Genomic DNA, 53,643 nt, shown 5'->3' with positions numbered 1-53,643 from the left:
GGTAAACTCCGTGGGTTCGCGGGAGGCGGCCGAAGGCGGCCGGGCTTGAGAGCCTGCAGGTTAGCAACCGTGTCTGTGATCGACCACTCAATTTCTTTGATCGGACGTCCGGTAGTGGCTGGGCGGCAGGGCATTGTGCTGCGCCCAGATGCGCCTGAGATGACGCGGCGAGGAAAAACCCGCCCGCTCGGCCACCGTCTCCATGTCGAGGCGGGAATGGGAGAGGATGTCGCGGGCCAGCGTCACCCGCATCAGGTTGACGTAAGCGATGACGGACAGTCCGGCGTGCTCGCGAAACAGCCGCGTCATATGGCGCTCGCTCAGATGGCCGAGATCCGCCAGTTGCGACAGCGTCCAGTCGCGCGCCGGATCGGCCATGATGGCATCCTGGATGCGGTGAATCGCCGGGTGGAGGTGGTTGCGGCCGGACAGCCAGGGCGAGAGCTGCGGATCGGCACCGCTGCGGCGCATGTAGATCACCATGGTCCGCGCGATCGCCAGCGCCACCGGCGCGGAGGTGAGCTTCGAGACGATGTGCAGCATCAGGTCTATGCCGGTGGAGATGCCGGCGCTGGAAAAGCGTTCGCCGTCCTCGACGAAGAGGCGGTTTTCCAGCACCTGCGCGGTCGGGGCGAGACGGCTGAGGTCGTCGATGCAGTCCGCGTGGGTGGTGCAGGCATGGCCGTCGAGCAGACCGGCGGATGCTGCAAGCAGGGCGCCGGAACAGATGGTGACGAGCGTGATGCCGGGCACGACCACGCGGGCGAGCCAGCGCGCGATCTCCGCTCGCTCGGCCGCAACCGACGAAGGATCGGGAACCGCGCCCATGCTGCCGGAAATGACGACATATGCGCCGTCGGGCAGTCGCTCGGGCAAAGGTTCCAGATTGGCGAGCGTCAGTCCGATCGATGTCGTCTGTTCGGCACGGGCGGCGACGAAACGGCAGTCGAACAGGATTTCCTCCTGTTCGCTGTTGGCATAGCGCAACACCTCGACCGGACCGGCGACATCCATCAGGAGCGTGTGCGGCGGCAGCACGACATAGACGGGGATGGTTCGGCGGTCGGGGCGGGGCGCGGCTGTCATGCGGCGAGACCGATCTGGCCGAGCGCCTGTTCCACCGTCGCGATGCGGGCAAAGCGACCGGCAAGCACCAGCTCGGTGCGGGTCTTGATGTCGGCCGCGCTGAACACCTGTCCCGAGGCATGGGTCATCGGGAAGGTCAGCGTCGCCTCGGTCACGTAGTCGACCGCAAAGCCGAGATCGGCGCCGTGGCGCGTCGTCGTCTCGCAGCACTGCTCGGTGCGGATGCCCGAGACGATCAGCCGGCCGATGCCGCGCTGGCGCAGCCAGATTTCGAGCGGCGTTCCGACGAAGGCCGAGTGGCGGGTCTTGTGGATGATGACGTCCGGCTCGATGCGGAGGCCGGCGAGCGTCGTGACGAAACCGCTGTCGAGGCGAAACTCCGCATCGTCGTCGGTGTGGAAGATCTGCACGACGGCATGGCCGGCGGCCTTCGCCCCGTCGATCAGCGCCTGCTGCTTGGAGAGGAAATCGACGACGTCCTCGTCGCGCCAGTAGGGGCGGTGGCGGAAGGATTCCTGAACGTCGATGACAAGGAGGGCTGTATTGCTGGCGGTCATTTTCTGCATCCTCTGTGTTGATGGGATAGCCGAAAATAGCGCAAGAGAAAAAGGGAAAAAGTTCTGCTCCGGACGATGATGGGACATTTCCGGCCAATCATGGCCCGTCACGCGGTCTGCCGTGGTTTGGGTTCGTGGCCCGTTGCCAAGCGGCGGATCTCTGACTAGGGTCGCGCGGCAACGTTACAGGAGGAGCCCCATGCTGCGTTTCGGAATTCTGTCCACGGCCAAGATCGGCCGCGATCTCGTCGTGCCGGCCATGCAGGACGCCGAAAACTGCGTCGTCACGGCGGTGGCGAGCCGTGATCTCTCCAAGGCGCGCGCCATGGCTGATCGCTTCTCCGTGCCGCATGCCTTCGGCTCCTACGAGGAAATGCTGGCCTCCGATGTAATCGATGCCGTCTACATTCCGCTGCCGACCGCGCAGCATGTCGAATGGACGATCAGGGCGGCGGACGCCGGCAAGCATGTGCTGTGCGAAAAACCGATCGCGCTCAAGGCCTCCGACATTGACCAGCTGATTGCGGCGCGGGATCGAAACCGGGTGCTGGTCTCCGAAGCCTTCATGGTTACTTACACGCCGGTCTGGCGCAAGGTGCGCGCCCTGTTGTCCGAAGGGGCGATCGGCCGGCTGCGCCACGTGCAGGGCGTCTTCACCTATTTCAACCGCGACCCCGGCAACATGCGCAACATTCCCGAACTCGGCGGCGGCGGCCTGCCGGACATCGGCGTCTATCCGGCGATCGCCACCCGGTTTGCCACGGGGGCCGGACCTTTGAAGGTGCAGGCGGTGGTCGAGCGCGACGCGGAATTCGGCACCGACATCTATTCGAGCGTCAAGGCTGATTTCGGCGGCTTCGAGCTGAGCTTCTACGTCTCGACCCAGATGGCCAACCGCCAGTCCATGGTATTCCACGGCACGGAAGGCTTCATCGACGTCCGTTCGCCCTTCAACGCCGATCGCTGGGGCGCCGAAGAGGTCGAGCTTTCCAACCAGTCGCACAATCAGTCGCAGGTCTTCCGCTTCCAGGACAGCCGGCAGTATCGGCGTGAGGCCGAGGCCTTCGCGAAGGCGGCGCTGAGCGGCGATCACTCCGACGTCGTCAGCCTGGAAAGCTCGCGCGACAACCAGCGCTTCATCGACGCGATCTATCGCGCCGGTGAGAAGGATGGCTGGGAGACGGTCTGAGCCGGAGATCAGCGGCGAAAGACGAAGCGCGAATAGCCGAAGAAGGAAAAGGCCATGGCGGCGATCGAGGCGATAACCAGCGCCGCCAGCGGCTGGAGGATCGGCAGCGACAGGAGCAGTCCGCTATAGATCAGATAGTTGACCGCGGACGAGACGAGGCCGATCGAGCCGTAGCGGAAGCCTTCCACCGCAATCGAGCGGCGCGAGGCGCCGAAGGTGAAGCTGCGGTTGAGATACCACGTGGAGACGAGCGCCACGGCAATGGCAACGGCGCGGGCGATAAAGGGGCCGAGCGGCGTCGTTTCGAGCAGCAGCCAGAGTAGGACGGCATCGATGACGAAGCCGGCCGTGCCGACGATGCCGAAGCGGACGAGCTTCTTCATGCCGCGTCGGCGGTTCGCGCCGGCTTACGCTTCTCACGTTCGGTGCGGCTGCCCGGTTGCGCATGGGCAAGCGCCGGCAGGCTGAGATAGTGGATGCGCAGCTGTTCGGCGCGCGAGCGGGCGAGCGAATCGAGGATCAGCCCGGCGGTGAAGGCGAGCAGCGACATCATCATCAGGGCGGTCGCCAGGATCCAGGTCGGCATGCGGCTGACGAGGCCTGTCGAGAAATATTCGACGAGAACCGGCGCCATGAAGAACAGGCTCGCCGCCATGATCGTCGCCGCGATCGCGCCGAAAAAGGCGAAGGGACGCGTTTCCTTCATCAGCATGGCGAACATCCAGAGGATCTTCGCACCGTCTCCGAAGGTCGACAGCTTGGAATGCGATCCTTCCGGGCGCCGGCCGTAGTCGAGTTCGAGCTCGCACACCGGCAGCTTCAGCCGCGAGGCATGAACCGACATTTCCGTCTCGATCTCGAACCCGGCCGAGACGGCGGGAAAGCTCTTGACGAAGCGGCGAGAGAAGACGCGGTAGCCCGACAGGATGTCGGTGAAGTCGCTGCCGAACAGAAAACGGTAGAGCCGGTTGAACAGCCGGTTGCCGAAGGCATGGCCGTTGCGGCCGGCATCGGCATGCACGCCGCGGCGCGTGCCGACCGCCATGTCGGCGCGCTCGGTCAGAAGCGTGCGGATCAGCTCCTCGGCATCGTCAGGCGCATAGGTGCCGTCGCCGTCGGCCATCACATAGACGTCCGCCTCGATGTCGCAGAACATGCGGCGCACCACATGGCCCTTGCCCTGCCGGCGCTCGCGCATGACGGTTGCCCCGGCCAGCATGGCGGTCAGCGCCGTGCCGTCGGTGGAATTGTTGTCGTAGACATAGATGCGCGCCTGCGGCAGCGCCTCGCGGAAGCCCTGCACTACGGCGCCGATCGTGCGTGCTTCGTTGTAGCAGGGCAGGAGCACCGCCACGTCGAGATTTTCGGATGCTGGCCCACGCATATCGGCTACTCGCGACAGAAGACATGCCCGACGACCATCGTGTCCGGCCTGGTTTTACTATTTCTTGAGAAGGTTAAGGCTAGGTTTCGCCGATCGACACCAAACAATGTTTTTCGCCTCACGCTCGGTTGCGCGAGGCTTCCTCTTCGGGGTTTGACGCGCGCATGGCGGATCAAGGAACGACCGGTAAGACGGCGGTGCGGCTCTGGGATCGCCTGTGGTTCGCCGTCGCCTTCTATGGCGCGGTGACGGTCGCCATTCTCCTGCTCGTCAACCTGCCGGGCGCCACCGACTATGTGGGCACGGACAACGACGACGTGATGCGCCTCGTCCAGGTGCGCGATCTCCTGGCCGGCCAGTCGTGGTTTGACCTCACGCAATATCGGCTGGGGCTCGACGGTGGAACGCTGATGCACTGGTCGCGGCTGATCGACCTGCCGATCGCCGGGCTGATCCTCGCCTTCTCGCATTTCCTGCCGCCGGCCCGTGCCGAAGCCATGGCCCTCTTGGTCTGGCCGCTCGCCCTAACGATCCCGTTGTTTGCGGCCGTCGCGGTGGGGGCGCGGCGCATCGGCGGCGTTCCCGCCATGCAGATCGCGCTCGGGCTTGCCGCACTGCTGATCATCACCTCGAACCGCTTCCTTCCGGGTGCGATCGATCATCACAACGTGCAGCTCGTGCTGGTGGCCGTGATCGCCGCCATGCTGGTCGATCCCGCCCACAAGCCGGCAAGCTTCGCCCTTGCCGGCCTCGCAGCGGCACTGGCCATCGCGATCGGTGCCGAGACGACGCCCCTGGTCGCGACGGCCTGCCTGGTGGTGGCCGGCCTCTGGGCCTGGCACGGCGTGGTCTTCCTCCAGGCGGCGCGCGCCTTCGCGCTCACCGTGATGATCAGCATCTCCGCCCTGTTCTTCGCCACAGTGCCGCAGCACCTCTACACCATGGTCACCTGCGACAGCCTGTCGATCGGCTATTACGGGATCGCGGCGGTCGGCGGCATGCTGCTGTTTCTCTCCGCCCAACTGGCAAGCGGCGCTTCGCGCCCCGTGCGGTTTGCGTTGCTGGGTCTCGATGGCCTGCTGGTGCTCGCCGCGGCGCTGGTGCTTGCGCCGCAATGCCTGCAGAACCCGCTGAACGATCTCGATCCGCTGCTCTTTACCCTTTGGCTCGACTACGTCACCGAGGCCCAGTCTGTTCTCCGGCAACTGCGCATCGAGCCCGCGAGCGTCGGCGGCTTCTATGCCGTCGGTTTCTTCGCCCTGGTCACCTGCCTCTTCCGCATCGCCCGACGCGACCGCACGGAACTGCATGCCATCCTGCTGCCGCTGATCCTCGTCAGCTGGGGGATCGCACTCATTCAGCTGCGCGGTGCCGTCTTCGCCAACCTGCTCTCGATCCTGCCGCTCTCGCTGCTGATTGCCGAACTGCGCCGCAATGCGCGCAGCGACCCCGAAAACCCGAGCGCCGGCTTCGCCTTTGCCGTCTCGACGCTGCTCGCCGTGCCGAGCGTCTGGGCGCTGACCGGCGTCTTCGTGACGGAGGGAACGGCGGGCATTTCGCAGCGCTTCAAGGCCGAGGTGGTCGGTCCCGCGACGACCATGGACTGCGAATCCGCTGCGGCGCTCCGCCAGCTGGCCGCGCTGCCCGCAGCCACCGTGGTCGCACCGTCGAATTCAGGCTCCGAGATCCTGCGCTTCACCGCGCATCGCGTGCTGACCGCGCCCTATCACCGCAACCAGGGCGGCATGCTGACCGAACTGCATATCGGCCTCGCGAAGCCGGCGGAGGCGGAAGCCTTCCTGCGCGGGTCGGGCGCGACGATCGTCGCCTATTGCAGCTCCGACCTGCAGACGAAGATGATCCGCGACCTCAAACCCGACGGGTTCTATGCGGCGCTCGAGCGCGGCGAGGTGCCCGCCTACCTCGAAGCCCTGCCGCTCGATCCGAAATCGGGCATGGTGCTCTACCGCACGCGGTTCTGAGGCGCGCAGCCGTTCAATGCCGGCGTTGTTTAGGGGCGATGTCTGGCAAGGCAAGCGCTCTCAGGCGGTCTTGCGGCGCTCGATCGCGACAAGCCCCAGAAGCAGGGCGATCAGGCCCGAATTGAACCCGGCATAGGCCCAGGCCAGCGAAGGCCAGGCGACGGGGCCGGGCGATACCATCACGGCAAGCGCGAAGGTCAGACCGACCAGCGCCGCCGCGATCACGATGCCGATCGCCGAGCGGGTGAGGCCGGCGGCAAATCCGATCATCATGGCGGTCGGGAAGATCATCGTGGGTCTCGGCTTCGGAACTCGTCGGACCATTCTAGGGTGAATTGTCTAACAAGCGGTTTCCGGCCGAAAGGGCGGCCGGGCGCAGGTTTTGCCGCGCCCGGCCCATCGGTTGCCTTGAGAGGAGGAGGCTCAGGCAAGCCCGACGATGGCGCCGGCGGTGGTGCCAGTCGCCCGCACGCGGACGACCCGCAGCGGCAGCAGGCTGCCGCCGGCGACGTTGGTGAAGACGACGGTTGCGCCGGACAGCATGGTGACGGCAAGATCGCCGCCGCTGCCGACATAGAGCGCCCGCGTCGCCTCCGGCAGGTCCGTGTCGTTGCCGGGAACGATGGCGAAGCCGGTCGAGGCCGGACCGGAAAGCGAGGGCTGGAAGTCTGCGAAGCGGTCGGTCATGGAAATGCTCCTCTTGGCGTCTGATCTCGAACGATTGTCGTCCCCGCCACGGAGGCGGGGAAATCGACGTGTGGAAATCCTTCGCCGAGATGGCCGGGAGGAAGCGATTTCTCGTTGTTGCGCCATGGCTTGGGCGGAGAGCGAAAGGGAGGAAAAGCGCGCAAGGGGCGGCTGAACTTCCCCGCTTTTTGCGCTAGGAAGGGAGCATGACCAGTTTCTCCAGCGATGATTCGCGCTCCAATCTCGCCGAGTTCACCGTCTCGGAACTGTCGGGCTCCATCAAGCGCACGATCGAGACCGCCTTCGACCATGTGCGCGTGCGCGGCGAGATCTCCGGCTATCGCGGTCCACATTCCTCGGGACACGCCTATTTCAGCCTGAAGGACGACAAGTCGCGCATCGATGCGGTGATCTGGAAGGGCTCGTTTTCCAAGCTCAAATATCGGCCGGAAGAGGGCATGGAGGTGATCGCCACCGGCCGCATCACCACCTTCCCCGGCTCGTCGAAGTACCAGATCGTCATCGAGCAGATGGAGCCGGCGGGCGCCGGCGCCCTGATGGCGCTGATCGAGGAGCGCAAGCGCAAGCTCGGCGCCGAGGGCCTGTTCGACCCCGCGACCAAGCAACTCCTGCCCTTCATGCCCAAGGTGATCGGTGTGGTGACTTCGCCGACCGGCGCCGTCATCCGCGACATCCTGCACCGCATCGCCGACCGCTTTCCCGTGCATGTGCTCGTCTGGCCGGTCAAGGTGCAGGGCGAGGGCTCGGGCGAGGAGGTGGCCAATGCGATCCACGGCTTCAATGCGCTGGAGCCGGGCGGCCCGATCCCGCGGCCGGACGTGCTGATCGTCGCGCGCGGCGGCGGCAGCCTTGAGGACCTGTGGAGTTTCAACGACGAGATCGTCGTGCGCGCCGCCGCGGCAAGCGGCATTCCGCTGATCTCGGCGGTCGGCCACGAGACCGACTGGACGCTGATCGACTATGCCGCCGACGTGCGCGCACCGACGCCGACGGGAGCCGCCGAGATGGCGGTGCCGGTCAAGGCCGACCTGGTGGCGCAGGTGGCGAGTATCGCCGCGCGGCTTTCGGGCGCCACGTCCCGCCAGATGGAAATCCGCCGCCAGGGCCTGAGGGCGCTGACACGTGCGCTGCCGTCGCTCGACCAACTGCTCGCCCTGCCGCGCCGCCGTTTCGACGAGGCGGCGACCGGGCTCGGCCGGGGCCTCGAGCTCAACACCATGGCCAAGCGCCGGGCCTTCGAGCGCTCGGCATCGGCGCTGCGTCCCGACATGCTGGCGCGGCGTATCGGCGAGAGGCGTCAGAGAGTTTCCGAACGCGCGGCGCTGGCCGAACGCATCGTTGAACGCATGATCGATCGCCTGCGGGCCAGGGTGGGCGGCGCCGACGCGGTGCTGCGCAATCTGCCGGCACGCCTGCGCGCGCAGACCGACCGCAGCCGCGACCGCCTGGAGGGCCTCACGCGGCGGGCCGACACCGCAGTGGTGAACGAACTGAGGGCGAACCGCGCGACGCTTGTCGGTCACGAGCGCATGCTGCAGTCACTGTCCTACAAGAACGTGCTGCAGCGCGGCTATGCGGTGATCCGCGATGCTGCCGATCGTCCGGTCTCGCGGGCGACCAGCCTTGGTGCGGGATCGGCGATCTCGATCGAGTTTTCCGACGGTCGCGTCTCGGCCGTCACCGAAGGCGGAGACGGCGCGCCGGGCCAGCCCGTGCGTGAACCTTCATCGCCGCCCGCATCGTCGGCCGTCAGCGCCAGGCCTGCAGCCGCGCCTCGACCTGCGAAGAAGAGCGAACCGCCGGCCGGGCAGGGCAGCCTGTTTTGAAAGGCGAACGGCGCGCTGTCATTGCACCAGCATTGGCGGAATGATCGCCTTCACTGCCTCGGCGGTTCTCATGCCGGGCAGCGGCCGCGCCGGCCATGGAAGGGCGCTCAGCGGTAGTAGAGGATCCGGCCGCCATTGGCTGCGGTCTCAACCCAGACCACGTTGTGCAGGGCGATGTTGCGCCTCGCGATCGCTGCCTGAAGCGTTGGATCCGCAGCGACTTCGGCCTGCGCCGCGCGCAGGCGGGCCGGGGTCTGCGAGGTCGGCACTGCGGCTCCGCCCTCGCCACGATTGGCATGTCCAGGCCAGACGGAAACGGCCATGACGCCGTCATCGTAGTTGCGCCCGAACAGGATCGCCGCCAACTCAGCATCGTCGGCGATGGCAGGCGATGTCACGGTGGTGAGCAGCGAGAGGGTCGCGAACAGTGCGCCTGTGATCCGTCTCATGGTCTCTTCTCCTTGTTGTGCCGATCAGGCTTGGTCGAGGCCGACAATGGAGCCGTCCGCGACAAGCCGTTCTTCCTGAACATAGGAAATCCGCCGGGGATTTAAATGGGGCCCCCATGGCGCGCGGCCCGCCGATCTATTCGAAGGCGTTGAGATGCCGCCGCAGAAGCACGTCGAACGCCCGGCGCTCCTCGAGGCTGAGCGTGGCCATCAGCCGCTCCTGATTGGCGACGTGCGCCGTCACGGCCTCGTCCACGAGCGAGCGTCCCTTCGGCGTCAGCGCCACGATCAGGCCGCGCCGGTCGTCCGGATTGGGCAGGCGCTCGACGAGGCCCTGCTTCTCCAGTTGGTCTATCCGGTTCGTCATGGTGCCCGACGTGACCATCATCGTCGCCATGAGGTCGGAGGGGGACAGGCGGAAAGGCGCGCCGGAGCGGCGCAGGGTCGCCAGAACGTCGAAGGTCGAGCTGTTCAGCCCATGCGCCGAAAGCACGGCGTCGATCTCGCGCGACAGATGGGTGCGCAGCCGCGCCAGCCTTCCGAGCGGCCCCATGGCGGAGACGTCGAGGTCGGGCCGCTCCCGGTTCCACTGGGCAAGAATGTGGTCGACGGCGTCGGGATTGGGAATGGTCATGGGAACAGCTAGCCGACAATTTTGCTTGACGTCAAGATATTTGTCGATAATCTGAACATTTAATTTGAGGTCGAGATAATGGAACTGAAGACAAAGTCGCCCTTGGCGGTGATCGCCCTGACCGCGCTTGCGCCGGCGATCTGGGGCAGCACCTACATCGTCACCACCGGCCTCCTGCCGCAGGGTTACCCGCTCACCGTCGCCATGCTGCGCGCCTTGCCGGCCGGTCTGCTGTTGCTGGTCCTCGTGCGGCAGCTGCCGTCGGGCCGCTGGTGGCCGCGCGTCTTCGTGCTGGGCGGGCTGAATTTCACCGTCTTCTGGGCGATGCTGTTCGTCTCGGCCTATCGCCTGCCGGGCGGTGTCGCCGCCACGGTGGGGGCGATCCAGCCGCTGATCGTCATCGGCCTCGCCCGGCTCGTCATCGGCACGCCGATGCGCCGGGCCGTGGTGCTGGCGGCGGCCGGCGGGCTGTTCGGCGTGGCCCTGCTGGTACTGACGCCGAAGGCGGCGCTCGACCCGCTGGGCGTGGCGGCAGGCCTTGCCGGTGCCGCGTCCATGGCGGCGGGCACGGTGCTATCGCGCCATTGGCGCCCGCCGGTCTCCAGCCTGACCTTCACCGCCTGGCAGCTGACGGCGGGCGGCATCATGCTGGTGCCCCTGGCGCTGCTGCTGGAGCCGGCCCTGCCTTCGCTCACGCTTGCAAACTATCTCGGCTTCGTCCATCTCGGCCTGATCGGCGGCGCGCTGACCTATCTCGTCTGGTTCTGGGGACTTGCCCGCCTCGAGCCGTCGGCGGTGGCCTCCCTCGGCTTCCTGAGCCCGCTGGTCGCGACCTTGCTCGGCTGGACGCTGCTCGGCCAGAACCTGTCGCCGCTGCAAATGCTCGGCTTCGTGGCGGTGCTCGTCAGCGTCTGGTCGGCGCAGTGGGCGTCCCGGCCGCCTCGGGCAGTGTCAGCCGACGTCTGACGCTGGAAAGGCCGGCAGGACAGACCCCTCCGATGATCGGATCACTCAGGCCCATTCGCCCTTGCGCATCACCGGCACCTTCGCGCCGTCGGCGCGGATGCCGTCGATGTTGACCTTGTCCGAGCCGATCATCCAGTCGATGTGGATCAGCGAGGCATTGCCGCCCTGCGCCTTGATCTGCTCCGGCGTCAGCGAGGCGCCATCGAGGAAGCACTTGGAATAGCACTGGCCGAGCGCGATGTGGCATGACGCGTTCTCGTCGAACAGCGTGTTGTAGAACAGGATGCCGGAGGCCGAGATCGGCGAGGAATGCGGCACCAGCGCCACTTCGCCGAGACGGCGCGCGCCCTCGTCGGTGTCGAGCACCTTGAGCAGCACTTCCTCGCCCTTCGACGCCTTCGCCTCGACGATGCGGCCGCCCTCGAATCGCACCTGGATATTGTCGATCAGCGTGCCCTGGTGCGACAGCGGCTTGGTGGACGAGACATGGCCGTCGACCCTGAGCGCATGCGGCGTGGTGAACACTTCCTCGGTCGGGATGTTGGGATTGCAGGTGACGCCGTTCTTCGCCGTGGACGCGCCGCCATGCCATTCGTGGCCGTCGGCGAGACCGACGGTCAGATCCGTGCCGGGGCCGGTGAAATGCAGCGCCGAGAAACGCTCGCCGTTCAGCCAGCCCGAGCGTTTGCGGAGCTCCGCATTATGGGCGGCCCAGGCGGCGACGGGATCGGCCTCGTTGACGCGCGAGGCGGCGAAGATCGCCTCGGCGAGCCTGCCGACGGCCTCGGCGATCGGCAGGTCCGGGAAGACGAGCTTGGCCCAGGACGGGTTGGGATAGGAGCAGATGTTCCAGTTGATGTCGAAGTTGGAGATGTGCTCCAGCGCCGGCTTGTAGGCGATCGAATTGGCCTTGTTGGCGCGCGCCACCTTGGCCGGGTCCTGGCCGGCCAGCAGCATCGGATTGTCGCCGGCAATCGCCAGCCGTGCCGCCCCGCCCTCGAAGGCCTTGGCCATGCCGTCATAGAGCCAGCCGGACGCCTTGTCGAAGCTCTCGTCGGGTGCGTAGGCATAACGCGCCAGCGTCGTCTCCTCGTCGGCGTAGAACGTTGTGACGATGCCGGCGCCCGCCATGTAGGCGTGCTTGGTGATGAGGCGCACCAGGGGCAATGCCGCGAGCGGCGCGGTCAGAACCAGGTCCTGGCCCTTCTGCAGCTGGAGCCCGACCTTGACGGCCACTTCGGCGAGCTTGTCGAGGCGGACCGGGTCGACCGGGTCGATGGCGGTATGGAGAGGTGCGTTCATCGAATATCCTGCTTCCGTCGATTGCGTTGCGCCCTTTTAGGACGGATTCGGGCAAAACAGAAGACGGATGCGAAGCCGGCGCCTGTTCAGACCGCCGGCCTCGCCTGCTTCAAGAGGACAGCGTCGTGCTTCTCCAGGAAGGCCATGAGCCGGTCAGCATAATCGTCGGCGACCGCGCCCTTGACGCTGGGGCGTGCAGCCAGCGCCTGACGCCATGCAGTCACCTTCGGTAGGCCGTCGAAGATCCGATGGTCGGCGAGCCTGTCGAACAGGTCGAAATAGCGGAAGATCGGCGCGAAGACCGCATCCACGAGGCTGAAATGTGCGCCGGCGAAGAATGGCCCGTCCCCGACTTCGGCCTCCAGCGTGGCAAATCTGGAGGCGAGCACCTTGCTCTTGGCCTCCAGCGCCGCCTGGTCCTGGGTGGTTTCGAAGACCCAGAGATCGGAGAGGATCGAGGATCCGAACTCCATCCAGCCGCGATGACGGGCGCGCCGCAGCGGGTCGGCCGGGTGCAGCTTCTGGCCCGGTTGGGTCTCCTCCAGGTATTCGCAGATGACCGAGCTTTCGAACAGCACGTCCTGTTCGACCTGCAGGAGCGGAACCTTGCCGAGCGGCGATATTTTCAGGAACCAGTCCGGTTTTGCCGCAAGGTCAATGTTGATGCGCTCGAAGGGCACGCCCTTCTCGGCGAGCGCGATCGCGGCGCGCTGGACATAGGGGCACAGATGGTGGCTGACGAGGCGTAGTTTGGCCATGGGGACGTCCTTCCGTGTGAAATATATGCATATGCATGTAATTCATCTTGCGGAGATCGTCAAGATGCATGTAATTGCATCTATGTCCGACGATAAGAAGACCGCCCCGTGTTCAGCCGCGAGCGCCACGGAACTCTGGGTTACGCTGGCGCGCGCGCAGCAGCGTGTACTCGCGGCGATGGAACGCGACCTGAAGGCGGCAGGCTTGCCGCCCCTCAGTTGGTACGATGTGCTATGGGAGCTCGATCGTACGGAAGATGGTCGCCTGCGCCCTTTCGAGATCGAAGAGCGCACCCTGTTGACCCAGTACAATCTGTCGCGGCTGATCGATCGGCTGGAGAAGGAGGCGCTGGTGCGCCGCGAGGTGTTCGACCAGGACTGTCGTGGACGCTGGGTCCTGATCACCGAGGCGGGGCGGGAAAGGCGTGCGCGCATGTGGACGATCTACGGGCGCTCGATCGAGGAGCATCTGGGAGCCCGGTTGAGCGAGGAGGAGGCGCAAATGCTGACAAGTCTGCTCAAGCGACTGGCCTGAGGCTCGGCCGCGCCGTAGTCAGGCGACCAGCGACGCGGCGATGGCACCCAGCGCCTTCAGCGCATCTTGCGGCGAAAGCCGAATCTGGAGGCCGCGCTGCCCGCCGTTCATGTAGACCAGCGGTTCCGCCATCGACTCGATCTCGATCGCCGTCGGCACAAGCTTCTTCTGGCCGAAGGGGCTGATCCCGCCGACCACATAGCCCGTCGTCTTCTCGGCCACCGCCGGCTTCATCATAGCCGCATGCTTGCCGCCGAAGGCGGCGGCGAGCTTCTTCATGCTCACCTCCTTGTCGGAGGGCACGACGACGCAGACCGGCTTGCCGTCGAGTTCGGCCATCAGCGTCTTCAGCACGCGATGCGGCGCCTCGCCGATCGCCTCCGCCGCCTGCAGCCCGATGCGTTCGGCGTTCGGATCATAGTCATACGTCACGGTGGTAAAGGTCACCCCGGCCTTTTCCAGGAACTGGGTCGCGCGCGTCGTCTTCGCCATGAGATCAGGCCTTCAAAGCAGCGGCGTAGATTTCCGGCTTGAAGCCGATGAGCAGCGTGCCGTCAGCCTCCAGCACCGGGCGCTTGATCATCGAGGGCTGGGCGAGCATCAGGGTGATCGCCTTGTCCTGGTCGAGATCGAGCTTTGCCTCGCCGGGCACCTTCTTGAAGGTCGTGCCGGCGCGATTGAGCACGGTCTGCCAGCCGGCTTCGCCGCACCAGCGCTCGAGATGGTTCCGGTCAATCCCCGAGACCTTGTAGTCGTGGAAGGCATAATCGACGCCGTGCTCTTCGAGCCATAGGCGGGCCTTCTTCATCGTGTCGCAGTTCTTGATGCCGTAGATCATGGCGGCCATGGGATCGGTCCTCATCGACGCTGGGCGGGGAAGGCGGCGGCGGGCGACGCTTGTGAACTGACATAGCAAACCTCGGACGCTTTGCAAGCCGCGCACGGCCGTTGCAGCCGGCTGCGTCGGCTTCCACAACTAGCCTCCAATGCTATCGGCGGCTTCCCTGGCCCGGTCGGCGGCGGCCTGCGCGTCTATGATGGCTTGAACCGCTTCCTCTCGCCCGGTGGCGGCATGGCTTTTGGCCATCTGGGCAAAACCCGCAGCGGTCTGCGCAGAGGACTGCGCAGCGGCTCTCAAGGCCATGACCACTGGTTGGTCCCCTTTTGCTTCGGCCTCCTTGGCGTCGCGGGCCATGTTTTCGGCTTGGATAGCCATCTGATTGGCCGTGGCCGCAAGATGCATGGCGAGCTGAGCCTCGTTCAGGCTGGAGACGGTCGAAGTGCCCCTGTCATTCATAAAAGTCGTGTCCCAATTCAATGCGGCGGCTGGCTCTATACAGTGTGTCTGCATGTAGGCTTGGAATTGTGCCGTCAGATCTGCCATCTTTTGGGAAACATTATCACGCGTTCGCGCAGCCTTTCCCAGTTCCACCCCATAGCCTACCCCCAGCTTGAAGCCCTCCTGCAGGCCGTCGCCAAATCCGAGACGTTCGTCGCCAGGCGAAAGTGCCTCCGGCGTCGGAACTTTCAGCAAGAGGCTCGACGGGTTCTCAACGGGGCTCTTAGACAAATCGTTGTAACCATCGACCACGCCGCGCAGCCAGCCGGGGTAGGCGCCTTTGCATGCGCCGCTATGAAACTTCGTCGTGTCCCGATCGGCGAGAGCCGGCGACACGCCCCAAATGCTCATGCAGAGGGCAACGATGATCGCAAAGGCTGAGAGAGATGCCTTGGCGCTTGTTCTGCGAATGAAGCTCTCGACCCGCTCGACCTGCCATCTCATGTTGGCTTCCCCTGCTTGATGTCCGTCACTCTGCAGATGAGGGTAACCATCGGGCGCAGCACGGCAACCTGCATTGACCTGCATCAGCTTTTTCGGGCGAAATGGTGAGACGGTCGCAAGTCTCGAGCAGCACCTGTCGCCAGAAATTGGAGCCCTTGCCAGCATGATTGTCTAGCCCGATATGGGGCTAGCAGCAGGCTGGGTGTCTGTCGCATGAACACCGTCCTCGATTCGTCAGAAGGAACCAAAGACCTATGACAAATACAGCCAGCGCTTTTACCCGCCAGTTTTTTCATGGGACACGCGCAAATCTCGAACCGGGAGATTTGATCGTCGTCGGCTACCAGTCCAACTTCACTGAAGCCAAGCCGCTATCCTGGGTGTATTTTTCAGGTACGCTTGATGCCGCGATCTGGGGCGCTGAGCTTGCTGCAGGCAGTGGGCGAGGGCGCATCTATGTGGTGGAGCCAACCGGGCCAATCGAGGACGACCCGAACCTGACAGACAAGAAGTTTCCTGGAAATCCAACGCTATCGTATCGCTCCCGCGATCCGCTGCGAATTGTCGCCGAAGTGACAAAATGGCGGGGTCACCCGACTGAACAACTAGAGCAGATGAAGGCTAGCCTCGACCGCTTGAAGACAGAAGGTGCCGAAATCATCGACTAGGGCCGATCGACATTCAGATTTCTGACGTAGCGCGGTTGGATTTCGCCTCTGGGAAAAGCGAGCCCTCACTCCCACTCGATCGTGCCCGGCGGCTTCGACGTCACGTCGTAGACGACGCGGTTGATGCCGCGCACCTCGTTGATGATGCGGGTGGCGGCGCGGCCGAGGAATTCCATGTCGTAATGGTAGAAATCGGCGGTCATGCCGTCGACCGAGGTCACGGCGCGCAGCGCGCAGACGAATTCATAGGTGCGTCCGTCACCCATGACGCCGACGGTCTGCACCGGCAGGAGCACGGCGAAGGCCTGCCAAATGGCGTCGTAAAGGCCCGCCTTGCGGATCTCGTCGAGATAGATGGCGTCGGCTTCGCGCAGGATCTCCAGCTTCTCGCGCGTGATGCCGCCGGGGCAGCGGATGGCGAGGCCGGGGCCCGGGAAGGGATGGCGGCCGATGAAGCTGTCCGGCAGGCCGAGTTCGCGGCCGAGCGCCCGCACCTCGTCCTTGAACAGTTCGCGCAGCGGCTCGACCAGCTGCATGTTCATGCGTTCGGGAAGGCCGCCGACATTGTGGTGCGACTTGATCGTCACCGACGGGCCACCGGTAAACGAGACGCTTTCGATGACGTCCGGATAAAGCGTGCCCTGGCCGAGGAAGTCGGCGCCGCCGAGCTTCTTCGCCTCGTCCTCGAAGGTCTCGATGAACAGGCGGCCGATGATCTTGCGCTTGGTTTCCGGGTCGCTCACACCTTCCAGTTCGCCGACGAAGCGGTCGATAGCGTCGACGTGGATGAGGTGCAGGTTGTAGTGTTCCTTGAACATGGCGACCACGTCGGCCGCCTCGTTCTTGCGCATCAGGCCATGGTCGACGAGAATGCAGGTCAGCTGGTCGCCGACGGCCTCGTGGATCAGCAGAGCCGCGACAGAGGAATCGACGCCGCCCGACAGCGCGCAGATGACGCGTTTGTCGCCGACCTGGTCGCGAATGGCCTGCACCGCCTTGGCGCGATACGCCGACATGGTCCAGTCGCCCTTGAGCCCGGCGATCTTGTGGATGAAGTTGCCGATCAGCTTGGCGCCGTCCGGCGTGTGCACCACTTCCGGATGGAACTGCACGGCGTAATATTTGCGCTTCGCGTCAGCGATGAAGGCGAAGGGGGCGTTGGACGAGGTGGCGACGACCTCGAAGCCCGGCGGGATCGCGGTGACGCGGTCGCCATGGCTCATCCAGACCTGGTGGCGCGAGCCGGCCGACCACAGGCCCTCGAACAGCGGGCATTCCTTGTCGATCTCGAGGAAGGCGCGGCCGAATTCTCGGTGATGGCCGCTTTCGACCTTGCCGCCGAGCTGGGCGCACATCGTCTGCTGGCCGTAGCAGATGCCGAAGATCGGCAGGCCGCTGTCGAAGATCACCTGGGGTGCCCGCGGGCTTCCCTCGTCCAGGGTCGAAGCCGGGCTGCCCGACAGGATGATCGCCTTCGGTTTCAGCCGGTGGAAACCTTCCTCGGCGGACTGGAAGGGGACGATTTCGCAATAGACGCCGGCTTCGCGCACGCGTCGTGCGATCAGCTGCGTTACCTGGCTGCCGAAATCGATGATGAGAACGCTGTCGGGATGTGCTGTCTGGGTCATGGCGAGCCTTTAATGAAAAGCGCGGATTCTTTCAATCGGAGAATTGTGCCGATTGTCCGCAATTCCGGTGCTTTCGGGCCTAGAACCAGAACACGCCGTCTTCCAGCGCTTCGAACAGGGTGTCGACGGTGAGCGCCAGCTTGCGATCGACGACGTGGAGATATTCCTTCCAGTCGTCGACATGCTTCAGTTCCTGCTTGCCGTCGGAAATGCCGCGCAGCCCGATCAGCGGCAGGTTGAAGGCATGGCAGGTCCTGAGGACGGCGAAGGTTTCCATGTCGACCATGTCGGCGTCGATCGCGTCATAGGTGGCGCCCGAAACGATGTTGGCACCGGTCGAGAGGCTGGCGGTCGGCACGCCGGGAATACGCAGCGGCAGTTCGAGCGCCGCCGGCAGATCGAGAAACGGGGTGCGCCCCTTCTCGAAGCCGAGCGGCGAGGCATCCATGTCGCGATAGGAGACGGACGATGCCTGATAGATCTCGGTCTGCTCCAGCCTGGCCGAGCCGGCCGAGCCGAGCGAGACGACGAGGTCAGGCCGCTCGTTCTGTTCCTCGAGTTTCGAAAGCGTGCGCGTCAGCGAAATCGCGGCCTCCACGGGGCCGACGCCGGTCATCAGCGGTTCGATCCGCGAGCGCAGGAACGAACCGTATTCGGCCTCGACCGCCATGACGAACAGGATCGATTTGCCTGATACCGACTTGAGTTCGAACGTCATCCGGAAATTCCCTCGCGGCCGCGAACGGCCATCATCGTGCTGGTCATGGAGGCAATGAGCTTGGCCGGGCCGTCCCCGATCGCATAGCCGCGGCCATCGGCCACGATGATGGTGGAACCGGGCTTGGTGATCTCGCCGCGAAACAGGAAGCGCTCGCCCTTGCCGGGCGACATCAGGTTGACCTTGAACTCGATCGTCAGAAGCGAGACGTCCGGCGCGATCATCGTATAGGCGCTGTAGGTGCAGGCGGCATCGAGGGCTGCGGAAATCACGCCGGCATGCAGGATGCCGTGCTGCTGCGTCAGCTTCTCGTCGAAAGGCATTTCGATTTCGACGACGCCCTGGCTGACGCTGGTCAGTTCGGCGCCGAGCGTGCGCATGGCACCCTGCCGCGCGAAGCTCTGCCGAATACGCTCGCCGACCGCGTCGCTGTTGATTTCGCTCATCTGGATGCCCTCTCGCAGGTGCGAAATTGGCATGCCCGATGCGCTTCGGCAAGCGGCCCGAGAGCAGATTCGGGTGGCTGCGGTACTAGTTCATGAGGAAAATCGAGGCGTTGAGCAGGGTGGCGAAGGCGACCCAGGCGGCATAAGGCAGGAACAACAGTCCGGCCACCCGGTCGAGCGGCCCGGCCTTCCAGATGAACCCCAGGATGGCGATCAGAATCGCCACGATCAGCAACAGCGCCAGACCGGTTGCCTGAAGGCCGAAGAAGGTCGGCGACCAGAGCATGTTGAGGGCGATCTGGGCAAACCAGATCTGCATCGCGGCAGATGCCGGCGCGACCAGCCAGATGCGGGCGCCGGCAATGGCGATCATCACGTAGAGCACGGTCCAGACCGGCGCGAAGATCCAGGGCGGCGGGTTGAAGAACGGCTTCTCCAGCGACTGGTACCATTCGCCCGGCATGTTGGAGACGCCCGAGAGAATGCCGAGCCCGACGACGGCCGCGATGAAGACGAGATAGGTGACGAACTTGCGCATGGCGTGAACATAGGGCGCCGTAGCTCTCCGCCAAGGCCACCGCCTTACGAAAGGCGGACGATATGCTGGTCCCAGGCGACCGGGCTGCCGTTTGCGCCGAAATGGCCGTCATAGGAGGACACGGCAAAGCCGGAGGCCGCCGGTGCGATGCCGGCCGCATCGGCGACGGTGGTGGTCGTGACCACCGCGCCGCTCCGTCCGTCGATGGTGACGGCCAGCCCGCCCTTCGGCGAGGCGATGCCGATAAGACCGTCGCGCCGGTTGACGGCGATGGCGCCGACATAATTGGCAAGGCCTCTCGTCACCGCGTCGGGAAGGGACACGAAGGAAAGCGCCTCGCCTTTGGAAAAATGCCCGACCAGTGGCGGCATGTCGTTGCGCGAGCCTTCATACTGGCAGGCGAACCAGGCGCGACCGTCCTGGTCCACATCCAGATGCCGGGTCGACAACTGGCTGAACTCGTGCGGCATGACATGCTTTTCGATCAGCGCACCGCTCGCCGCATCGGCGATCACCAGGGAGGGTTCCATGCGATCGAGGTTGAGCTTGGTGCGGCCGAAATCCGGATGGGTCTCGATCCCGCCATTGGCGATGATCAGCAGGCGGCCGTCGTCGCTGACCGTCATGTCGTGCGTGCCGATGCCATGGGCTTCGAACTCGCCGATCCGGCGGAAACCATCCGTGGCGTCATAGATGCCGATCATGCCGCGATTGGCGTCGAAATCGTTTTCGCTGGCATAGAGCAGCCGGCCGTCCGGCGAAAAGTGCCCGTGGCCGAAGAAGTGCCGGTCGGCCGGCGCGGCGATCACGATCGGTTCGCTGCGTCTGCGTGCGTCGAAGATGACCGCAAAGGTACCGGGACGTCGGGCGAAGGCGACCGAGAGGCCTGTCGCCGGGCTGTGGCCGAGGCCGTGAATGCGGTCCGGCAGATCGATCCGGTCGATGAAGGTGCCGTCCTCGGCGACCAGGCCGATACCGAAAGTTCCGTCCGGCGCGCGGAAGCCGGAGGCAAAGACCGCATCGCTGCGCTCGAGCGCGAAGAGCGCACGCGGCGAAAGCGAGGCGAGGAACAAAGCCCCCGCCGCCTTGATGAAGGATCGCCTGTCGATCAGCGCCGATCGCCGCATCTCAGTCTCCGTCGGAGAAGGAGAAACCGGCGGCAAGGCCGATCGCGCCGCCATAGTCGTTGTTGAGGCGAAGGATCAGATCCTTGCTGTTGAGCAGCAGGAAGTCGAGCTTGGCGCGCTCGGCCGGATCGCTGACGGCCGCCTCGACGTCCGGATTGATGTCGTCGGCCACCCTCTCGAGCGACTTGGCGACGAAATCGATCGACGAGACGATGGAGCGCGACTCGTCGTTCAGCAGGTCGACCATGGCCGACTGCTTCATCAGGCTGCGCAGGCCCTCGATATTGCCGTGGATCGAGGTGAAGGTATTGCCGGAGCGCCAGTAGATCGCCTGCTTGGGAAAGGTGTTGTTCTCCTCGCCCTTGTAGAAGGTTTCGATGCGCTGGTCGCGAATCGCCTCGGCCCCATGGACCAGGATGCCAAGCAGGGCGGTGATCGCCTCGCGGCCGTCGCGGAACTCGGGATTGTCGGGGCCGGGGTGCTTCCAGGCACCCTGAATGCCGTCGGGCTTGTCCCATGCCTCGGCGAGTTCGCCGCCGAGCCGCACCAGATTGCCGGCGATCGCCGCGCCGTAGCGGCAGCGGAAGCCTTCCTTCTCCTCGACGAGCCCGTCGGATCCCGTGCCGAAGAGCACGAATTCGAGCGCGCCGAGCCCCTGCATGGCGACGCTCTTGTCCTTCAGCGTCTCGACCGAGGTCGCGCTTTCGTCCGGCTTGGCGAGAATGGCCTGAACCTGTTTCAGGCCTGTGCTCTTGCGGTCGGGGTAGAAGAGAATGCGCTCAAACCGGTTGGCCTCGATCACCGGACCGACGCGGACGATTTCGATCGTCGACCATGCCGCGACCGTCTCATCGAAGGCACCCCGGACGACATCGAGGGCATCGGCCGACGGCGCAGCGCAGAGCGCGCGCAGATCGGTCTCGAGAGCCGCCGAGGCGTCGCGGAAGCGGTGGTAGCCGGGGCGGATGAAGCCATCGACAGCCTTTTCCATCACGGCCTGGATCGCCTCGCTCTTCAGCGTAGGCGGCGCGAGATCGGCATCCTGCGCCGCCGCCGGCGCGGCAAGGCTGAGAGCGGTGAAGATGCCGAGGAGGAAAGGCTTCATAGGGACTCCAGAAAGGCGACGAGCGCCTTGCGATCATCGGCCGCAAGGCCTGCAAAGGTATCACGGGCGGCCTGCGCCTCGCCGCCGTGCCAGAGGATGGCTTCCGTAAGGTTGCGCGCGCGGCCGTCATGCAGGAAGAAGGTGTGGCCGTTCACCCTCTCGGTCAGACCAATACCCCAGAGCGGTTGGGTGCGCCACTCTCGACCGCTCGCATCGCCGACCTGCTGGCCGTCGGCGAGACCCTCGCCCATGTCGTGCAGCAGGAAATCGGAATAGGGCCAGATCAGCTGGAACCGGTGCGCCTTGTTCTCCGCCTTGCGGCTGGTCACGAATTTGGGCGCGTGGCAGGCGACGCAGCCTGAGGCGTAGAAAATCGTTTTGCCTTTGAGCACGGCCGGATCGTCGATGCTGCGCCGGGCCGGCGGCGCGAGGTTTTCCGAATAGAAGGTGACGAGCTCGAGCACCGGGTCGGGGGCTTCCGTCTCGCCGAGCCGCTTCTGCACGCCGGCCGGCATGGCCAGGCATTTCGCCTCCGCTTCCGTGCAGTCTCCGAAGGGATGCGGCGCGTCCGGGGTCGATATGCCGATGTCGCCCTTGAAGGCGCTGGAACTCTGGTCGCGCACCGAGGCGTTCTGCGCCTTCCAGCCGAAACGGCCGAGCTTCAGTTCGCCGGTGCGATGATCGCGGGCGCGGGCCGCGCGGCCGGAAACCCCGTCTCCATCCCGATCCTCGGGATCGGCCCGGGCGAGAATGTCGGCATCGGCAATCGCCTGAATCAGGCCCATGCCGATCATCGGAGTGGCGACGCGCGGCGACAGTGTCGTATCCGGGGCGAGCGGTCCGTAGGCGAGATCGGCGACGCTATAGTGCGGCCGGCGCAGCGACACGGTCTCTCCGCCGGCTAACGTCACGGGCTCTTCCGCATAGGTGATGACCATCCGCCCCTCGGCGGCGAGGCCGGGCACGGCGAGATCCTGCAACTGGCCGCCATAGGTCGGGTCGGGGAAGTTGACCGCCTTGATGTCGGCAACTGCCCGGCGTTCATTCTCGGTCCGTGTCGGGCGGGCGAGGCGGAGGAACATCGAGGTTGAGTCGGCCGCACCTTCCGGCGGATGGCCGCGTCCGTCCTTCAGGTGGCAGCTCTGGCAGGCGCGCGCATTGAACAGCGGCCCGAGACCGTCGGAGGCCTGCGTGGACGACGGCGAGGAGACCCAGAACTTGCGGAACAGCGCATTGCCGAGCTTGAACGTCTCCTCTTCGGAGAAGGTGATATTGGACGAGAAATGCGAGAAGGCATCGCCGTTGACCGGCTGGGTGGACGTCGCCGCGCCGCCCTGCATCCGTTCGAACGGTTCCGCCTTGGAAAAATCGCTCGTTCGGCTCGTGACCGTCTCGACGCGCTTCAGGTCCTTCGGCGACAGATCCGTCCGCCGGATCGCATCATCGGCCAGCGCCGCGCCGAGGGCGGCGAAGGACAGGCCGGTTGCGAGCAGCAGATTCCGGGGGATGCGGGCGGTCATGCGGGACATGGTGAGGGAGTCCGGGCCATCGGAAAGGTCCGATGGCCCGCCTTTTTATCTTATTGGAATACGGCGTTAGGATTATCGAGGCTGTCGGAACCTTCAAGCTCGATCGTTCCGAGATCCAGCGACGCAATGACGCGCTCGATGGTCTTGGTCTGGTCGATCAGCCCGTCGATGGCGGCCTGGACGGTGGCGTTGCCCTCCGCATTGCCTTCGCCGATCATCTGGTCATAGGCCTCGACCGTCTCGGCGCGCTTGGCCATGGCGTTCATCGCGTCGAGGGTTTTGGTGAGCTTCGCCTTCATCTCGGCGTCGAGGGCTGCATCCTTGGCGGCGACCAGTTCCGAGAGCGAAGGGCCGGTCATCTTCGTGCCGTCGGCGCGGGTGTATTCGCCGGTATAGGCGGACGCGATGCCCACGGCGTCGTTGAGGTGCGAGGCATGCGTGTTGTCGGAGAAGCAGTCGTGCTCTTCTTCCGGGTCATGCAGCAGCACGCCGAGCTTCATGCGCTCGCCGGCGAGTTCGCCGTAGGACAGCGACCCCATGCCGGTGAGGATGGCGGAGATGCCGGCCTTCGGATCGGCGGTCACGGTCTTGGTCGCTTCGCCGTCCGGCGCCCAGGCGGTGACCATTTCCTGGAGATCGGAAACCAGCAGCGTGGAGGCGGCCTTGAGATAGGCGGCGCGGCGGTCGCAATGGCCGTTGGTGCAGTTCTTGGTGTCGAAGTCGGTATAGGCGCGGTTGCCGGCGCCGGGGCCCGTGCCGTTGAGGTCCTGGCCCCACAGCAGGAATTCTATGGCATGGTAACCGGTCGCCACATTGGCTTCGATCTCGCCGGCTTCATGCAGCGTCTCGGAGAGGAATTCCGGCGTGATCTTGGTGGCGTCGACATCCTTGCCGTTGATCTTCAGCTTGGGGTTGGCGATCACATTGGCGACGAACAGGGCGTTCTCGTCGCTCTCGGTGCCGTAGGAGGCGTCGACATAGTCGATCAGGCCCTCGTCGAGCGGCCAGGCGTTGACCTTGCCTTCCCAGTCGTCGACCACGGCATTGCCGAAGCGATAGACTTCCGACTGCTGATAGGGCACGCGGGCCTTGATCCAGGCGGCGCGCGCGGCCTTCAGCGCCTCATCGCTCGGGGTGGCGATCAGCGCGTCGACGGCGGCGTCGAGCGCCTTGGCGGTGTTCAGCGAGTCCTCATACTTGGCATGGGCCAGCGCCGCATAGTGATTCAGCACCGCGGCCGCATCGGTCGCGGCAGCTGCGGGGCCGGCCATGAAGCTTGCCGAGGCAATCAATAGCGCGAACGAGGCGCCAAGAATGGATTTGCGGGACATGGTCTCTCCTTCGACGCTTGCGCGCCCTCTCCGTGAAACGAACGACCTTGTCTTGGCGGAAAAAGAAACTGGTGTCAAATAGTCGAGAATCGAAAAGCGCTCCCCGCTTTGCGGTTCGTCAAGTCCGGCCGGGGGATGCGCCTCAGGTCTTGCGGCGCATCCGGCAGAAGAAGAAGCCATCGGTATCGGTCGAGGCGGGGCTGAGGGTCACGCTCAGGCCGTTCTGTGAGCGCGGGCGCGGCGCATCCTTGCCGAACAGGCGGTCCCAGCTGTCGAGCGTCGGCGCGATCTCGAATTCGGGATTGGCGGCGCAAAAGGCTGTCGCCTGCGCGTCGTTTTCCTCCGGCAGCACCGAACAGGTGACGTAGAGCAGTTCACCGCCCGGACGCACATAGGCCGCCGCTTCGCTGAGCGCTTCCTGCTGCTGGGCGACGCGTTCCTGCAGATTGCGCACCGTCAGGCGCCATTTCGTGTCGGGGCGCCGGCGCCAGGTGCCGGTGCCGGTGCAGGGGGCGTCGACCAGGACGCGGTCGACATGGCCTTTCAGGCTGTCGATGCCACGCAGGCTGTCATGCACCTGGACATTGCGGGTGCCGGCGCGCTTCAGCCGCTCGATGATCGGCGCGAGGCGCTTGCGATCGGCGTCATAGGCGTGAACCTGGCCCTTGTTGTTCATCACCGCCGCGATGGCGAGCGTCTTGCCGCCGCCGCCGGCGCAGAAATCGAGAACCTGATCGCCTTCCTTGGCGTCGACCAGATCGGAGACGATCTGCGATCCCTCGTCCTGGACCTCGAACCAGCCCTTCTGGAAGCTGAGTTCGGCCGTGACGTTGGGCAGCCGCGAGGCGCCTTCGCCGGCGGGAATACGGATGCCGAAGCGGGCGATGCGGGCCGCCTGGGCACTGGTCCGGTCGAGCGCCTTCAGCACCTTGTCGCGATGGGCCTTGATGGTGTTGACGCGCAGGTCGAGCGTCGGGCGGCCGGCGAGCGCCTTGGCTTCGTCGAGCCAGTCTTCACCGAAGGCGGCTTCGAAGGAAGGCTGGATCCAGTCCGGGATGTCGCCCTGTACGTTCAGCGGCGCATCGGCGAGGTCGCGGGACGAAAAGGCGGCCAGTTGCTCCGCCGTGAGCGGCTTGGGAGCAAAACTGTCGCCGTCGAATTCAGCCGCCAGCGCTTCGGCATTGAGGCCCCACTGGCGCAGCAACACGGCCCAGCCGAGCGCCGCGGCGCTGTCATCATCCATCAGCCACGCATGCGACAGCTTCATCCTCAGCGCGTCGTAGACGATATTGCCGATTGCGGCTCGGTCGCCGGACCCGGCGAACCGGTGCGCGAGGCCCCAATCCTTCAGCGCGTCGGCAACGGGCCGACGACGTGCTTCGATGTCATCAAGTACTTCGATCGCACCAGCGAGGCGGCCGCCCAGACGCATGTTCCATTCTCCTGAATTCGAAGAGAGCGTGGTAGCGGCGAACCGATGGAAGAGCAAGCGCCTAACCGGTCGGCATCGTGCCCGATCCGGGGTCGTTGATCAGCCGATGATCTCGTAGCAGACCTTGCCGTGGCCGGAGCGGACCATGCCGATGTTCTGGGCGGCAGCCTTGGAGAGGTCGAGTACCCGGCCACGGATGAACGGGCCGCGATCGTTGATGCGGACGACGACGCTCTTGCCATTCTTGGCATTGGTAACCTTCAGCTTGGTGCCGAAGCGTAGAGACTTGTGGGCGGCAGTGAGAAGCGACGGGTTCATGCGTTCACCGGAAGCTGTCTTGGAGTGCAACGCATACCAGGATGCGCCGCCGCAGGAAGAGGCCGCATGGGCCGAGAGCGGCAGGCAAGCAGAGAGCGCGACAATTGTTGCGACGGTGAAGCTAGAGCGTCGGATATTCGTCAATTTGCATTTCCCTAGTCGTTGACACGAGCCGAAATTTGCGCGGCATCGCCAAAACGAGGGGAAAAATGGCAAAAACGTGCCTTTGAAGCATCACGGAATATTTCAGTATGTAACATTCGTGATTTGGTATATCGAATCGCAACGTTTACGATTTGGTAGGAAATAGCAAAAGCAGTTTAATTTCAGAGAAAAAGCGGAATTCCATTCCGGGTGAATCCCGAAATGGTGCGATCACGAAAAAAATCACGCAAAAATAATCCGAACCGCCACATTTCCTGCCTGAAATGTGGAGATTCGGGGGCAGACGGCGGTGGATCAATCGTCTGGAGGTGTCGTTCTGCTGTTAAAACGTCTGCGGGCCGGCTTTGTTCCAGGTGCCGTTCGACCAAAGATCCTGCAGCGATTGTCGGTAGTCGCCGAAGCGAAAGGCGTAGCCGAGCGCCTTGAGCCGCGCATTCGAGACCCGCTTGTTTTCCCCGTAGAAGGACCGCGCCATCGGCGAGAGTTCGGCCGTCTCGAAGGGCTGTTCCGGTGGAGGCTCCATGCCCATCAGGCGCGCCGCCTCGGCGACCACGTCCTGGGGCGGGCAGGGCTCGTTGTCGGTGACATTATATATGCCCGGTTGGCGCATCTCCGCGAGCAGGGCGGTCGCGCCGGCGATGTCCTCGATGCGGATGCGGTTGAACACCTGGTCCTTCTTGACCAGGCGCCGCGCCGTGCCGTTGGCGAGATTGACGAAGGCGTTGCGGCCGGGGCCGTAAATGCCCGACAGGCGCAGGATGGCGAGCGGTAGGCCATTCTGGCCGGCAAGGGCCTGCCAGGCCTTTTCCGCCTCGACGCGTTCGATCGAGCGCTGAGAGACGGGCTTGAGCGCCGTGTCCTCGTCCACCCAGGCGCCGTCATGGTCGCCATAGACGCCGACGGTGGAGAGATAGGCGATCCATTCGAGCTTCGGCATCAGCATCTTGAGTCCGCTGCCGGTGAACAGGCGGATCAGCGGGTCGCCGTCGCGCCCGGGTGCGATCGACTGGACGAGATGGGTGACCGTCGCCAGTTCCGCGGTGAGGGCAGCGGAGAGTTCGCCGCCGTCGAACTGGAAAGGCAGAATGCCACAGTCGCGCAACGCGTCCTGCTTCTCGAGACTGCGCGTCGTGCCGGACACCCGGCATCCGCGGGACGAGAGCAGCCGGCCAATAGCCTTGCCGGAATAGCCGGCGCCGAAAATCATCACATGCATCATTTCACTCCGCCATCGCCCATTCGCATCTTACCTCGGCTTCGGCCTCGGCCGGAAGATGCACCTTGCGCAGCTGCGCGAATTCCGCCTCCGGCAGCAGCCGCGACAGGGCCCAGATCGCCATGCCACGAACCTCCGGTGCCGCGTCGCTGATGAGCGTCCGGCAGACGGGGATCAGGTCGGCGAGGCCGGAATTGCCCGCGGCGATCAGGCAATTGCGCACGAAACGGTTGCGACCGATGCGCTTCACCGGCGAGCCGCTGAAGACACTGCGGAATGTCGGGTCGTCGAGCGAAAGCAGGAAGGACAGGTCCGGCTCGATCAGGTCAGCGCGCGCCTGAAGCTTCATCTCGCGCGCCGCGCTCGCAAACTTGTTCCACGGGCAGGCCGACAGGCAGTCGTCGCAGCCGTAGACGCGGTTGCCGAAGGCGGCGCGCAGGTCCGGATCGATGCTGCCCTTGTGCTCGATGGTCAGATAGGAAATGCAGCGCCGCGCATCGATCTTGTAGGGTGCAGGAAAGGCATCGGTCGGGCAGGCGTCGAGACAGGCCCGGCACGAGCCGCAATGGTCGATCTCGGGCGCGTCGACCTCCAGATCGGCGGTGGTGAACAGGCTGCCGAGAAACAGCCAGGAACCGTAGTCGCGGCTGACCAGATTGGTATGCTTGCCCTGCCAGCCGAGGCCGGCGGACGCGGCAAGCGGCTTTTCCATCACCGGCGCGGTATCGACGAAGACCTTGACGTCGGCACCGGCGCGCGCGGCAAAGCGCGTGGCGATCTCCTTCAGCCGGCCCTTCATCACGTCATGATAGTCGCGATTGCGGGCATAGACCGAGATCGCACCTTTGTCCGGTTTGCCCTGAAGGTAGCGCGGGTCGAGATCGGGGCCGTAGTTCATGCCGAACATGACGATGGAGCGCACGTCCTCCCACAGCACGCGCGGATCAGCGCGGCGTTCGCGAGTCTCCGGCATCCACTCCATGGTGCCGTGATAACCGGCCTCGATATAGGCGGAGAGCCGCGACGGCGCTTCGGGAATGGCGTCGGGCCTGGTGATGCGGCAGAGCTCGAACCCCTGGGCCTCGGCCTCCTTCTTGATGAAGGCCGTCAGCGACGCGCGCTTCTTGTCGGACGATGGGTCGGCCTGCTCCGGCGGCATGGCCCTGTCCCGTCAGAAATCCAGGTCCGCGTAGTGCGAAACCGGGGTTAGGCCGCGCAGGCGCTCGGCCAGCAGCGGGCGGAAGGAGGGGCGAGACTTCAGCCGCTGGTACCACTCCTTGGCGACGGGATATTCCGACCAGTCGATCTCGCCGAGATAGTCGAGCACGGAAAGCGAGGCAGCAGCCGCCAGATCGGCATAGCTCAGCCGGTCACCGGCCAGCCACGGACGCGAGCCGGAGAGCCAGCTCAGATATTTCATGTGCTGGCGGATATTGCCGCGTGCCGTGCGCAAGACCTTGGAATCGGGCGCGCCGCCGCCGAGCCCGTTCGGGATCAGCAGCTTGTGCACGCGTTCGCGCACCAGCGGCTTGGTGACGTCCTGTTCCATCTTCTGCAGGAACCATTCGGTCAGGCGGCGGATCTCGGCGCGCTGGAACGGGTCTTCGGCCAGCAGCCTGCGGTCACGTTTCAGCACGCCGTGGGTCTCGTCGAGAAATTCGGAAATGACCAGGGGCCCGCACAGAACCCGCATATTGTCGTCGACATAGACGGGCAATGTTCCGGCCGGGTTGAGCGACAGGAATTCCCGGCGCTTTTCCCATGTCTGCTCTTCGACGAGATCGACCTGGAAGCCGTATTCGGAGAGCACCAGCCGGATGAACCGGGACGCGGTGGACATGGGGTGATGATACAATGTTGGCATTGTCACTCGAATTCTTCAGGCGTTTGAACACCGGCATGGGCGCGCGACTTGCGGCTGGTCATGACCACGGCTTCCAAGCTATAGGAGCTTGATTGACGCAATACAAGCAAATCGCATTTCCTCCCGCCCCGCTTCTCAAGGACGTTCCATGGAAGATCAATCCATTCTGAGTGCGCTGTTTCTCGGCCTGATCGAGGGCCTGACCGAGTTCATCCCGGTCTCGTCGACCGCGCATGTGCTGCTGGCCGGTCATTTTCTCGGCTTCAAGTCGCCGGAAAACACCTTCGCCGTGCTGATCCAGCTCGGCGCCATCCTGGCGATCCTCAGCGTCTACTTCCGCAAGCTCTTCCTGCTGGCGATCGGCCTGCCGACCGATCCGGGCAGCCGGCGATTCGTTGCGGCGATCCTTCTCGCCTTCCTGCCGGCGGCGGTGATCGGGGCGCTCGCCCATGACTTTATCAAGTCGGTGCTGTTCGAGACCCCGACGGTGATCTGCGTCATGCTGATCCTCGGCGGCCTCGTGCTCCTGTGGATCGACCGACTGAAGCTCACGCCCAGGTTCACCGAAGTCACCGAATATCCGCTGTCGCTCGCCTTCAAGATCGGGCTTTGCCAGTGCGTCGCGATGATCCCGGGCGTTTCGCGCTCGGGTGCAACCATCGTCGGTGCGCTGCTGCTCGGCGCCGACAAGCGCTCGGCAGCGGAATTCTCCTTCTTCCTCGCCATGCCCACAATGGTCGGCGCCTTCGCCCTCGATCTCTACAAGAACCGCGATGCGCTCAGTTTCGATGACGGCGCGATCATCGCCATCGGCTTCATTGCTGCTTTCCTGTCGGCGCTGCTGGTCGTGCGCAGCCTGCTCGACTTCGTGTCGAAGCGTGGCTACGCGCTCTTCGCCTGGTGGCGGATCGTGATCGGCACGCTGGGCCTGATCGGGCTGCTGCTGGGGCTGGGGGGAGTGGCCTGAAGCGGCGAAAGAACGAAGAAAAGGCCGGCGATGAACCGGCCTTTTTTGCAGGTCAGAACCGCAGTTTCACTGCGTGACCGAGATCGAACCGGTGCTGCAGGGGTCTACGCCATAGGCGGGTGCGCAATTGCCTTTGCGCGCAGCGACGGTGGACGGTGCCAGGAACGAACCGGCGATGATGACCAGTGCCGCACACGCAAAAAACAGTGCGATAGACTTACCCATGAAGTGGCCCCTCAAGATGATTCTGTGGTCGTCGCCGGCGGTGTCCGCGGCGCCCGAACTGGTGGTTGTTTACGCATTGCCCTCAGGGGCATCAATAGAAGATCTTGCTAAATTCGCGGTTAACGCAAGGATTTCGCCTCTGCGTCATTTGTGCAACGCAGAGACGGTCTTTCCGGTTCCCTGACGGGTCAGGCAGCCTTGCCCGAGCCGGTGAACTGGCCGTGCGGCCGGTATTGGACGAGATAGGTCGGCAGGATCGATTCGACCGAAGCGGGTGAGATGCCCATGCCCTCGAGCGTGCGGCCCTCTGCCTTGGCGGCGTCGGATACGACATTGTCGGACTTCAACAGCTTGACCTGGTCGCTGGTCAGCGCCGGCTTGACGAAGGGGATCATCGACGACAGGCTGCCGATCAGCGAAGCTATGCCGAAAGGCAGCGTCAGGAAGGCGCGCTTGCGGCCGACCACGGCGAGCATGGTCTCGAGACATTCGCGGAACGTCATGACGTCGCGGCCGCCGAGTTCATAGACCTTGCCGGGGGTGAGCTTGCCGTCGACGGAGCGTGCGACAGCCTCGGCCACGTCCTCGACATGTACCGGCTGGAATTTCGTCTTGCCGCCGCCGACGAGCGGCAGAACCGGCATGATCTTCGCCATGGCGGCGAACTTGTTGAAGAAGCCGTCTTCCGGCCCGAAGATGATCGACGGGCGCAGGATGACGGCGTCCGGCTTGATCGAAAGCACGGCGGCCTCGGCGCGGCCCTTGGAGGCGGCATAGTCGGAGCCGGACTTGGCATCGGCGCCGATGGCCGAAACTTGGGTCAGTCGGGCGCCGGCCGAACGGGCAGCCTCGGCTACCGCGCGCGCGCCGAAGTCCTGCACGGCGTCGAAGCTGTTGCGGCCGCTCTCGAACAGGATGCCGACGCAGTTGATGACATGGTCGGCGCCCTGGACTGCCTTGTCGACTGAGGCGCGATAGCGAAGATTGGCCTGGACGAAGGAAATCTGTCCGACATTGCCGAGCGGCTGCAGGAAGAAGGCGAGGTCGGGACGGCGCACGGCGACGCGGATGCGGTAACCACGCTTGGCAAGGGCCCTGACGACGTGACGCCCGACGAAGCCCGATCCTCCGAACACGGTGACGAGCGGCGGAAGGTTGGACAAGGTCATGGGCTGGCTCCTTGGAATAGGCATGCGCTGAGATGCGCTGAAGTTCTCGCTGTCTTTAGCCGAATCGAAAGGCGAGCGGAAGGGCCGTCTGCATGCGCGGCCCCGCGAAAAAGGTATCACTCAAGCGCCTTCGACGACCACCATTTCCGCATCGGCCACTTCCTGGCGGATCTTCGCGGCAATCTGGTATTCGGGCGAGTTGTAGCAGTCGACGGCTGCCTGGTGCGAGGGGAACTCGATGACCACGTTGCGGGCCCGGGCCTTGCCTTCGAGCTCGGTGAACGCACCGCCGCGGGCGAGGAACTTTGCGCCGAACTTCTCGAAGGCCGGCTTTGCCGCCGCGACGTAGTCCTTGTAACGTTCCGCGTCGTGAATATCGACCCGTGCGATCCAGTAGCCCTTGGCCATGTTTTTGTCCCATCCTTGACTGGTTATGCCGGTCAATTTCAGTAAATTCGCGCTACGGTCAAGCGTCCCGCGCGTCGAAGCAGCGCCGACCGTGGCCCGCTCAACAAGGAAATCAGTATGCGCAGACAAGATCCGAGACGAGCGATGATCCTTGCCGGCGGCATGTGGCTGGCCGGGGCCGTGCTGGCGACCGGCTTTGTCCTTTGCGCTCCGGCGCAGGCTGAGGCCAAGGCTTGCCCCGCGCTGCTCTATGCCGAGTTACACAAACCCGCCGACCCGAAGGCGCGCCCGCTCGAGATTGCCTGCGACGTGACGCTCGGTCCGAAGGATGTGATTGCCCGGCCCATCGCCTTTTCCGGCGCCAGGGCCTCCCGCGTCACCCTCGACTGCAAGGGCGGAACGCTCGGCACGGCTGATGCGGTGATCGGCGCCAGCCGCCCGACCGTCGTGATCCGCTCGCTCAAGGGTGGCGACGGTCAGTGGAGCGTGCCGGAAGGCGTGACTGTCAGGAACTGCAGGATCGTCGGCAATCTGCGGCTCATGGGGCTCGGCCCCAACGGGCAGGGCGAATTGGTCAAGCTTTCCTCGCGCCGCCGCGATCACACGGCAAGGGCGCAGGCGGCTGCACCAAGAGATATCCTGCTCGACAATCTCGACTTCGTCGCCCGCGGCACCGTGCCGCTCTATCTCGGCCCGGGCGTAACCAAGGTCACGGTCAACGGATCACGCTTCCGGGGCGAAGCGAAGGGCACGGCTGTCTATCTCGATGCCGAGAGCGCCGAGAACCGTTTCACCGGAAACCTCTTTGCCATGAAGACGACACGGCGCGAGCAGATCGCCGTCGACGGCTCGGCCCGCAACGTGATCTCCGGCAATGTCTTCGAAAACCCGGTGAACGGCGGAATCTTCCTCTACCGCAATGCCGGCGAGGGCGGCACGATCCGCCACCAGGCGCCGCAGTACAATGTCATCGAGGGCAATACCTTCCGATACGAGCCCGCGGGCCGTCCGCGGCCGGCCATCTGGCTCAACCAGCGCAATGGCAAGACCTCCCACCGCTTCAGGGATCCGGCCTTCCCCTTCGGCAGCAGCCTTGATCCGCGGGATTTCGCGCAATTCAATATCGTGCGCGGCAACCGCTTCATCGGCGGGGGCAGGGGCCTCATCCGCAACACCGACCCGACCAACGAGATCGTCGGCAACGATTGAACGCGTCTGCCCGGAGGAGGGAAAGGCCTGCCGTCAGAGGGCGGTGGCCATCTCGGCGAGGATTGCGCGCGCGGCGGCCTTGGGGTCTTCGGCCTTGACGATCGGCCGGGCGACGACGAGGTGGCTGGAGCCGGCCTTCAGCGCGTCGGCGGGCGTCATCACCCGCTTCTGGTCGCCCTTGTCGGCGCCGGCCGGGCGGATGCCGGGGGTGACCAGCGCCATGTCGGGTCCGATCACCTTGCGCACGGCGCTTGCCTCTTCGGCCGAGCAGACGATACCGCCCATGCCGGCGATGCGGGCCTGTTCGGCGCGCTTCAGCACGAGTGTGTGCGGATCGTATTCATAGCCGGCATCGACCAGGTCCTGCTCGTCCATCGAGGTGAGCACGGTGACGCCGAGCAGGCACAGCCCCGAGCCTTCCGCCGCCTTGACCGCGGCGCGCATGGCCTTCGGATAGGCGTGCAGGGTCAGCATCGACATACCCATCTTGGCGATATTCTCGACGCCCGAAGCGACCGTGTTGTCGATGTCGAGCAGTTTCATGTCGAGGAAGATCTTCTTGCCGCTCTGGGCCAGTTCGCGGGCGAACTCCAGGCCGCCGGCGAAGGCCAGCTGGTAGCCGATCTTATAGAAGAGGATGTCGTCGCCGAGCGTTTCGACGATGGCTTCGGCTTCCCGGACGGTCGGCACATCCAGGCCGACGATGAGGCGTTCGCGTGGCGTCATGGGTCGATCCCCTTCCAGTCTTCGATCGGCGTCCAGTCGCATGCGATGCGCCGATCCGCAAGAGAGAAGGCGTAAAGATTGCCGCCGCCGGGCAGCTGGTCTTCGGCGCGGCTGATCGTGATGCCGAGCAGGTGGCACCTGAGCAGCGTGCCGACTCCCCCATGGCCGACAAAGGCGATCGGAGCAGCCGGATCGTGATCGTCAAGGATGGCCGTAACCGCGCCGACGATGCGGGCCTGGGCGTCCGTCGCCCTCTCCCAGCCGCGAAAGCTCTCCAGCGGATGGGCAAAAAACCAGTCGGCGGCCTTCTCGAATTCGTCCGGCTTCAGGAAACCGGTCGCCGAGCGATCGTTTTCGTGCATCACCTCGACCGTCTCGAAACCGATGCCGGCTGCCGTGGCCAGAATCTGCGCGGTCTCGATCGCCTTGACCTCGACGCTGGAGACGATGCGTGCGAGTTGCTTCGCCCAGGGGCGTGAAGCGGCCTGTTCTGCGCGGGCGGTGCCGATCTCCGATAGTCCCCATTGCGGAACGGGGACGGCCGGATCGATCCGGACCTGGGGGTGGGTGATATAGAGGCCGAACATCCGGGCGTGCCGCCTGTCGTCAGCCGCGACGATAGATCCACAGCTGCGCCGGGGGAATGTTGCGCATCACGAAGTCGAAATGCTGGATGTGATAGCTTTCCGGCTTGGCGATGATCGGCGAAACCGCGCCATAGGAAATCTGCACGACGGGCCGTCCCGGCGGCAGGCGGTCGAGCAGCGCTTCCAGCATGCGGATGCGCGCGGCCATCGGGAAGTTGAGCAGCGGAACGGCGGAGATGACCGAGTCGAACATCTGGTCGGCGCGCGGGCCGAACGTCTTCTGCAGATCGAAGGCGTCGCCGTGGATGAAATTCACACCGGGAAAGGTCTGCACCAGATGGTCGTAAAAGTCCTCGGAATACTCGATCGAAAACAGGTTTTCCGGCTTCACGCCACGCGCCAGGATCGCCTTGGTGATCACGCCCGTTCCGGGGCCGAGTTCCAGCACCGGCAGGCTGGCATGCGGATTGACGACGCTCGCCATGCGCCGCGCGGTGATCGAGGAAGTCGGAGCGATGGCGCCTACGGTCTTTGGCCCTTGCATCATGCCCTTGAAGAAGCGGATCTCCTCGTCGAACTTCTTCTCGAACTTCTGCTTCAAGCGTCGTACCATGGCCCAATCCCCACTCAAGACCTAAAGCGCGTACATCCGCGCCCCGCAAATGTCGCCCGGGTTTGTCGCAAAAACAAGGCAAAATGCCGCAACCGGCAAAATTGCCTGTGCGAATCGTGACTTAAACCCGCATCGGCATCAGAACATAAAGCGCGTCGTCGCCCGCCGTGTCGCGGATCAGCGTCGGCGAACCCGCATCGGCGAGCAGGAAGATCGCGTCTTCGCCGGACAGTTGCGCGGTGATGTCGAGCAGGTATTTGGCGTTGAAGCCGATTTCCATCGCATCATTGTCGTAGCCGACGGCCACTTCTTCCGTCGCGCTGCCGGAATCCGGGTTGTTGACGGTCAGCATCAGGTGGCCGTCCGACAGCGCCAGCTTCACGGCGCGGCCGCGCTCGGAGGAGATCGTCGACACGCGGTCGACGGCCTGGGCGAAGGTCTGGCAATCGACCCGCATCTCCTTGTCGTTGGCCGCCGGAATGACACGCTGGTAGTCGGGGAAGGTGCCGTCGATCAGCTTGGAGGTCATGACGATCTCGCCGATGGCGAGGCGGATCTTGGCGTCGGACACCTCGACGGTGACGATCATCTCCGGATTGTCGACCAGCTTCTGCAGTTCGCCGACCGTCTTGCGCGGAATGATGATGCCGGGCATGCCCTCCGAGCCGGATGGTGCCTCGACGTCGGCACGGGCGAGACGGTGCCCGTCGGTCGCCACCGCGCGCAGCTTGAGGGCCCCGCCGCTCTCAATCGTGTGCAGGTAGATGCCGTTCAGGTAGTAGCGGGTCTCTTCGGTCGAGATCGCGAACTGGGTGCGATCGATCAGCATCTTCAGATCGCTCGCCTTCAGCTTGAAGGAATGCGAGAAATTGCCGGCCGTCAGGTCGGGGAAGTCGGTTTCCGACAGGCATTGCAGCGAGAATTTCGAGCGGCCGGAGGCAACCGTCATCGCCGCGCCGTCCGGCGTGGTGGCGAGCAGCACTTCGGCGCCGTCCGGCAGCTTGCGGACGATTTCATAGAGCAGGTGCGCGGGAACGGTGGTCGCGCCGGCCTGCTCGACCATCGCGGGCGTCGCTTCGGTGATCTCGAGATCGAGGTCGGTCGCCTTCATCGCCAGGCTCGCACCCTCGGCGCGCAGCAAGACGTTCGACAGGATCGGGATCGTGTTGCGCCGCTCGACCACGCGATGCACGTGGTTCAGCGATTTCAGAAGGTTCGACCGTTCAAGAGTAATACGCATGGACACTACCGCTTTCGACCTGTCGCGGTCCGGACTCGGGGACCGCACTGTTCCTCCCGGCCTAAGAAGAGGGCCGGACAATGTGGACGGGCAAAATGGCAGGAATTGAACGAGAAAAGCAAGAGGTAGCTGCGCGGCGTTCGCACCAAATTGGCGCAATGGCTAACGCCGGTGCGGCTGGTGCGGCCCTTGCCCAATCGCAGGGGCTGGACGATAAGGAGGGATCGATGCGGACAGACGGGACGTGACTGTGGCTGAGGACGGCAAAGAGGCGGCATCGCCGCAGCGGACCTATCGGGTGGGCGACGTGGTGATCGCCGCCCGGCCGCTGGAGCCGGCGCTCTATCTGGTCGCAACCCCGATCGGCAATCTCGGCGACATCACGCTAAGGGCGCTGGAAACGCTCGCCGGTGCCGATGTGCTGGCCTGCGAGGATACGCGCGTGACCCGCGTGCTGCTAGATCGTTTCGGCATCCAGAACCGACCCTATTCCTATCACGAATACAATGCCAACGAGGCGGGGCCGAAGCTGATCGCGGCTCTCGAAGCGGGCCGGTCCGTGGCGCTCGTCTCGGATGCCGGGACGCCGCTCGTTTCCGACCCCGGCTATCGTCTCGGCCAGCTGGCGATCGAGGCCGGCCATCGCGTCGTGCCGATCCCCGGCGCCTCGGCGCCGCTCGCCGCTCTCGTCGGTTCCGGCCTGCCCAATGACGCGTTCCTGTTCGCCGGCTTCCTGCCGGTCAAGGACAAGGCACGCCACGAACGGCTCGCGCAACTGCGCGAGGTGCCCGCCACCCTCATCTTCTTCGAGAGCCCGCACCGGATCGGCGACACGCTCGCCGCCGCCGCGGACGAGCTCGGCGCCGAACGGCACGCTTCGGTGTGCCGGGAGCTGACCAAGACCTTCGAGGAGTTCCGCCGCGGCTCGCTGCGGGAACTTGCCGACTACTACGTCGACCGGACCGTCAAGGGCGAAGTCGTGCTGGTGGTCGGCCCGCCGCTCGAGAAGCCCGCGCCGGAGGCCGGCGAGATCGATCGCATCCTCGGCCAGCTCGCGGAAACCCTGCCGACCGCGAAAGCGGCAACGGAAGCGGCGAAGATTACCGGCCTGCCGCGCAAGGACCTGTACCAGCGTCTGCTTGAACGGAAGAGCGAGGGATGAGCAGGTACGCAGCGCCCGAAAAGCGAAAGCGCGCCGAACGTCGGGGACGGTGGTCGGAATGGGGGGCGGCCATGTATCTGCTGGCGCGAGGATATCGCATCCTCGCCATGCGCTACCGGGTCCGGGCAGGCGAGGTCGACATCATTGCCCGCCGTGGTGAAGTGATCGCCTTTGTCGAGGTGAAGGCCCGTCGCGACCTGATGGCGGCGATCGATGCGGTGACCTTCACCAGTCAGAACCGAATTCGCGCCGCTGGCGATCACTGGCTTGCCCGCCAGCCCGATGCCGCGCGTCTGTCGCGGCGCTACGACATCGTCGCCATTGTGCCCTGGAAGTGGCCTCGCCACATCGAGGGCGCGTTTTAGGTTCGCTTTGCTTTCGTATCGGCGATTGTTGTAATTGAAGTGACACAAAACGTTTAATTCCGCGTCACACATCGCGGCTAATGCACTCCTCACCCCAATATTGGCGGAGAGGATTTTTCCATGTTCAAAAAGCTTTCTTTGGCCGCTCTGGCCCTGTCCATGACCGCATCGACGACGCTGGCCGCGACCAACATCACCTGGTGGCACGGCATGGGCGGACGCAATGGCGAAGTCATCAACGAAGTCGCCCAGAAGTTCAACGCCGCCCAGAGCGAATGCGCCCTGACACCGGTCTCCAAGGGAACCTATGAAGAGGCCCTCGCGGCCGGCATCGCCGCCTTCCGTTCCGGCGAACAGCCGAACATCCTGCAGGTGTTCGACGCCGGAGCCGCCACCATCATCAACGCCAAGGGTGCCGTCGTTGCCGCCGAAGACCTGATCAAGGATGCCGGCTTCGAACTCAACCGTGACGATTTCATCGAGGGCGTGCGCTATTTTTACGCTGACAGCGAAGGCAAGTTCGTCGGCATGCCGTTCAACTCCTCGGCACCGATCATGTACGTCAACACCGACGCGCTGAAGAAGGCCGGTGTCGAGGCCCCGAAGACTTGGGAAGAGTTCGAAGCCATTGCTCCGAAGCTGAAAGAGGCAGGCTACATCCCGCTCGTCCAGGCGCAGCTCACCTGGCAGTTCACCGAGAACTTCTTCTCGCGCCATAACCTGCAGTTCGCTTCGAACAACAATGGTTACGACAGCGTCGTCGACACGACGATCAACGTCACCGACCCGAACCACGTCATGATGTACGAGAAGCTGAAGGCCTGGTACGATCAGGGCCTGTTCGGCTATTACGGCGCCGGCTGGAGCGACAACCAGAAGCCCTTCGAAGAAGGCAAGGTTGCGCTCTGGATCGGTTCGTCCGGCTCGTTCGGCGGCCTGCAGAAGACCGCGACCATGCCCTTCTCGGCGACCTTCCTGCCCTTCTGGAAGTCGGTCAACCCGGAAGGCGTCCACACCTTCATCGGCGGCGCGGCGCTCTTCGCCATGGCCGGCAAGCCGGAAGCCGAGAACAAGTGCACGGCCTCCTTCTTCCACTTCCTGACCTCGCCCGAGATCCAGAAGTTCTACCACCAGGCCACCGGCTACGTCGCCATCACCAAGGCTGCCTATGAGCTTGCCAAGTCGGAAGGCTTCTACAACGAGAAGCCGGCCGCCGAAGTCGGCATCCAGCAGCTCTCCCTGCCGGGCGGCGAGTGGGACAAGGGTTACCGCATGGGCTTCTACCCGCAGATCCGCTCTGTGATGGAGCGCGAATACAACCGTATCTTCGCCGGCGAGACCACGCCGAAGGAAGCCATGGAGACCATCAAGAAGGAAGCCGACGAGCTGCTCGCCCGCTTCGCCAAGACGGCCGGCTGATCGGTCAAAGGGATATCGCCCCTCACCCCACCCTCTCCTCGCAAGCGGGGCGAGGGAGTGCAGATGCCGCGGCTTCGCCCTTCTCCCCGCTTGCGGGGAGAAGATGCCGGCAGGCGGATGAGGGGCTCCCGTTCCACGAAGAAGGCCCTCCTTCTTGAGAGACAGCCCCATGAAGCGCGTCCAGTTCTCCTCGCGATATCTTCCCTATCTGCTGCTCCTGCCGCAGTTCGCGATCATTTCGATCTTCTTCTACTGGCCGTCCGCCCAGGCGATCCACTCGTCCTTCTTCATCGAGGATCCCTTCGGTTTCGGCTCGGCCTTCGTCGGCCTCGACAACTACACCGATGCGCTGGGTTCGCACGAATACCAGAAGATCGCCCGCTTCACGGTGGCCTACAGCCTGATCGTCACCTTCCTGACGCTGTCCCTCGGCTTGCTCTTGGCCTTGAAGGCGGACGCCGTCATTCGTGGTCAATCGACCTACAAGACGCTGCTGATCGTCGTCTATGCGATCGCTCCTCCGGTTGCCGGCCTGATCGGCATGATGTTCTTCGACCAGCATATCGGTCCCTTCGTGCACTTCGTCGCGCTGTTCGGCTGGGACATGAAGGTCGGGATCAACTATTTCGACACGGCCTTCGCCATGGTCGCCGTCGCGGTGTGGAACCAGATCCCCTATAACTTCATCTTCTTCCTCTCGGGCCTGCAGGGCATTCCGGCCTCGATCCGCGAGGCCGCCGCCATCGACTGCAAGTCCGGCACCCGCCGCTTCTGGACGGTCATCCTGCCGCTGCTGACCCCGACGGCCTTCTTCCTGCTGGTCATCAACATGACCTATTCGCTGTTCGACACCTTCGGCGTGATCGACGTGATCGTGAAGGACAAGCCGGCCAACAACCCGATCACGCTGGTCTACAAAGTCTATCTCGACGGCTTCCGCGGCAACGACCTCGGCTCGTCCTCGGCCCAGTCGGTCATCCTGATGGTCATCGTTCTGGTGCTCACGCTCATCCAGTTCCGTTTCATCGAACGCCGCGTTCACTACGGTTGAGGTCGAGCCATGTACCGCACCAAGTTCTTCGACCACCTCATCCTGATCGCCGGCGTCATCCTGATGCTGGGGCCGCTGGTGGTGGCTTTTACCACCTCGACCCACACAGCGGCCCAGATCCACACCGACGGACTGATGCTGTCGATCGGCGATCATTTCACCGAAACCTACGAGAAGGTGCTGTTCCGCAGCGGCGGCTTCACCGGTGAGGTGACGGGCCTCACCATGGCGCTGAATTCGCTGATCCTCGGCCTCGGCTTCGCCATCGGCAAGATCGTGCTGTCGATGATGGCGGCCTACGCGATCGTCTATTTTCGCTTCCGCTTCGCCACGCTCGCCTTCTGGCTGATCTTCACCACGCTGCTTCTGCCGCTCGAAGTGCGCATCATGCCGTCCTACAAGGTGATGAGCGATCTCGGCCTGCTGAACACGCATACCGGCCTCATCCTGCCGCTGCTCGCCTCGGCGACCGGTACCTTCTTCTTCCGCCAGTTCTTCAAGTCGGTGCCGGACGAACTGCTGGAGGCGGCGCGGATCGACGGCGCAGGTCCCTTCAAGTTCTTCATCGATGTGCTCGTGCCGCTGTCGCGCACCATGATCGCGGCGGTGTTCATCATCATGTTCGTCTATGGCTGGAACCAGTATCTCTGGCCCATGCTGATGACCACGGACGAGAGCTTCTACACCCTGATGCGCGGCATCAAGCAGATCCTGCAGGTCTGGGTCGGCTCGCAGATCCCCGACTACAACGAGGCATTCGCCATGGCCGTGCTCGCCATGCTGCCGCCCGTCGTCATCGTCGTGATCTTCCAGCGCTGGTTCATCAAGGGCCTGACCGAGAGCGATAAATAAGAAAGGCGAACCCCATGGCGACCATCCACATCGACCAGGTCTCGAAGATCTATGACGGCGGGGTCCATGCCGTGAAGGGCATCGACATCGCCATCGAGGACGGCGAGTTCATCGTGCTCGTCGGGCCGTCCGGCTGCGGAAAGTCGACGCTGCTGCGCATGGTCGCGGGGCTCGAGGCCATATCGGAAGGCACAGTCAGCATCGGCGGACGCGTCGTCAACAAGGTCGAGCCTGCCGATCGCGACATCGCCATGGTATTCCAGAACTACGCGCTCTATCCGCATATGACGGTCTACGACAATCTCGCCTATGGCCTGAAGAACCGCAAGACGCCGAAGGCGGAGATCGAGGCGCGTGTCGCGGAAGCCGCCCGCATGCTGGAGATCGAGCCCTATCTCAAGCGCAAGCCCAGGGCGCTCTCGGGCGGCCAACGCCAGCGCGTCGCCATGGGGCGCGCCATCGTGCGCAAGCCCGCCGTCTTCCTGTTCGACGAGCCGCTGTCCAATCTCGACGCCAAGCTGCGCGTCACCATGCGCGGCGAGATCCGCAAGCTGCAGCGCCGGCTCGCCACCACGGCCATCTACGTGACCCACGACCAGCTGGAGGCCATGACGCTCGCCGACCGACTCGTCGTCCTCAACTGCGGCGTGATCGAGCAGATCGGCACGCCGCTCGAGGTCTATCACCGCCCCGCCTCCACCTTCGTCGCGAGCTTCATCGGCTCCCCGGCGATGAACCTGCTGGATGGCGTGATCGACGGCGGGCGGCTGGCCGTGGGCGACGTCTCGATGGCCTTTGGCATCCCGACGACGGCAAGCGGTCCGGTGACCGTCGGCATCCGCGCCGAAGACCTGATGCTGGCCGGCGAAGGCGTGGCCGGCCTGCCGTTCAAGGTCGACTATGTCGAGGAGCTCGGCGCGCACAGGCTGGTGCACGGCCATCTCTCGTCCCAGGCGCTGACCGCGATCATTCCGCTGGAAGTGGCCATCATCGAGGAGCTGCCGCTCACCGTGGCGCCGGAGCGGGTTCATTTCTTTGCCAGGGATACGGGCCGCCGGATCGAGCCGCTGCAACCCCACCCGGGCAGTCGGACGTCGCAGTCGCTGGTCCGCGAGGCAAGCTTCGCCTGAAGCGGCCCCGCCGGGCAGCGGCCTATCGTTAAAATTCGAACGATCGGCCAAAGCGAAAGGTAAGAGAGGCCTGCTATCGTTCCGTGCAGAACAAGACAGTCCTGGGAACGGAAATGCCTCTCAAACTCCTGCTCGTCGGCATGGCCGGCACGCTGCTCGCAGCCCCGCGCAACCAGCGCATTGACGAAAACCCGCCGGTGGTCGCGGCCCACAGCGACCACCTGGCACTCAGGCCCGCACCGATCAAGCCCGAATGGATCATTCGCGGCACGCCTCTGGCACGCATCGCCGACCACTCGACCAGCACGGACGAGGCAAGCTCGACCGCGGTCTGGGATTGCACGGCCGGGGAGTTCCGCTGGTATTTCGGCTGGGACGAGACGGTGGTCATCCAGGAGGGCGAAGTTCATGTGACGGCGGAGGACGGTTCTGAGCGCCTGCTGAAGGCCGGCGACATCGCCTATTTCCGCGGCGGCACCTGGGCGACCTGGCGCGTCGACGACTATGTCCGCAAGATCGCCTTCTTGCGCAAGCCTTTCCCCGAGCCGCTGGCCACGCTCTACCGCATCCGCAACGCGTTGCGCTCGCCCTCGGCAAAGCGGGTCCTCGGCTGAGCCGACGTTCAGCAGAATTGATGGTCGTCGACGTTGCCTTTCTCAGGGAGCCGGCCTAAATCTCGGGGGCTTTCAACGAGGGGCCGGCCATGGCGAAGATCACCAATATTGCGGTCCAGATGGACCATGTCTCCGGTATCGCGATCGCGGGGGATTCGACCTTCGCCATGAGCCTTGAGGCCCAGGCCCGCGGCTACAAGCTGTTCCACTATACGCCCGACCGGCTCTCCATGCGCGACGGCCGCATCATCGCCACCGTCGAGCCGATGGAACTGCGCGACAAAAAGGGCAACCACTTCACCCTGGGCGAACCGGAACGGGTCGATCTTTCCACCATGGACGTGGTGCTGCTGCGCCAGGATCCGCCCTTCGACATGGCCTATATCACCTCGACCCACCTGCTCGAGCGCATCCATCCGAAGACGCTGGTCGTCAACGATCCGGCCTGGGTGCGCAACTCACCGGAAAAGATCTTCGTCACCGAATTCGCCGATCTGATGCCGCCGACGCTGATCACGCGCGATGTGAGCGAGATTGCCCGCTTCCGCGAAGAGATGGGCGACATCATCCTGAAGCCGCTCTACGGCAATGGCGGCGCCGGGGTTTTCCACTCCACCCGCGACGACCGCAACTTCACCTCGCTGATCGAGATGTTCCACCAGATGTTCCGCGAACCCTTCATCGCCCAGGCCTATCTGCCGGCGGTGCGCAAGGGCGACAAGCGCATCATCCTGGTCGACGGCGAGGCGGTCGGCGCGATCAACCGCGTTCCGGCCGAAACCGACAGCCGTTCCAACATGCATGTCGGCGGGCGCGCCGAGGCCACCGAACTGACGGCGCGGGAGAAGGAAATCTGCGCCCGCATCGGTCCTGCACTGAAGGAGCGCGGCTTCATGCTGGTCGGCATCGACGTCATCGGCGACTACATGACAGAGATCAACGTGACCTCTCCGACCGGCATCCGGGAAGTCAAGAAGTTCGGCGGTGCAGATATTGCCGCGCTTCTGTGGGATGCGATCGAGAAGAAGCGGGCCTGAGAACGGCCCGTCTTCCGGTCTGATCACCCTTCGTTCCAACTATACAACTCGACGCAACCCGATCGCGAGTATAGCGTGAATTTGTTCCGCTAATGTTCTTGTTTTCGGGCGCGATCCGTGCCAGATTGCAATCCATGACCCGCGCAAGATGTAGTTGCGAGGGGCGATCTGGGTTCGTGGGGGCGGGCGATGGTAGCGCGTGTCAGTACAGTCGCATTCCAGGGCATTGAGGGCGTTCCGGTCGACGTCCAGGTGATGGTCGCGCCGGGCAAGCTCGGCATGCAGATCGTCGGCCTGCCGGACAAGGCGGTGGCGGAGAGCCGCGAACGCGTGCAGGCGGCGCTTCATGCGTCCGGACTGGCGCTGCCGCCCAAGCGGGTGACCGTCAATCTGGCGCCAGCCGATCTTCCCAAGGAAGGCTCGCATTTCGACTTGCCCATTGCGCTCGGCCTGATGGCGGCCCTCGGCGCCATCCCTGGCGACGCGCTCTCCGATTATGTGGTGATCGGCGAACTCAATCTCGACGGCACGATCGCGGCGATTGCCGGCGCGCTTCCGGCGGCGATCGGCGCCAATGCGCTCGGCAAAGGGCTGATCTGCCCGGCCGATTGCGGGGCCGAGGCGGCCTGGGCCGGCGCCGACATCGACATCCTCGCGCCGCGCAGCCTGATTGCGCTTGCCAATCATTTCCGTGGCACCCAGGTGCTGACGCGCCCGGAGCCGGCGATCCGGGCACTGCCCGCCAATCTGCCGGATCTTGCCGACATCAAGGGCCAGGAAAGCGCCAAGCGGGCGCTGGAGGTCGCGGCGGCCGGTGGGCACAATCTCTTGATGGTCGGGCCGCCGGGCTCCGGCAAGTCCATGCTGGCCGCTCGACTTCCGTCGATCCTGCCGCCGCTTTCGGCCGCCGAACTGCTCGAAGTGTCGATGATCCATTCCATCGCCGGCCAGCTCTCGGGCGGCAAGCTGTCGGATCGCCGGCCGTTCCGAACCCCGCACCATTCGGCGACCATGGCGGCCCTTGTCGGCGGTGGCCTTCGTGCCCGGCCGGGCGAAGCCTCGCTTGCCCATCGCGGCGTGCTTTTCCTCGACGAACTGCCGGAATTTGCCCCGCCGGTGCTCGATGCGCTGCGCCAGCCGCTGGAGACGGGCGAATGCATCATCGCCCGCGCCAATCACCGGGTGGCCTATCCTTCCGAGTTCCAGCTGGTGGCAGCGATGAACCCGTGCCGTTGTGGCATGGCCGGCGAGCCGGGGCACACCTGCGCGCGCGGCCCGCGCTGCATCACCGACTACCAGGGCCGGATTTCCGGGCCGCTGATGGACCGCATCGACATCCGTATCGACGTGCCGGCGGTCTCGGCATCCGATCTCATCCGGCCGATGACAGCGGAGAGAAGCGCCGACGTAGCACAGCGCGTGGCGCTCGCCCGCGACATGCAGCGCGAGAGGTTCGAGTCGGCCGGGATCGGCGGCGTGACGACCAATGCCCGCTGTTCGACGGCGCTGATCGAGAAGCTCGCCGAGCCCGATCCGGCCGGCCTGCAATTGCTGCGCGACGCCGCCGACAAGTTCAAGTTCTCCGCCCGCGGCTACCACCGGGTGCTGAAGGTGGCGCGCACGCTCGCCGATCTGGATGGAGCCAGCTTGCTTGGCCGCATTCACCTGGCGGAAGCGATCTCCTACCGCATCGCCTCGGAACGGCTGTCGGCCGCGGCGTAAGGGAGTCCGTTTGAGGCGGGTCGGGTGACTCCGCCTCGGTGCGGTGGAGACGAGGCGCGCGGAAGGAAGGAGCGTTGCGGCGGCCTGCCGGCAAAAGGCCAAAACGGCGGCTCGGCCGACAGCGCCAGGAGACGGAGGAGGGCGCCCGCAATGCAGGCAGAACGGGGGAGCCGGGCTCGGCCCCGTGCCGGGGCGTGACGAGATGGGAAGACCAGATCCGGCGAAAACGAGAAAGGGCGCCGCTTGGCGCCCCTTCAATTGTTTCGTCAGGTCGAGAAACCCTTATTCGCCGAGGCCGGCAAACAGTGCGGTCGACAGGTAGCGCTCGGCGAAGGACGGGATGATCACGACGATCGTCTTGCCGGCGTTTTCTTCGCGTTGGCCGACCTTGATCGCGGCGGTGAGCGCCGCGCCCGAGGAAATGCCGACCGGCACGCCTTCGAGGCGGGCGACCAGCCGGGCGGTTTCGAAGGCTTCGTCATTGGTGACGGTGACGACCTCGTCGTAGATATGTGTGTCGAGGATCTTCGGCGCGAAGCCTGCGCCGATACCCTGGATCTTGTGCGGGCCGGGATTGCCGCCGGAGAGAACCGGGCTGTCGGCCGGCTCGACGGCGATGACCTTGACCTCGGGCTTCTTCGCCTTCAGTACCTGGCCGACACCGGTGATCGTGCCGCCCGTGCCGATGCCGGCAACGAAGATGTCGACGCCGCCGTCGGTATCGTTCCAGATTTCCTCGGCCGTCGTCTTGCGATGGATTTCCGGGTTGGCCGGGTTTTCGAACTGCTGCGGAATGATGGCGTCGGGAAGCGTGGCGGCCAGTTCCTCGGCCTTGGCGATCGCGCCCTTCATGCCCTTCGGACCTTCGGTCAGCACCAGTTCCGCGCCGAGCAGGGCCAACATCTTGCGGCGCTCGATCGACATGGTCTCGGGCATGGTGAGGATCAGCTTGTAGCCCTTGGCGGCCGCGGCGAAGGCAAGCGCAATGCCGGTATTGCCGGAGGTCGGCTCGATCAGGGTGGTCTTGCCGGGGGTGATCTTGCCCTGGGCTTCCAGGCTCTCGATCATCGCCACGCCGATCCGGTCCTTGACGGAGGCGATCGGGTTGAAGAATTCGAGCTTGGCGAGAAGATTGGCCTTCACGCCCTTTTCCTTCGCCAGCTTGTCGAGGCGCACGATCGGGGTGTCGCCGATCGTTTCGGTGATCGAGGCATAGACGCGGCCGCGGCCCGGTTTCTTCGTGTCGGACATGGTGGATCTCCCTTTGGATCTGCTTTGACGGCACAATAGGGCGAAAGCCCGCCACTCGCCAGAACCCTTCGCCTAGGCGCGCACGTTTGATTGGAAAAATAGCGCCCCCGGCGCCACTGCCCGTGAAATTTTGTTCAGGCGCGCGCGGCGATATAGGCGGCCGTGCCCGCCAGGATGCTGGCCGCCGAGCGGTTCAGCGCCTTGAGGGAGTTGGGCTTCTTCAGCAGCGTCCGCGCCTGCGAGGCGAGCAGGATATAGGGAACGAGCACCGCGATGAGCACCACGAAGGTGATGCCGACGAGGGCTGCATAGTCCTGCGCACCGATGGCTTCGAGCGGGATCAGCGTCGGCACGAGGGCCACGTAGAACAGCATGGTTTTCGGATTGCCGAGCGTGACGAGCAGGCCGGAGAGAAAGGACAGGCCGATATGGGTCGAGCGCTTGGCCTCGATGTCCTGCGCGATCAGCCCGGTCGTCCAGAGCTTCCAGGCGATATAGACGAGATAGAGGGCGCCCAGATATTCGATGATCAGGAACGGCGTGGTGAAGGTTTGCGCCACGAGCGCCAGGCCGAGGATGACGGCGGTCAGGTAGCAGAGATCGCCCAGAATCAGACCAAGCCCCATGAAGAAGGTCGGGCGGAAACCGGAGCCGAGCGCCCGCGCCACGATCGCCGTCATGCCGGGGCCGGGAATGGCGGCAGCAACGAAAAGTGCGCCGCTATAGGCGAGAAGCGTGGTGGGTGTCATGGGGGCCTCCGTCACTGACGCAGTGCTAGCGCTGCGCGGCCGAACTTGCAATGGTGACAAGATCGCCGTTGCGGCGGGCGAAAGGCCTGGCTTAGGTCGTGGATGACAAACGCCAGCCGAGGTTTCGCCCCATGCCTTCTTCTTCGTCGCTGATCGCCTTCGCCCTCATCTGCCTCGGCATGGTGCTGACGCCCGGGCCGAACATGATCTATCTGGTGTCGCGCTCCATCTGCCAGGGCCCGGCCGCCGGCCTTGTCTCGCTCGGCGGCGTGGCGCTAGGGTTCGTCTTCTACATGCTGATGTCGGCGCTCGGCATCACGGTGCTGGTCATGGCCGTACCCTTTGCCTATGACGCGCTGAAATTCGCCGGCGCCGTCTATCTGCTGTGGCTTGCCTGGCAGGCGGTGCGGCCGGGCGGCCGCTCGCCCTTCCAGGTGCGCGACCTGCCGAAGGACAGCCCGCGCAAGCTCTTCATGATGGGGCTGGTCACCAATCTCCTGAACCCCAAGGCGGCCGTCCTTTACCTGTCGCTGTTGCCGCAGTTCGTCGATCCGGCTCTTGGCAGCGTGCTCCTGCAATCCGTGGTGCTCGGCGCCAGCCAGATCGCCATCAGCGTCACGGTCAATGCGATGATCGCGCTGATGGCCGGTTCGATCGCGATCTTCCTTGCCGGCCGGCCCTTCTGGATGGTGATGCAGCGCTGGCTGATGGGCACGGTACTCGCCGGGCTGGCCGTCCGCATGGCGACCGAAGCCCAGCGCTAGGGTTCAGAACATCGGCCGCATGAAGCTGCGCTCGTAGCTGACGATGCAGCGGGTCTGCTCCGCATAGGCAAAGGCTGCAAGGCATTCCGAGTCCTCCGCCATGCGCTGGCGATAGATCTCGTAGTCGGCGAGCGACGGGAAGCTGAACAGCGCGAGTGCGATGTTGTTGGCACCCTCGTGCGGCAGGAAATAACCGTGATGAATGCCACCAAGCCGGTTGACCAGGGGAATCCAGAGCCTGGCATAGTGCTCGAATTCGGCAAGCTTGTAGGGATCGATGACATAGCGGAGGCTGCAGGTGATCACGCGCGGTCCTTTCGTGATGCGAGAGTGAGGAGCGGAAGCGGGCTCCAGTTGAGCGTCGTGGCGATCGCGGCAAAGAGGATGGCGCCGCCGCCGATCGCCTGGGCAAGTGTCAGTACATGGCCGAAGGCGGCCATGTCGACCGCCACTGCGACCAACGGATAGAGGAAGGACAGCGTGCCGGTCAGGACGACGGGCAGCTTCTGGATGGCGCTGTAGAGAAAGGCGTACATGATCCCGGTGTGGACCACACCGAGCGCGCCGAGCATCGCCCAGTTTTGCGGAGAGGCCGGAAGGTCGTCGAAGTCCGCCAGCGGCGCCAGCAAGACGACGCCGGTCAAAACCTGGATCAGCGCGATCAGATAGGGCGAGGTGCCTTTCAGCTGCTTGGTGACGAAGGCGGCGATCGCGTAGCAGGCGGCGGCCGCAAGGGCGAGCGCGATCCCCAGCAGATAGGTCCGACCGCTGCCGTCCACCGGTTGGCCGGCAAGCGTCATGACCAGCATGCCGGCAAAGGCAAGGCCCAGCCAGATCAGCTTCGCGCCGCTCACTTTCTCGCCAAGGAAGGCAAGCCCGAGCCCGACCAGCATGAACGGCTGCACATTGTAGACGATGGTCGTCACCGAAATGGAAGCGAGCGGATAGGCGGAAAACAGCGCGAGCCAGTTCAGCACCAGCGCCACACCCCCGAGCACGGCGAGCCAGAAACGCCTTGCGCCGATTGCCGCGATCGAAAGCGCTCCGGCGCGATGGCAGAGATAGGCCAGCACCGGCGCGCCGATCAGGCAGCGCCAGAACACCACGTTGATCGGCGTCTGGCCGGATTGCAGCACGAACCAGCCGATCGTGCCGGACATGACCATGGCCAGGGTCATGTCGAGAATGCCGCGTTTGATGATGGGTGTCATGGTCGTCTCCTGTCCATGGCAAGAATCTAGACAGGAATGCGATGGATTTGCTTTCTCGAAATGAGGCGTATGATGCTTCGGGCCGAATAGTATGAGGAGATATCGCGATGAACCTGCATTTCGTTCAGCCGCTCGATGCCGTCGACCGCAGCATTGTGGAAGCACTGGCCGCCGATGCGCGCCTGTCGCTGAAGGAACTGGCGGCACGCGCGGGCTTGTCGTCGCCCAGTTGTTCGGAGCGGTTGCGACGGCTCGAGGAACGCGGCGTGCTCGCGGGCTATAGCGCCGAGGTGGCGCTCGAAGCACTCGGCTATCCGCTGCAGGCGATCGTCCGCGTGCGGCCTTTGCCGGGCATGCTGCATATCGTCGAAAAGCTGATCCAGGAAACGCCGGAAATCACCGAATGCGACAAGGTGACAGGCGAAGACTGCTTCATCTGCCGTATGGCAGTGCGCGGCATGAACGACCTCGACCGCATCCTCGACAAGATCTCGGAGAAATCTCAGACCAATACGTCGCTGATCAAATCGACGCCGGTCAAGCGCCGCCTGCCGCCGTTTGTCGGTCGCGAGTAGATTGTTTCAGACGCCCGTCGAGCCGAAGCCGCCGGCGCCGCGGCCGGTTTCCGAAGCATCGGCGACTTCCGCCACCCGCGCCTGCACGACCGGCGCGATCACCATCTGGGCGATCCGCATGCCGCGGCCGATCTCGAACGGCTCGTGTCCGAGATTGACCAGCAGCACCTTCACCTCGCCGCGATAGTCGCTGTCGATCGTGCCCGGCGTGTTGAGGCAGGTGACGCCGTTCTTGAAGGCGAGGCCGGAGCGGGGCCGGATCTGCGCCTCGAAGCCTTCCGGGATCTCGAAGACGAACCCCGTCGGCACCAGCGTTCGGTCCCCCGGCGAAAGCACCAACGGCTCGCCCTCATTGACGGCGGCCCTCAGATCCATGCCGGCAGCACCCGCGGTCTCATAGGCCGGCAGCGGCATATCGTGTCCGTGTGGCAGGCGAACGAGGTTGAGCATGGGGCCGAGAACATCGCGCATGGGGGACCTTCCTTCGTGCAGGGGCGTTCCGCTTCCCAATTGCATATTCGACCTCAACTCGCTAGATAACCGGCCAACAAAAGGAATTTCACTTCATGGCCGAAACGCTTGCAGAGGCGGTCTCCCGTCGCCGCACCTTCGCTATTATTGCCCACCCGGACGCCGGCAAGACGACGCTCACCGAAAAGCTCCTGCTGTTCGGCGGCGCCATTCAGCTTGCCGGTGAGGTCAAGGCCAAGAAGGATCGCATCCAGACCCGTTCGGACTGGATGAAGATCGAGCGCGAGCGCGGCATTTCGGTCGTCACCTCGGTGATGACCTTCGAATATGACGGCAATGTCTTCAACATTCTCGATACGCCCGGCCACGAAGACTTCGCCGACGACACCTATCGCACGCTGACGGCGGTCGATGCCGCCGTCATGGTCATCGATGCGGCTAAGGGTATCGAGCCGCGGACGCTGAAGCTGTTCGAGGTCTGCCGCATGCGCGACATCCCGATCATCACCTTCATCAACAAGATGGACCGCGAAAGCCGTGACCCCTTCGAGATCCTCGACGAGGTCGAGGAGAAGCTGGCGCTCGATACCGCGCCGGTGACCTGGCCGGTCGGCCGCTCGAAGTCCTTCTGCGGCTCCTACAATCTGGTGGAAAACACCTTCCGCGGCTCCGACAAGCAGGTCGAAGGGCTGCCGGTCAACAGCCCGGCCAATGTCGCCGAGCAGCTGCCGGAAAACGAACGCGCCGCCTTCATCGAGGAACTGGAACTGGCCCAGGAGGCCTGCCGTCCGTTCGATCGCCAGGCCTTCCTCGAAGGCCACATGACCCCGGTCTTCTTCGGCTCGGCGCTGAAGAATTTCGGCGTGCGCGATCTGATCAATGCGCTCGGCGAAATGGCCCCGCCGCCGCGCGACCAGATGGCCGACATCCGCACGGTCCATGCGGCGGAAGACAAGATGACGGCCTTCGTCTTCAAGATCCAGGCCAACATGGACCCGAACCATCGCGACCGCATCGCCTTCGCCCGCATCTGCTCCGGCAAGCTGGAGCGCGGCATGAAGGTCAGGCTCGCGCGCACCGGCAAGCAGATCGGGCTGACCGCGCCGCAGTTCTTCTTCGCCTCGCAGCGCCAGCTCGCCGATACCGCCTTTGCCGGCGACGTGGTCGGTATTCCGAACCACGGCACGCTCCGCATCGGCGATACGCTGACCGAGGGTGAACCGCTGGTCTTCCAGGGCGTGCCGAACTTCTCGCCGGAAATCCTGCGCCGCGTTCGTCTCGAGGATGCGATGAAGGCCAAGAAGCTGAAGGAAGCCCTCCAGCAGATGGCCGAAGAGGGCGTCGTGCAGCTGTTTTCGCCGGAAGACGGCTCGCCGGCGATCGTCGGCGTGGTCGGTGCGCTGCAGCTCGACGTGCTGAAGGAGCGCCTGCAGGGCGAATACGGCCTGCCGGTCTCGTTCGAAATGTCGCGCTTCTCCGTCTGCCGCTGGATCTCGGCCGACCAGCCGGGTGAACTCGAAAAGTTCATGACGGCGCGCCGCGGCGATATCTGCCGGGACCTCGACGGCGATCCGGTATTCATGGCGCAGGACGGTTTTTCCCTGCGCTACGAGAGCGAACGTTATCCGGCGATCAAGATGGCCGCTATCAAGGAATATCACGCCATCAAGGCGGCGTGATTGCCCGCTCCGCAGGGCGGCGTCCTGGCCGCCCTCGATATACCGCAGCATGACGCCCGGGCGTCAACCCGGGCTTTGCCGCAGATGAAGGCCGGTCAGATCGCCCGGACGATCTGCAAATGGCCCGTCGAATCGACGTGCACGACCAGGCCCTCGTAAGACGCGATCGTCGGGTGCGGGGTTTCCATGGGATGGCCATGGGTGGCGGTGACCACCATGACGTCGGACCCTGCGGCCTCGCCCGCCAGCACACCCGCCAGAACATCCTCGAACACCAGGCAGTTGGCCGGGTCCGCGCCGATATGCCGGGCACCGAGCCGATAGCCGGCGGGATCCGGCTTGCCGATCGCCACATCCTCGGCGGTGACGATCCTCGGCGGTTGCGGCAGGCCGGCGGCCTCGATCCGGGCACGAGCCAGCGCAATCGGGGCCGAGGTAACGATCGACCAGCGGTCGGACGGGAGCGCGTTCAGGAAATCGATCGCGCCGGGCAGGGCCACCACGCCCTCGACATCCTCGATCTCGGCGCGTTCGATGACCAGCGCTTCGGCTTCCACATCCACGCCCGGCAGGCCCAGTCCGCGAATGGTGTCGATGCCGCGCTTGCCGTGCATGGTGGGGAGGAAGGCTTCGACATCGAGGCCTTGGCGTGCCGCCCATTTTGCCCAGACCCGCTCGGCGGCGGCGATGGAATTCAGGAGCGTTCCGTCCATGTCGAACAGGAAGCCGGCATAGCGCTTGTCATAGACCGTGTGTCGGGCGGTGCTCAATCGGAAGATCCTTGGAGAGAGAAGGGCGGGCGGAAAACCGGGATAGCTGGTTTTGGGCGCTGCGGCAAATGCTTGTGCTGTGCATGTCGGCACCGGCGGACCGACCCCAGGAGGAAGGATCTGGTGGTCTCGCGCGGATCGCTGTCACTCCACCCGGATCAGTTCGCCGGCCGCATTGAGCGCATATTCGAAGGTGAACCACTTCTCGATCTCGCTGCCGGTCTCGATGCGAAAGGCGGCGATCAGCCGCTTGCCGTTGGTCTTGACGTAGACCGTGCCATAGACGGTGACGTTTGAGCGGCCGAGCGTCCAGATGTCGTTGATGATCTTGTCGCGCAGCGCCTTGTCCGGCCTGTCATGCAGCTTGAGCACGGCGCTCTGCAGCGATTGCACCAGCTTCTCGTCCTCGGTCTCGCGCACCGAGCGTTGCAGC

General features: G+C 64.6%; 60 protein-coding genes (1 of these 60 only partly in view). 20 read left to right on the top strand and 40 right to left on the bottom strand.

Translation table 11 applies throughout. The features are described 5' to 3' along the window. Positions 1–87: 87 nt before the first annotated feature. Positions 88–1,086 (bottom strand): GlxA family transcriptional regulator, encoded by a 999-nt coding sequence (locus tag AC07Y0_RS17835; protein ID WP_498679052.1) that lies wholly within the window; start codon positions 1,084–1,086, stop codon positions 88–90. Continuing rightward, positions 1,083–1,643 (bottom strand): cysteine hydrolase family protein, encoded by a 561-nt coding sequence (locus AC07Y0_RS17830; protein WP_498679051.1) that lies wholly within the window; start codon positions 1,641–1,643, stop codon positions 1,083–1,085. The genes AC07Y0_RS17835 and AC07Y0_RS17830 overlap by 4 nt, the downstream gene beginning before the upstream one ends. Positions 1,644–1,842: 199 nt before the next feature. Here AC07Y0_RS17830 and AC07Y0_RS17825 point away from each other — a divergent pair, with 199 nt between their 5' ends. Continuing rightward, on the top strand, positions 1,843–2,832 hold the full coding sequence (locus AC07Y0_RS17825; protein ID WP_498679050.1) for a Gfo/Idh/MocA family protein: 990 nt from the start codon (positions 1,843–1,845) through the stop codon (positions 2,830–2,832). A gap of 8 nt (positions 2,833–2,840) precedes the next feature. On the opposite strand, the gene AC07Y0_RS17820 is transcribed toward AC07Y0_RS17825, so the two are convergent. Then, positions 2,841–3,215, bottom strand: a complete 375-nt coding sequence (locus tag AC07Y0_RS17820) for a GtrA family protein (RefSeq protein ID WP_498679049.1) — start codon at positions 3,213–3,215, stop codon at positions 2,841–2,843. Next, entirely contained in the window at positions 3,212–4,216 is a 1,005-nt protein-coding gene (locus AC07Y0_RS17815; RefSeq protein WP_498679048.1) for a glycosyltransferase, read from the bottom strand. Before AC07Y0_RS17815 ends, AC07Y0_RS17820 begins: the two co-directional genes overlap by 4 nt. Before the next feature lie 164 nt (positions 4,217–4,380). Between AC07Y0_RS17815 and AC07Y0_RS17810 the strand changes: the two genes are divergently transcribed. Continuing rightward, entirely contained in the window at positions 4,381–6,198 is a 1,818-nt protein-coding gene (locus AC07Y0_RS17810) for a hypothetical protein (protein ID WP_498679047.1), read from the top strand. Between the two features lie 60 nt (positions 6,199–6,258). Here AC07Y0_RS17810 and AC07Y0_RS17805 read toward each other — a convergent pair whose 3' ends face one another. Both AC07Y0_RS17805 and AC07Y0_RS17800 read right to left on the bottom strand, forming a co-directional pair. Continuing rightward, positions 6,259–6,489 carry a hypothetical protein gene (locus tag AC07Y0_RS17805; protein WP_498679046.1) on the bottom strand — a complete coding sequence of 77 codons (231 nt, stop codon included), beginning with the start codon at positions 6,487–6,489 and terminating at the stop codon, positions 6,259–6,261. 132 nt (positions 6,490–6,621) lie between these two features. Further along, positions 6,622–6,885, bottom strand: a complete 264-nt coding sequence (locus tag AC07Y0_RS17800) for a spike base protein, RCAP_Rcc01079 family (RefSeq protein ID WP_498679045.1) — start codon at positions 6,883–6,885, stop codon at positions 6,622–6,624. A 206-nt stretch (positions 6,886–7,091) separates the two neighbouring features. Between AC07Y0_RS17800 and xseA the strand changes: the two genes are divergently transcribed. Continuing rightward, complete coding sequence (xseA, locus tag AC07Y0_RS17795; protein ID WP_498679044.1) at positions 7,092–8,732, top strand: exodeoxyribonuclease VII large subunit; 1,641 nt, start codon at positions 7,092–7,094, stop codon at positions 8,730–8,732. Positions 8,733–8,839: 107 nt separating this feature from the next. On the opposite strand, the gene AC07Y0_RS17790 is transcribed toward xseA, so the two are convergent. Beyond that, positions 8,840–9,181, bottom strand: coding sequence for a hypothetical protein (locus AC07Y0_RS17790; RefSeq protein ID WP_498679043.1), 342 nt, complete (start codon positions 9,179–9,181; stop codon positions 8,840–8,842). A 136-nt stretch (positions 9,182–9,317) separates the two neighbouring features. Continuing rightward, positions 9,318–9,815, bottom strand: coding sequence for a MarR family winged helix-turn-helix transcriptional regulator (locus AC07Y0_RS17785; protein WP_498679042.1), 498 nt, complete (start codon positions 9,813–9,815; stop codon positions 9,318–9,320). A 78-nt stretch (positions 9,816–9,893) separates the two neighbouring features. Here AC07Y0_RS17785 and AC07Y0_RS17780 point away from each other — a divergent pair, with 78 nt between their 5' ends. Further along, the gene (locus AC07Y0_RS17780) at positions 9,894–10,781 is read left to right on the top strand and encodes an EamA family transporter (RefSeq protein WP_498679041.1); all 888 of its coding nucleotides are present in this window, start codon (positions 9,894–9,896) and stop codon (positions 10,779–10,781) included. Between the two features lie 45 nt (positions 10,782–10,826). On the opposite strand, the gene AC07Y0_RS17775 is transcribed toward AC07Y0_RS17780, so the two are convergent. Both AC07Y0_RS17775 and AC07Y0_RS17770 read right to left on the bottom strand, forming a co-directional pair. Next, positions 10,827–12,083: an aminopeptidase gene (locus tag AC07Y0_RS17775; RefSeq protein WP_498679040.1), complete on the bottom strand. Its 1,257-nt coding sequence runs from the start codon at positions 12,081–12,083 to the stop codon at positions 10,827–10,829. 86 nt (positions 12,084–12,169) lie between these two features. Further along, positions 12,170–12,841, bottom strand: a complete 672-nt coding sequence (locus AC07Y0_RS17770) for a glutathione S-transferase family protein (RefSeq protein ID WP_498679039.1) — start codon at positions 12,839–12,841, stop codon at positions 12,170–12,172. A 25-nt stretch (positions 12,842–12,866) separates the two neighbouring features. Here AC07Y0_RS17770 and AC07Y0_RS17765 point away from each other — a divergent pair, with 25 nt between their 5' ends. Beyond that, positions 12,867–13,376: a MarR family winged helix-turn-helix transcriptional regulator gene (locus tag AC07Y0_RS17765; RefSeq protein ID WP_498680268.1), complete on the top strand. Its 510-nt coding sequence runs from the start codon at positions 12,867–12,869 to the stop codon at positions 13,374–13,376. Positions 13,377–13,394: 18 nt separating this feature from the next. Here the strand turns inward: AC07Y0_RS17765 and ybaK are convergent, their stop codons facing one another. The 3 genes from ybaK to AC07Y0_RS17750 all read right to left on the bottom strand — a co-directional run bounded on the left by ybaK (position 13,395) and on the right by AC07Y0_RS17750 (position 15,159). Further along, positions 13,395–13,868 (bottom strand): Cys-tRNA(Pro) deacylase, encoded by a 474-nt coding sequence (ybaK, locus tag AC07Y0_RS17760; protein WP_498679038.1) that lies wholly within the window; start codon positions 13,866–13,868, stop codon positions 13,395–13,397. A 4-nt stretch (positions 13,869–13,872) separates the two neighbouring features. Continuing rightward, on the bottom strand, positions 13,873–14,223 hold the full coding sequence (locus AC07Y0_RS17755) for an ArsC family reductase (RefSeq protein WP_498679037.1): 351 nt from the start codon (positions 14,221–14,223) through the stop codon (positions 13,873–13,875). Positions 14,224–14,352: 129 nt separating this feature from the next. Continuing rightward, positions 14,353–15,159, bottom strand: coding sequence for a hypothetical protein (locus AC07Y0_RS17750; RefSeq protein ID WP_498679036.1), 807 nt, complete (start codon positions 15,157–15,159; stop codon positions 14,353–14,355). Between the two features lie 254 nt (positions 15,160–15,413). On the opposite strand from AC07Y0_RS17750, the gene arr reads away from it, so the two are divergent. After that, a complete protein-coding gene (gene arr, locus AC07Y0_RS17745) occupies positions 15,414–15,827 on the top strand; it encodes an NAD(+)--rifampin ADP-ribosyltransferase (protein ID WP_498679035.1) in 414 nt (137 codons plus the stop codon). Between the two features lie 65 nt (positions 15,828–15,892). Here arr and guaA read toward each other — a convergent pair whose 3' ends face one another. The 13 genes from guaA to AC07Y0_RS17680 all read right to left on the bottom strand — a co-directional run bounded on the left by guaA (position 15,893) and on the right by AC07Y0_RS17680 (position 29,244). After that, positions 15,893–17,455 (bottom strand): glutamine-hydrolyzing GMP synthase, encoded by a 1,563-nt coding sequence (gene guaA, locus AC07Y0_RS17740; RefSeq protein WP_498679034.1) that lies wholly within the window; start codon positions 17,453–17,455, stop codon positions 15,893–15,895. Positions 17,456–17,534: 79 nt separating this feature from the next. Continuing rightward, positions 17,535–18,173: a 5'-methylthioadenosine/S-adenosylhomocysteine nucleosidase gene (locus AC07Y0_RS17735; protein WP_498679033.1), complete on the bottom strand. Its 639-nt coding sequence runs from the start codon at positions 18,171–18,173 to the stop codon at positions 17,535–17,537. Continuing rightward, positions 18,170–18,619: a PaaI family thioesterase gene (locus AC07Y0_RS17730; protein ID WP_498679032.1), complete on the bottom strand. Its 450-nt coding sequence runs from the start codon at positions 18,617–18,619 to the stop codon at positions 18,170–18,172. The genes AC07Y0_RS17735 and AC07Y0_RS17730 overlap by 4 nt, the downstream gene beginning before the upstream one ends. Positions 18,620–18,704: 85 nt before the next feature. After that, a complete protein-coding gene (locus AC07Y0_RS17725; protein ID WP_498679031.1) occupies positions 18,705–19,157 on the bottom strand; it encodes a TspO/MBR family protein in 453 nt (150 codons plus the stop codon). Positions 19,158–19,201: 44 nt separating this feature from the next. Further along, positions 19,202–20,284 (bottom strand): DUF1513 domain-containing protein, encoded by a 1,083-nt coding sequence (locus tag AC07Y0_RS17720; protein WP_498679030.1) that lies wholly within the window; start codon positions 20,282–20,284, stop codon positions 19,202–19,204. 1 nt (position 20,285) lies between these two features. Continuing rightward, complete coding sequence (locus AC07Y0_RS17715) at positions 20,286–21,389, bottom strand: imelysin family protein (protein WP_498679029.1); 1,104 nt, start codon at positions 21,387–21,389, stop codon at positions 20,286–20,288. Continuing rightward, the gene (locus tag AC07Y0_RS17710; protein ID WP_498679028.1) at positions 21,386–22,918 is read right to left on the bottom strand and encodes a di-heme oxidoreductase family protein; all 1,533 of its coding nucleotides are present in this window, start codon (positions 22,916–22,918) and stop codon (positions 21,386–21,388) included. Before AC07Y0_RS17710 ends, AC07Y0_RS17715 begins: the two co-directional genes overlap by 4 nt. A 50-nt stretch (positions 22,919–22,968) precedes the next feature. Then, positions 22,969–24,249, bottom strand: a complete 1,281-nt coding sequence (locus tag AC07Y0_RS17705) for an imelysin family protein (RefSeq protein WP_498679027.1) — start codon at positions 24,247–24,249, stop codon at positions 22,969–22,971. Positions 24,250–24,391: 142 nt separating this feature from the next. Then, positions 24,392–25,681, bottom strand: a complete 1,290-nt coding sequence (locus AC07Y0_RS17700) for an RsmB/NOP family class I SAM-dependent RNA methyltransferase (RefSeq protein WP_498679026.1) — start codon at positions 25,679–25,681, stop codon at positions 24,392–24,394. 99 nt (positions 25,682–25,780) lie between these two features. Then, positions 25,781–26,143: a septal ring lytic transglycosylase RlpA family protein gene (locus tag AC07Y0_RS17695; RefSeq protein ID WP_498679025.1), complete on the bottom strand. Its 363-nt coding sequence runs from the start codon at positions 26,141–26,143 to the stop codon at positions 25,781–25,783. A gap of 343 nt (positions 26,144–26,486) precedes the next feature. Further along, positions 26,487–27,380: an SDR family oxidoreductase gene (locus AC07Y0_RS17690; protein ID WP_498679024.1), complete on the bottom strand. Its 894-nt coding sequence runs from the start codon at positions 27,378–27,380 to the stop codon at positions 26,487–26,489. 4 nt (positions 27,381–27,384) lie between these two features. Then, entirely contained in the window at positions 27,385–28,539 is a 1,155-nt protein-coding gene (gene queG, locus AC07Y0_RS17685) for a tRNA epoxyqueuosine(34) reductase QueG (protein ID WP_498679023.1), read from the bottom strand. A gap of 12 nt (positions 28,540–28,551) precedes the next feature. Next, on the bottom strand, positions 28,552–29,244 hold the full coding sequence (locus AC07Y0_RS17680) for a glutathione S-transferase family protein (RefSeq protein ID WP_498679022.1): 693 nt from the start codon (positions 29,242–29,244) through the stop codon (positions 28,552–28,554). Positions 29,245–29,392: 148 nt separating this feature from the next. On the opposite strand from AC07Y0_RS17680, the gene AC07Y0_RS17675 reads away from it, so the two are divergent. Continuing rightward, the gene (locus AC07Y0_RS17675; protein ID WP_498679021.1) at positions 29,393–30,211 is read left to right on the top strand and encodes an undecaprenyl-diphosphate phosphatase; all 819 of its coding nucleotides are present in this window, start codon (positions 29,393–29,395) and stop codon (positions 30,209–30,211) included. 66 nt (positions 30,212–30,277) lie between these two features. Here the strand turns inward: AC07Y0_RS17675 and AC07Y0_RS17670 are convergent, their stop codons facing one another. From AC07Y0_RS17670 to AC07Y0_RS17660, 3 genes are all read right to left on the bottom strand, one after another. Next, on the bottom strand, positions 30,278–30,436 hold the full coding sequence (locus AC07Y0_RS17670; RefSeq protein WP_028738715.1) for a hypothetical protein: 159 nt from the start codon (positions 30,434–30,436) through the stop codon (positions 30,278–30,280). 188 nt (positions 30,437–30,624) lie between these two features. Continuing rightward, positions 30,625–31,605 carry a complex I NDUFA9 subunit family protein gene (locus AC07Y0_RS17665; protein WP_498679020.1) on the bottom strand — a complete coding sequence of 327 codons (981 nt, stop codon included), beginning with the start codon at positions 31,603–31,605 and terminating at the stop codon, positions 30,625–30,627. 120 nt (positions 31,606–31,725) lie between these two features. Then, on the bottom strand, positions 31,726–32,013 hold the full coding sequence (locus AC07Y0_RS17660) for a DUF1330 domain-containing protein (RefSeq protein WP_498679019.1): 288 nt from the start codon (positions 32,011–32,013) through the stop codon (positions 31,726–31,728). Between the two features lie 117 nt (positions 32,014–32,130). Between AC07Y0_RS17660 and AC07Y0_RS17655 the strand changes: the two genes are divergently transcribed. After that, a complete protein-coding gene (locus AC07Y0_RS17655; protein WP_498679018.1) occupies positions 32,131–33,222 on the top strand; it encodes a right-handed parallel beta-helix repeat-containing protein in 1,092 nt (363 codons plus the stop codon). 33 nt (positions 33,223–33,255) lie between these two features. Here the strand turns inward: AC07Y0_RS17655 and pyrF are convergent, their stop codons facing one another. The 4 genes from pyrF to dnaN form a co-directional block, all read right to left on the bottom strand. Beyond that, positions 33,256–33,948 (bottom strand): orotidine-5'-phosphate decarboxylase, encoded by a 693-nt coding sequence (pyrF, locus tag AC07Y0_RS17650; protein WP_498679017.1) that lies wholly within the window; start codon positions 33,946–33,948, stop codon positions 33,256–33,258. Beyond that, positions 33,945–34,535 carry a histidine phosphatase family protein gene (locus tag AC07Y0_RS17645; protein WP_498679016.1) on the bottom strand — a complete coding sequence of 197 codons (591 nt, stop codon included), beginning with the start codon at positions 34,533–34,535 and terminating at the stop codon, positions 33,945–33,947. The genes pyrF and AC07Y0_RS17645 overlap by 4 nt, the downstream gene beginning before the upstream one ends. Positions 34,536–34,554: 19 nt before the next feature. Next, positions 34,555–35,148 carry a phospholipid N-methyltransferase PmtA gene (gene pmtA, locus AC07Y0_RS17640; protein WP_498679015.1) on the bottom strand — a complete coding sequence of 198 codons (594 nt, stop codon included), beginning with the start codon at positions 35,146–35,148 and terminating at the stop codon, positions 34,555–34,557. A 121-nt stretch (positions 35,149–35,269) separates the two neighbouring features. Then, positions 35,270–36,388: a DNA polymerase III subunit beta gene (dnaN, locus tag AC07Y0_RS17635; protein ID WP_498679014.1), complete on the bottom strand. Its 1,119-nt coding sequence runs from the start codon at positions 36,386–36,388 to the stop codon at positions 35,270–35,272. Between the two features lie 250 nt (positions 36,389–36,638). On the opposite strand from dnaN, the gene rsmI reads away from it, so the two are divergent. From rsmI to AC07Y0_RS17590, 9 genes are all read left to right on the top strand, one after another. Then, positions 36,639–37,550, top strand: coding sequence for a 16S rRNA (cytidine(1402)-2'-O)-methyltransferase (gene rsmI, locus AC07Y0_RS17630; RefSeq protein WP_498680267.1), 912 nt, complete (start codon positions 36,639–36,641; stop codon positions 37,548–37,550). Beyond that, entirely contained in the window at positions 37,547–37,915 is a 369-nt protein-coding gene (locus AC07Y0_RS17625) for a YraN family protein (protein ID WP_498679013.1), read from the top strand. Before rsmI ends, AC07Y0_RS17625 begins: the two co-directional genes overlap by 4 nt. A 120-nt stretch (positions 37,916–38,035) precedes the next feature. After that, positions 38,036–39,334, top strand: coding sequence for an extracellular solute-binding protein (locus AC07Y0_RS17620; RefSeq protein WP_498679012.1), 1,299 nt, complete (start codon positions 38,036–38,038; stop codon positions 39,332–39,334). A 169-nt stretch (positions 39,335–39,503) separates the two neighbouring features. Then, the gene (locus AC07Y0_RS17615; protein WP_498679011.1) at positions 39,504–40,385 is read left to right on the top strand and encodes an ABC transporter permease subunit; all 882 of its coding nucleotides are present in this window, start codon (positions 39,504–39,506) and stop codon (positions 40,383–40,385) included. A gap of 9 nt (positions 40,386–40,394) precedes the next feature. Continuing rightward, a complete protein-coding gene (ugpE, locus tag AC07Y0_RS17610) occupies positions 40,395–41,237 on the top strand; it encodes a sn-glycerol-3-phosphate ABC transporter permease UgpE (protein WP_498679010.1) in 843 nt (280 codons plus the stop codon). A gap of 14 nt (positions 41,238–41,251) precedes the next feature. Further along, the gene (locus AC07Y0_RS17605) at positions 41,252–42,367 is read left to right on the top strand and encodes a sn-glycerol-3-phosphate import ATP-binding protein UgpC (protein WP_498679009.1); all 1,116 of its coding nucleotides are present in this window, start codon (positions 41,252–41,254) and stop codon (positions 42,365–42,367) included. 140 nt (positions 42,368–42,507) lie between these two features. Continuing rightward, positions 42,508–42,981: a cupin domain-containing protein gene (locus tag AC07Y0_RS17600; RefSeq protein WP_498680266.1), complete on the top strand. Its 474-nt coding sequence runs from the start codon at positions 42,508–42,510 to the stop codon at positions 42,979–42,981. A gap of 89 nt (positions 42,982–43,070) precedes the next feature. Beyond that, complete coding sequence (gene gshB / locus AC07Y0_RS17595; protein WP_498679008.1) at positions 43,071–44,018, top strand: glutathione synthase; 948 nt, start codon at positions 43,071–43,073, stop codon at positions 44,016–44,018. A gap of 189 nt (positions 44,019–44,207) precedes the next feature. Continuing rightward, complete coding sequence (locus tag AC07Y0_RS17590; RefSeq protein ID WP_498679007.1) at positions 44,208–45,740, top strand: YifB family Mg chelatase-like AAA ATPase; 1,533 nt, start codon at positions 44,208–44,210, stop codon at positions 45,738–45,740. A 282-nt stretch (positions 45,741–46,022) separates the two neighbouring features. Here AC07Y0_RS17590 and cysK read toward each other — a convergent pair whose 3' ends face one another. Next, complete coding sequence (cysK, locus tag AC07Y0_RS17585) at positions 46,023–46,991, bottom strand: cysteine synthase A (RefSeq protein WP_498679006.1); 969 nt, start codon at positions 46,989–46,991, stop codon at positions 46,023–46,025. A 134-nt stretch (positions 46,992–47,125) separates the two neighbouring features. Continuing rightward, on the bottom strand, positions 47,126–47,740 hold the full coding sequence (locus AC07Y0_RS17580) for a LysE family translocator (RefSeq protein ID WP_498679005.1): 615 nt from the start codon (positions 47,738–47,740) through the stop codon (positions 47,126–47,128). A gap of 131 nt (positions 47,741–47,871) precedes the next feature. Between AC07Y0_RS17580 and AC07Y0_RS17575 the strand changes: the two genes are divergently transcribed. Beyond that, entirely contained in the window at positions 47,872–48,504 is a 633-nt protein-coding gene (locus AC07Y0_RS17575; RefSeq protein ID WP_498679004.1) for a LysE family translocator, read from the top strand. Positions 48,505–48,507: 3 nt separating this feature from the next. Here AC07Y0_RS17575 and AC07Y0_RS17570 read toward each other — a convergent pair whose 3' ends face one another. Both AC07Y0_RS17570 and AC07Y0_RS17565 read right to left on the bottom strand, forming a co-directional pair. Then, complete coding sequence (locus AC07Y0_RS17570; protein WP_498679003.1) at positions 48,508–48,810, bottom strand: NIPSNAP family protein; 303 nt, start codon at positions 48,808–48,810, stop codon at positions 48,508–48,510. Further along, entirely contained in the window at positions 48,807–49,715 is a 909-nt protein-coding gene (locus AC07Y0_RS17565; RefSeq protein WP_498679002.1) for a DMT family transporter, read from the bottom strand. The genes AC07Y0_RS17570 and AC07Y0_RS17565 overlap by 4 nt, the downstream gene beginning before the upstream one ends. 107 nt (positions 49,716–49,822) lie before the next feature. Between AC07Y0_RS17565 and AC07Y0_RS17560 the strand changes: the two genes are divergently transcribed. Then, entirely contained in the window at positions 49,823–50,290 is a 468-nt protein-coding gene (locus AC07Y0_RS17560; protein WP_498679001.1) for an Lrp/AsnC family transcriptional regulator, read from the top strand. 6 nt (positions 50,291–50,296) lie between these two features. On the opposite strand, the gene dut is transcribed toward AC07Y0_RS17560, so the two are convergent. After that, positions 50,297–50,761, bottom strand: coding sequence for a dUTP diphosphatase (dut, locus tag AC07Y0_RS17555; protein WP_498679000.1), 465 nt, complete (start codon positions 50,759–50,761; stop codon positions 50,297–50,299). Positions 50,762–50,856: 95 nt separating this feature from the next. Here dut and AC07Y0_RS17550 point away from each other — a divergent pair, with 95 nt between their 5' ends. Then, entirely contained in the window at positions 50,857–52,440 is a 1,584-nt protein-coding gene (locus tag AC07Y0_RS17550; protein WP_498678999.1) for a peptide chain release factor 3, read from the top strand. 95 nt (positions 52,441–52,535) lie between these two features. Here the strand turns inward: AC07Y0_RS17550 and AC07Y0_RS17545 are convergent, their stop codons facing one another. Both AC07Y0_RS17545 and AC07Y0_RS17540 read right to left on the bottom strand, forming a co-directional pair. Further along, complete coding sequence (locus AC07Y0_RS17545; protein ID WP_498678998.1) at positions 52,536–53,210, bottom strand: HAD-IA family hydrolase; 675 nt, start codon at positions 53,208–53,210, stop codon at positions 52,536–52,538. Positions 53,211–53,354: 144 nt separating this feature from the next. Further along, a protein-coding gene (locus AC07Y0_RS17540) for a ComEC/Rec2 family competence protein (protein ID WP_498678997.1) crosses the window boundary here: on the bottom strand, positions 53,355–53,643 show its 3' portion. Its footprint extends 1,238 nt past the window's final position; 289 of the gene's 1,527 nt are visible here — the last part of the coding sequence; the start codon falls outside the window, past its right edge; the stop codon is at positions 53,355–53,357.

This window comes from Allorhizobium sp. GW101-3B10 (genome assembly GCF_059424725.1).
Note: the sequence above shows the minus strand (reverse complement) of the source record. Positions and strands in the feature narration are given on the sequence as shown.

Coding starts and splice junctions, on each gene's coding strand:
- AC07Y0_RS17755 (WP_498679037.1), bottom strand. CDS start 14,223: ATGGCCGCCATGATCTACGGCATCAAGAACTGCGACACGATGAAGAAG.
- AC07Y0_RS17675 (WP_498679021.1), top strand. CDS start 29,393: ATGGAAGATCAATCCATTCTGAGTGCGCTGTTTCTCGGCCTGATCGAG.
- AC07Y0_RS17715 (WP_498679029.1), bottom strand. CDS start 21,389: ATGAAGCCTTTCCTCCTCGGCATCTTCACCGCTCTCAGCCTTGCCGCG.
- AC07Y0_RS17820 (WP_498679049.1), bottom strand. CDS start 3,215: ATGAAGAAGCTCGTCCGCTTCGGCATCGTCGGCACGGCCGGCTTCGTC.
- AC07Y0_RS17730 (WP_498679032.1), bottom strand. CDS start 18,619: ATGAGCGAAATCAACAGCGACGCGGTCGGCGAGCGTATTCGGCAGAGC.
- AC07Y0_RS17800 (WP_498679045.1), bottom strand. CDS start 6,885: ATGACCGACCGCTTCGCAGACTTCCAGCCCTCGCTTTCCGGTCCGGCC.
- dnaN (WP_498679014.1), bottom strand. CDS start 36,388: ATGCGTATTACTCTTGAACGGTCGAACCTTCTGAAATCGCTGAACCAC.
- AC07Y0_RS17665 (WP_498679020.1), bottom strand. CDS start 31,605: ATGACCTTGTCCAACCTTCCGCCGCTCGTCACCGTGTTCGGAGGATCG.
- AC07Y0_RS17565 (WP_498679002.1), bottom strand. CDS start 49,715: ATGACACCCATCATCAAACGCGGCATTCTCGACATGACCCTGGCCATG.
- AC07Y0_RS17645 (WP_498679016.1), bottom strand. CDS start 34,535: ATGTTCGGCCTCTATATCACCCACCCCCAGGTCCGGATCGATCCGGCC.
- AC07Y0_RS17805 (WP_498679046.1), bottom strand. CDS start 6,489: ATGATCTTCCCGACCGCCATGATGATCGGATTTGCCGCCGGCCTCACC.
- AC07Y0_RS17700 (WP_498679026.1), bottom strand. CDS start 25,681: ATGCGTCTGGGCGGCCGCCTCGCTGGTGCGATCGAAGTACTTGATGAC.
- AC07Y0_RS17815 (WP_498679048.1), bottom strand. CDS start 4,216: ATGCGTGGGCCAGCATCCGAAAATCTCGACGTGGCGGTGCTCCTGCCC.
- AC07Y0_RS17605 (WP_498679009.1), top strand. CDS start 41,252: ATGGCGACCATCCACATCGACCAGGTCTCGAAGATCTATGACGGCGGG.
- AC07Y0_RS17690 (WP_498679024.1), bottom strand. CDS start 27,380: ATGCATGTGATGATTTTCGGCGCCGGCTATTCCGGCAAGGCTATTGGC.
- AC07Y0_RS17810 (WP_498679047.1), top strand. CDS start 4,381: ATGGCGGATCAAGGAACGACCGGTAAGACGGCGGTGCGGCTCTGGGAT.
- AC07Y0_RS17775 (WP_498679040.1), bottom strand. CDS start 12,083: ATGAACGCACCTCTCCATACCGCCATCGACCCGGTCGACCCGGTCCGC.
- AC07Y0_RS17825 (WP_498679050.1), top strand. CDS start 1,843: ATGCTGCGTTTCGGAATTCTGTCCACGGCCAAGATCGGCCGCGATCTC.
- AC07Y0_RS17725 (WP_498679031.1), bottom strand. CDS start 19,157: ATGCGCAAGTTCGTCACCTATCTCGTCTTCATCGCGGCCGTCGTCGGG.
- AC07Y0_RS17720 (WP_498679030.1), bottom strand. CDS start 20,284: ATGCGGCGATCGGCGCTGATCGACAGGCGATCCTTCATCAAGGCGGCG.
- AC07Y0_RS17710 (WP_498679028.1), bottom strand. CDS start 22,918: ATGTCCCGCATGACCGCCCGCATCCCCCGGAATCTGCTGCTCGCAACC.
- queG (WP_498679023.1), bottom strand. CDS start 28,539: ATGCCGCCGGAGCAGGCCGACCCATCGTCCGACAAGAAGCGCGCGTCG.
- arr (WP_498679035.1), top strand. CDS start 15,414: ATGACAAATACAGCCAGCGCTTTTACCCGCCAGTTTTTTCATGGGACA.
- guaA (WP_498679034.1), bottom strand. CDS start 17,455: ATGACCCAGACAGCACATCCCGACAGCGTTCTCATCATCGATTTCGGC.
- AC07Y0_RS17550 (WP_498678999.1), top strand. CDS start 50,857: ATGGCCGAAACGCTTGCAGAGGCGGTCTCCCGTCGCCGCACCTTCGCT.
- pmtA (WP_498679015.1), bottom strand. CDS start 35,148: ATGGTACGACGCTTGAAGCAGAAGTTCGAGAAGAAGTTCGACGAGGAG.
- AC07Y0_RS17655 (WP_498679018.1), top strand. CDS start 32,131: ATGCGCAGACAAGATCCGAGACGAGCGATGATCCTTGCCGGCGGCATG.
- pyrF (WP_498679017.1), bottom strand. CDS start 33,948: ATGACGCCACGCGAACGCCTCATCGTCGGCCTGGATGTGCCGACCGTC.
- AC07Y0_RS17625 (WP_498679013.1), top strand. CDS start 37,547: ATGAGCAGGTACGCAGCGCCCGAAAAGCGAAAGCGCGCCGAACGTCGG.
- ybaK (WP_498679038.1), bottom strand. CDS start 13,868: ATGGCGAAGACGACGCGCGCGACCCAGTTCCTGGAAAAGGCCGGGGTG.
- AC07Y0_RS17560 (WP_498679001.1), top strand. CDS start 49,823: ATGAACCTGCATTTCGTTCAGCCGCTCGATGCCGTCGACCGCAGCATT.
- AC07Y0_RS17750 (WP_498679036.1), bottom strand. CDS start 15,159: ATGAGATGGCAGGTCGAGCGGGTCGAGAGCTTCATTCGCAGAACAAGC.
- xseA (WP_498679044.1), top strand. CDS start 7,092: ATGACCAGTTTCTCCAGCGATGATTCGCGCTCCAATCTCGCCGAGTTC.
- AC07Y0_RS17615 (WP_498679011.1), top strand. CDS start 39,504: ATGAAGCGCGTCCAGTTCTCCTCGCGATATCTTCCCTATCTGCTGCTC.
- AC07Y0_RS17600 (WP_498680266.1), top strand. CDS start 42,508: ATGGCCGGCACGCTGCTCGCAGCCCCGCGCAACCAGCGCATTGACGAA.
- cysK (WP_498679006.1), bottom strand. CDS start 46,991: ATGTCCGACACGAAGAAACCGGGCCGCGGCCGCGTCTATGCCTCGATC.
- AC07Y0_RS17835 (WP_498679052.1), bottom strand. CDS start 1,086: ATGACAGCCGCGCCCCGCCCCGACCGCCGAACCATCCCCGTCTATGTC.
- AC07Y0_RS17785 (WP_498679042.1), bottom strand. CDS start 9,815: ATGACCATTCCCAATCCCGACGCCGTCGACCACATTCTTGCCCAGTGG.
- AC07Y0_RS17705 (WP_498679027.1), bottom strand. CDS start 24,249: ATGTCCCGCAAATCCATTCTTGGCGCCTCGTTCGCGCTATTGATTGCC.
- AC07Y0_RS17580 (WP_498679005.1), bottom strand. CDS start 47,740: ATGACACCCACCACGCTTCTCGCCTATAGCGGCGCACTTTTCGTTGCT.
- AC07Y0_RS17620 (WP_498679012.1), top strand. CDS start 38,036: ATGTTCAAAAAGCTTTCTTTGGCCGCTCTGGCCCTGTCCATGACCGCA.
- AC07Y0_RS17770 (WP_498679039.1), bottom strand. CDS start 12,841: ATGGCCAAACTACGCCTCGTCAGCCACCATCTGTGCCCCTATGTCCAG.
- AC07Y0_RS17680 (WP_498679022.1), bottom strand. CDS start 29,244: ATGCCAACATTGTATCATCACCCCATGTCCACCGCGTCCCGGTTCATC.
- AC07Y0_RS17660 (WP_498679019.1), bottom strand. CDS start 32,013: ATGGCCAAGGGCTACTGGATCGCACGGGTCGATATTCACGACGCGGAA.
- AC07Y0_RS17765 (WP_498680268.1), top strand. CDS start 12,867: ATGCATATGCATGTAATTCATCTTGCGGAGATCGTCAAGATGCATGTA.
- dut (WP_498679000.1), bottom strand. CDS start 50,761: ATGCGCGATGTTCTCGGCCCCATGCTCAACCTCGTTCGCCTGCCACAC.
- AC07Y0_RS17590 (WP_498679007.1), top strand. CDS start 44,208: ATGGTAGCGCGTGTCAGTACAGTCGCATTCCAGGGCATTGAGGGCGTT.
- AC07Y0_RS17575 (WP_498679004.1), top strand. CDS start 47,872: ATGCCTTCTTCTTCGTCGCTGATCGCCTTCGCCCTCATCTGCCTCGGC.
- AC07Y0_RS17790 (WP_498679043.1), bottom strand. CDS start 9,181: ATGAGACGGATCACAGGCGCACTGTTCGCGACCCTCTCGCTGCTCACC.
- AC07Y0_RS17830 (WP_498679051.1), bottom strand. CDS start 1,643: ATGACCGCCAGCAATACAGCCCTCCTTGTCATCGACGTTCAGGAATCC.
- ugpE (WP_498679010.1), top strand. CDS start 40,395: ATGTACCGCACCAAGTTCTTCGACCACCTCATCCTGATCGCCGGCGTC.
- gshB (WP_498679008.1), top strand. CDS start 43,071: ATGGCGAAGATCACCAATATTGCGGTCCAGATGGACCATGTCTCCGGT.
- AC07Y0_RS17670 (WP_028738715.1), bottom strand. CDS start 30,436: ATGGGTAAGTCTATCGCACTGTTTTTTGCGTGTGCGGCACTGGTCATC.
- AC07Y0_RS17780 (WP_498679041.1), top strand. CDS start 9,894: ATGGAACTGAAGACAAAGTCGCCCTTGGCGGTGATCGCCCTGACCGCG.
- AC07Y0_RS17735 (WP_498679033.1), bottom strand. CDS start 18,173: ATGACGTTCGAACTCAAGTCGGTATCAGGCAAATCGATCCTGTTCGTC.